This window comes from Krasilnikoviella flava, from assembly GCF_900167525.1.
GTDB lineage: Bacteria > Actinomycetota > Actinomycetes > Actinomycetales > Cellulomonadaceae > Isoptericola > Isoptericola flavus.
This window is the reverse complement of record NZ_FUZQ01000005.1, coordinates 384572-440153: the sequence shown is the minus strand read 5'-3', so window position 1 is coordinate 440153 and position 55582 is coordinate 384572. Positions and strand designations below refer to the sequence as shown.

Sequence of the window (55582 nt, the reverse complement as noted above, 5' to 3'; positions counted from 1 at the left end):
GGCCGATGTCCTCGATGGCGAGGCCGGCCTGGGCGAGGGCCTTGTCCGTCGCCGGCACCGGGCCGTAGCCCATGATCGAGGGGTCCACGCCCGCGAACGCCGACGAGACCATGCGCATCGCGACGGGCAGGCCCAGCTCGGCGGCGGTGTCACCGGAGGCGAGCAGCGCGGCGGTGGCGCCGTCGGTGAGCGGCGAGGCGTTCCCCGCCGTGACGCGGCCGCCCGGGCGGAACGGCGTCTTGAGGTTCGCGACGCCCTCGACGGTGGTGCCGGGTCGCGGCAGCTCGTCGGCGGTGGCCAGGCCCCAGCCCTGCTCGGTCGACCGGACCGCGACGGGCACGAGCTCGGGCCCGATGTCGCCGTTGGCCAGCGCCTTGGCGTACTTGGCCTGGCTGTTCACGGCGTAGGCGTCCGCGCGCTCCTTGGTGAGGTGCGGGAACTTGTCGTGCAGGTTCTCGGCCGTGACACCCATGTTGAGCGACTCGGGGTCCACCAACTTCTCGGACAGGAAGCGGGGGTTGGGGTCGGCGTCGAAGCCCATCGGGTGGCGACCCATGTGCTCGACGCCGCCCGCGACCACGACGTCCGCGCTGCCCGTGGCGATACCGGCGGCGGTGGTCGTGACGGCGGTCATCGCGCCCGCGCACATGCGGTCGATGGCGAAGCCGGGGACGGTCTGGGGGAGGCCTGCGAGCATCCCCACGGTGCGGCCGAGGGTCAGGCCCTGGTCGCCCTGCTGGGTGGTGGCGGCGATGGCCACCTCGTCCACGCGCTCGCCCGGCAGCTCGGGGTGGCGGCGCAGCAGCTCGCGGACGGCCTTGACGACGAGGTCGTCGGCGCGTGTCTCGGCGTACAGGCCGTCGGGCCGGGCCTTGCCGAACGGCGTGCGCACGCCCTCGACGAAGACGACGTCGCGCAGCGCGCGGCGGGCCGGGTTCCGTGTGGTCATGGAAGCTCCATCCGCAGGCGGGGGTCGGGACTTCGGCGTCCGACGAGCGACGCCGCTCTCGGGTGCCGACCCGGTGGGGCGGCACCGCGGTACACGCTACCGCGAGTACCGGGAACAAGAGTAGACCATGGTGAGACCGGGTATCACCCCGCTGCGGGAACGGGTCAGGGAAGCGCGGCGAAGGCGGACCCGAGCGGTGCCGCGACCAGCTCGATCTGCCACGGTCGGGCCCCGCGCCCGCGCAGGAACTCCGCGATCTCGGGGGCGCGCGCCGGGTCCGGCGGCGTCCAGCACAGGCGGCGCAGGGCGTCCGGCTGCAGCAGGTTCTCCACCGGCACGTGCAGGTCGCCGGACATCGTCGCGAGGAGCTCGCGTGCCGTCGTGAGACGACGTGCTGCGACGGGGTCTCGTTCGGCCCAGGCGCGCGGCTGCGGAGGGCCGTCCGTGCGCGGTCCGCGCTGGCTCGGCAGCCGGTCCTCCGGCAGGGCCAGGGCCTCGTCGATCGCTCGCTGCCACGCGGGCGCGCGGCGGCGGGTGGCCTTGCCCGCGAACTCCGGCAGGGCCGTGAGCTGCGGCACGGTGCGCGGCAGGGCGCGGGCCGCCGCGACGATGGCGCGGTCCGGCAGCACCCGGCCGGGGGAGACGTCCCGGGCCCGGGCGCTCGCGTCACGCGCCTCCCAGAGGCCGCGGACCACGGCGAGCTGGCGGCGGTCGCGCAGGGTGTGGGTGCCCGAGGTGCGCCGCCACGGCTCCAGGCGCGGCGCCGGGGGAGCGGCGGTGCGCTCGGCCTCGAACTCCTGCGCCGCCCACTCCGCCTTGCCGTCCGCCTCCAGGCGCTCGGCCAGCCGGTCCCGCAGCTCCACCAGCACCTCGACGTCGAGCGCCGCGTACCGCAGCCAGTCCTCCGGCAGCGGGCGGGTGGACCAGTCGACCGCGGAGTGCTCCTTCGCGAGGCCCAGCCCGAGCAGCTCCGCGACGACGGCGGCGAGCCCCACGCGCTCGAGGCCGAGCAGCCGAGCGGCGAGCTCGGTGTCGAAGACGCGGGCGGGCCGCAGCCCGTGCTCGATGAGGCCCGGCAGGTCCTGGGAGGCGGCGTGCAGCACCCACTCGGCGTCGCCCACGGCGTCGCCGATCGCGGACAGGTCGGGCAGCGCGACCGGGTCGAGCAGCGCCGTGCCGGCGCCCTCGCGTCGCAGCTGCACCAGATACGTGGCCTGGCCGTAGCGGTAGCCCGAGGCGCGCTCCGCGTCGGCGGCGACGGGGCCGGTGCCGGCCGCGAACCGCTCGACCACGCGGTCGAGGGCGGCCGGGGTGTCGACGACGCGGCCGACGCCGTCCGCGGGCTCGGTGAGCGGGACGACGTCGGTGGCGGTCGGGGGGACTGCTGAGCTCATGGGCCCACGGTATGCGGTCGTGACCCCGGGCGTGGGTGCGCCCGGGGGGTAGAGCGCGAGGCCAGGGAGGTGACGCCGTCGGGCAGCGGCGGCAGCCCGCCGGCGGTGGTCATCAGGTCGGCCCACACGGCGAGATGGACGCCGAGCGCGGTGTCGGTCGGGGTCCAGGAGGCGCGGATCTCGAGGTCCACGGCGTCGGGCGTGGCCGCCAGCGCCCCGAAGCTCTGGGAGAGCACGCGCGTCACGGTGCCCCCGATCGCCAGCGCCTCCACGCCGGCGCCGGAGAGCGACTCCGTCACCCAGGTCCACGCGACGTCGGCCAGCAGGGGGTCCGCGGCGAGCTCGGGCTCGAACGTGGCCCGCACCAGCGTGACCACCCGGAACGTGCCCTGCCACGTCTCCTGGCCGTCGGGGTCGTGCAGGACGACGAACCGGCCGGTGGCGACGTCCTCGCCGTCGGGGTCGGTGACCTCGCCCTCGAGCGCCACCGAGTACGGCGCCACGCGCGTGGGGCCGGGGATCTCGGCGAGGTGCACCTCGCCGCGCAGCCGCCGCTCGCGCAGGGACGCCAGCGCGGCCGCGAACGGTGCGGGCACCTGCCTGGGATCCTGCCTGGAGTCGCCCGTGCGGTCGCCGGTCACGTCAGCCACCGTACGGCGCGCAGCGCCAGGTCGGGAGGACCGACGCGGCGAGGCGCCGGTCGTGTCCGGATCGTGATGGTCCGTACACCTCGGCCGCCGCGCCGACTACGCTGGTCCCGGCTCCCGGGCAGGGGCGCGCGTGCGTCAGTCGCCGCCACCCGACCGCCCGACCCGTACCGAGAACCGACGGAAGCAGGGAAACGATGACAGCTCGTGCCCAGATCGGCGTGACCGGCCTTGCGGTCATGGGCCGCAACCTCGCCCGCAACTTCGCGCGGCACGGCTACACGGTGGCGGTGCACAACCGGTCGTCCGCGAAGACCCAGTCGCTGATCGCCGACGCCGGGCACGAGGGCGACTTCGTGGCCTCCGAGTCGATGGCCGACTTCGTCGCCTCCCTGGAGCGGCCGCGCAAGGTCGTGATCATGGTCAAGGCGGGCGCCGCCACCGACGCCGTGATCGATGAGCTGGTGCCCCTGCTGGAGGAGGGCGACATCGTCGTCGACGCCGGCAACGCCCACTTCCCGGACACGATCCGTCGCGAGAAGGCGCTGAGCGCGAAGGGCCTGCACTTCGTGGGCACCGGTGTGTCCGGCGGCGAGGAGGGCGCCCTCAACGGCCCGTCGATCATGCCCGGCGGCACCCGCGAGTCGTACGCGAGCCTCGGCCCGATCCTCGAGGACATCTCCGCGAAGGTGGACGGCACGCCGTGCTGCACCTACGTCGGGCCGGACGGCGCCGGCCACTTCGTCAAGATGGTGCACAACGGCATCGAGTACGCCGACATGCAGCTCATCGCCGAGGCCTACGACCTGCTCAAGCAGGGGTTGGGCGCGTCGGCCGCCGAGATCGGGCAGATCTTCGCCGACTGGAACACGGGCGACCTCGAGTCCTTCCTCATCGAGATCACGGCGGACGTGCTGCAGCACGTGGACGCCGCCACCGGCAGCGCGTTCGTGGACGTCGTGCTCGACCAGGCCGAGCAGAAGGGCACCGGCCGCTGGACGGTGCAGAACGGCCTCGACCTCGGCGTCCCGATCACCGGCATCGCCGAGGCGACCTTCGCCCGCGCGCTGTCGGGCTCCGTGCCGCAGCGCGAGGCCGGCCGTGCGGCGCTGCCCGCCGACGCCGGCACGTGGGAGATCACCGACCGCGACGCGTTCGTCGAGGACGTGCGCCTCGCCCTGTACGCGTCGAAGGTGGTCGCGTACAGCCAGGGCTTCGACCAGATCGCCGCCGCGTCCGCCGAGTACGGCTGGGACGTCGACCGCGGTGCCATGGCCCGCATCTGGCGCGGCGGCTGCATCATCCGCGCACGCTTCCTCAACCGCATCACCGAGGCCTACGAGCGCGACGCCGACCTGCCGCTGCTGCTGGCCGACGAGTACTTCACGGACGCCGTCTCCAACGGCCTCGCGGCCTGGCGCCGCGTCGTCGCGCAGTCGGCTCTCAACGGGGTGCCCACGCCGGCGTTCTCGTCGTCGCTGGCCTACTACGACGGCGTGCGTGCCGAGCGGCTGCCCGCCGCGCTCATCCAGGCGCAGCGCGACTTCTTCGGCGCCCACACCTACCGCCGCACCGACCGCGAGGGCACCTTCCACACCGAGTGGTCGGCCGACCGCTCCGAGCAGGAGGCATGAGCGCACCCGTGAGCACCACCAGCACCGGGGGCACGGCCGCGGGTACGCGTCCCGACCCCGGGTTCCAGCCCGTCATCGTCGGGTCCGACATCGGCGTGTACGCCCTCGCCCGCTCGTTCCACGAGCGCTACGGCGTGCGCACCACCGTGGTCGCGTTCGCGGAGCCGGGCCCGATCGCACACTCGGGCATCGTCGACACCGAGCTCTCCGGGACCGCGACGGAGCAGATCGTCGCGGTCCTGCAGGATGTCGCGGGCCGGCTGTCGGCCACCGGCCGCACGCTCGTGCTCCTCACCAACATGGACTGGGTGGTGCGGGTCCTGGTGCACCACCGCGCCGCCCTCGAGGCCGCCGGCTACGTCCTGCCGTTCGCGGACGCCGCGCTCATCGACCGGATCTCCGACAAGGCGGAGTTCCAGGCGGTGTGCGCGGAGCTCGGCATCCCCACGCCGGCGACGGTGATCCAGGACTTCGCGCGCGCGGCGGAGCCCGGCTGGGAGCCGCTGCCCGTGGGGTTCGACTACCCGGTCATCGCCAAGCCCGCGAGCAGCGCCGACTACCACGACGTGCAGTTCGCCGGGAAGAAGAAGATCTACGAGATCGCGACGCCGGCCGAGCTGGACCGGCTCATGATCTCGCTGCGCGAGGCGGGCTTCCGCGGCCGGTTCCTGGTGCAGGAGAACATCCCCGGCGACGACACGCGCATGCGCTCGGTCACGGCCTACGCCGACACGAGCGGACGGGTCACGCTGCGCGCCTCGGCTCAGGTGCTCCTCGAGGAGCGCACGCCGGCCGCCCGCGGCAACCCGTCGGCGATGATCGTCGAGCCCATCGACGAGATCCTCGACGCGGCGCAGCGGATCCTCGAGCACACGCGCTGGCGCGGGTTCGCGAACTTCGACGTCAAGCTCGACCCGCGCGACGGCGTGTTCAAGTTCTTCGAGCAGAACCCGCGCATCGGGCGGAACAACTACTACCTCACGGCGGGCGGGCAGAACCCGACCGAGGCGCTGGTGGACGACGTCGTGCACGGTGTGCGGCGCGAGCCGGTGACGGCCGACCGCGAGGTGCTGTACGCCGTCGTGCCGAAGCGGCTGCTGCGCTCGTACGTGCTGGACCCCGAGCTGCACGCCCGCGTCGTGCGGCTGCAGCGCTCGGGGCGCACCGTGCACCCGCTGCGCTACAAGGCCGACGCGTCGCCGCGTCGCCGGCTGTACGTGCTGACGGCGATGCTCAACCACGTGCGCAAGTACCGGCAGTTCTACCCGCTCGAGGCGCTGCGCCGGAACTACGCGGCCAACACCGTGGCCGGCGCGTCGGCGAGCAGCGGCGCCAAGGAGGAATCGTGACGCAGACCCCGCAGCGGCGGCTGCAGCCCGTCGTCCTGGGCGGCGACATCGGCGCGTACAGCCTGGCCCGGGCCTTCCACGAGGCGTACGGCGTGCGCTCGGTGGTGGTGTCCGGCGCGTCCACGGGTCTGGTGCGGCACTCGCGCATCCTCACGCACGTGGCCGAGCCGCGGATCGACGACCCGGAGGCGATCGTGGCGCGGCTGCGCCGGATCGCCGACGAGCACCCCGACGCGGACCTGGTCGTCGTGGGCTCGGCCGACTGGTTGGTGCGCATGCTGGTGCAGCACCGCGACCGCCTCGAGGACCGCTACCTCGTGCCGTACGTGGGTGAGGAGCTGCTGCTGCGCCTCACCGACAAGGAGGAGTTCGGAGCCCTTTGCGCCGAGCTCGGCCTGGCGCACCCGACGACCGTGGTGCACGACGTCGCGTCGGGCACGGAGCCGGACACCAGCGGCCTCACGTTCCCCGTGATCGCGAAGGCGGCGAGCACCGCCGCCTACCACGACGTCGAGTTCGCGGGGAAGAAGAAGGTATTCCTCGTGGACACGCGCCCGGAGCTGCTCGACCTGCTCGCGCGGGTGCGCGACGCCGGCTACGTCGGCTCGTTCGTGGTGCAGGACTACATCCCCGGCGACGACTCCGGCATGCGGATCCTCACGTGCTACAGCGACGCCCAGGGCAAGGTGCGGTTCTCGTCGTTCGGGCACGTGCTGCTCGAGGAGCACGCCCCCGGCGCGCTCGGCAACCCGGCCGCGATCGTCACCGGCACCCAGCACGAGGTCGTCGAGCAGGCGCGCCGCCTGCTCGAGCACGTCGGCTGGACCGGCGTCGCGAACTTCGACCTCAAGTACGACCCGCGCGACGGCCGGTACGTGTTCTTCGAGCTCAACCCGCGCCTCGGCCGCTCGAACTACTACGTGACGTCGACGGGTGCGAACCCGGTGAAGTTCTACGTGCACGAGCACCTGCGCGGCCTGGACCCGGACCCGCGCGCGGTGCTCGGCCCGGACGTGCCGCTCTCGGGCGACGGCGAGGTCACCACGGAGCACCTGTACACGGTGCTGCCGGGGGCGCTGCTGCGGCGCTACGTCGTGGACCCGGCGACCAGGTCCCGGACGCGACGCCTGCAGCTGACCCGCCGCGCGTCCAACCCGCTGTGGTACCGCAAGGAGTGGGACCCGCGCCGGGTGGCCTACCTGCTGGTGTCGCAGCTGAACCAGTTCCGCAAGTACGCGCGCCACTACCCGGTGGCGCAGTCGCGGGCGCTGGCCTGGACCGGCCCCGCCGCGCCCCAGGGCGCCCGGGAGGACGCGTGACGACCGTCGCCGAGGGCGCCGAGGAGCGGGTCGAGGACCGGCCCGTCGGCGTCATCGGCGGCGTCGGCCCGCTGGCCACCGCGTACTTCCTGCAGCGCGTGGTGCAGCGCACCGTGGCCGAGCGGGACCAGGACCACGTGGACCTCGTCGTCCTCAACCACGCGACGATCCCCGACCGCACGGACTTCGTGCTCGGCCGGTCGCCCGCCGACCCGGGGCCCGTCCTCGCGCGCGACGCCCGTCGCCTGCAGGACTTCGGCGTGCAGTTCCTGGTGATGCCGTGCAACACCGCGCACTACTTCACCCAGCAGGTGCTCGACGCGATCACCGTGCCGTTCGTGTCGATCGTCGACGTGACCGTCGCGGCGGCCCGCGCGCGGGTGCCGGGGCTCGAGCGGGTCGGGCTGCTGGCCACGGCGGGGACGGTCGCGTCGAAGGTGTACGACGACGCGTTCGCCGCCCACGAGGTCGACGTCGTCGTCCCCGACGTGGCCGACCAGGACGTCGTGAACGCGGTCATCTACGACCAGGTCAAGGCCGGCCACCCGGCCGACCCCGACGCGTTGCGCGGCGTCGCCGCCCGGCTGGTGGAGCGGGGGGCGTCGGTCGTCGTGCTCGGCTGCACGGAGCTGTCGGTCGCGGCGGTCGACCACCACCTGCTCGACGAGGAGCCCTTCCTCGACTCGATGGACGAGCTGGTGCGGGCCACGATCGAGCATGCCGGGCACCGCGTCCGCTGACGTCACGCAGGGCCTGCCCTCGACACGCATGAAGGCCCCGTCCGCCGGACGGGGCCTTCATGCGTGTCATGGGCTCGCAGAGGGTCGGGTTCAGTCGCCGATCTCGCTGGTCCCGGCGTACAGGTGCAGCACGGGGACGTGCAGGTGCTCGCGGGCGCGGGAGGCCCAGTCGGAGCGGAAGGTGTCCGCGACCACGTGGGGGTAGGTGACGACGACGACGTCCTGCACGCCGTCGGGCCCGCCCTGCGCGGCGACGGCCGCGGCCAGTGCGGGCAGCGGGTCCTCCTCGGTGACCGCGCCGTCGGCGACGGCTCCGGCGGCGCGCAGCCCGGCGAGCGATCGTTCGAGGCGCTGGGCCGCCGTCTCCTTCGCCTGCTCGGCCGTGGGCTCCTTGCCCACGAGGTCCTGCCCGGCCGCGCGCAGCTCGCCGACCCACAGGTGGTCGATGATCGCGGCGACCACGTTGCGGTCGGTGTCCGAGGGGACGAGCACGCGGTAGCGCTCGGCCCGCTCGTCGTGCAGGGACAGGATGTGCGCCACGTCGGCGTCGGTGAGGGCGTCCTCGGTGAGGACGACGGTCGTCGGCATGCCAGCACCGTAGTCACCCGGGGCCGCGGATGCGAGGCCAGAGGGTCGTCGCGGGGCAGGACGTGACGCGCGCCTCGCCGTCCTCGCCCGGACGGCGGGCTCAGCGCAGCAGCCAGCGCGCCAGGAGGGTGCCCGTGTCCGGCGCGTGCAGCAGGTGCGCGAGGCGCGCCGGCACCGGCGGTGCGGCCGGCATCCCGGCCGCGGGCGGCGTCTGGCCGGGTGACCCGGCGGGGGAGGCCGCGACGATCCGCGACGGCCCCGGGCCGACCAGGCACGGGCTCGTCGTGACACACAGCTCGTCGACGAGGCCGCCCGCCAGCAGCGTGGCCAGCAGCGTGGGCCCGCCCTCGCACAGGACGCGCGCCAGGCCGCGTGCGGCGAGGGCGGCGAGCCCGGCCCGCAGGTCGACGTCGTCAGGGTCCTGCGCCGACGCCACCGTGAGCACGCGGTCGGGGGGCAGCATCCGTGCGGCCGTCCGCGCGCCCGCCTGACCGGTGAGGACCAGCGGCGGCCGGTCGCCGTCGGCGAGCTGCTGCGGCACGCGGCCGGAGCGTGTGACGAGGGCGAGCTCGAGGGGCCGGTCGCCTGCCGTGGGGAGGTCCCGCGGCCGGTCGAGCGCGGTGTACCCCTCGTGGCGGGCCGTGCCCGCGCCGACGAGGACGACGTCGGCCGCGGCGCGCAGCACGCGGAAGACCCGCCAGTCGGCGTCGTCGTTGATCGAGCCGGAGAGGTGGTCCGGACCCCACGCGCCGCCGTCGACCGTGCTGACGAAGTTGGCCTGCACGTACGGGCCGTGCCCGGCGTCGGAGGCGGGGGAGTATAGCGCGTCCAGGCGCCGTTCGGCGGGGTCGGCAGGGAGGTGCTCGGGCCCGGGCACGAGCAGGTCGAGCGGCGTCGTGGCAGATCTCACATCGGCCAGCGTACTGACGCGGCGTAGCCTTGACGGTCGTGACGCTCACGCAGGACCAGGCCGCGACGCCCCCGAACCCCGCGCCGGGCGGCGGGGTGCCGTCCCTGTCGGCGGTCCGCCCGACCGTCTCGCCGGACCGGCTGCTCGCCGACCTCGTGCCGCCGCGCCACTTCGCGCAGGCTCGCTTCTCGACCTACCGCGCCGACCCCGCCCACCCGAGCCAGACGACGGTGCCCGCGCGGCTGCAGGAGGTCGCGCGCGAGACCGCGGCGCCGCGGTCGTCAGGGCTGAAGGCGCTGTTCGGTCGCCGTCGCGCCGCGCCTGCCGTGTACATGGACGGCGGGTTCGGCGTCGGCAAGACCCACCTGCTCACCTCGTTGGCTCACGCGGTCACCGCGGAGCTCGGCGAGAGGTCCGTCGCGTACGGCACGTTCGTCGAGTACACGAACCTCGTGGGCGCCCTCGGCTTCCTGCCGACGGTGGAGGCGCTCGCCACCCGCCGCCTGGTCTGCATCGACGAGTTCGAGCTCGACGACCCGGGCGACACGGTGCTGATGTCCCGCCTCCTGCGCGAGCTCGCGGACCGCGACGTCGCCCTGGCCGCGACGTCGAACACGCTGCCCGAGGCGCTGGGCGAGGGCCGGTTCGCGGCCGAGGACTTCCTGCGCGAGATCCAGGCCCTGTCGTCCCGCTTCGAGGTGCTGCGGGTCGACGGCGAGGACTACCGCCACCGTGCCGTCGTGACCGAGGCGACCCCGTTGTCGGCCGACGTCGTGGCGCGCTCGGCGGCCGCCCGTCGGGGCGCCGTCCTCGACGAGTTCGAGGACCTGCTCGCCCACCTCGCCACCGTGCACCCGAGCCGGTACGGCGCGCTGCTGGACGGCGTGGAGATGGTGGCGCTCACGGGCGTGCGGCCGGTGCAGCGCCAGGAGGTGGCGCTGCGGCTCGTCGTGCTGGTGGACCGCCTGTACGACCGGGACGTGCCCGTGCTCCTCGCGGGCGACGCCGGGCAGCACCTGTTCTCCGAGGAGATGCTGCGTGGGGGCTACCGCAAGAAGTACTTCCGGGCCCTGTCACGCCTCGGCGCCCTGGCCGAGGAGGGCCGGCGCCTGGCGGTGTGACCGCCACGCCGCCACGATCCGTGGCGGCGCTACCGCTCGCTCGGTCCGTGGTGCAGCACCGCGGGGGACCGGGGCGGGATCCGCAGGACACCGTCGCGGAGCGTCGTCCCCGCGGGGTCCCAGGCGGCCACGACGCGGGAGTCGGACGGGAGCGAGGAGACGTCGACGTCGGCGGGCTCCGTGCCGGTCACGAGAGCGACGGCGGTGCGTCCTCGCCGGCCGAGGAGGGTCGTCCCCTCGGTCCGTACCTCCACGGGCAGGTCGCGGTCCGCCGACGCGGCGGGCCGCAGCGCCAGCAGCGCCCGGGTCCAGTCGACGAGGCGTCGTGCCCGCTCGTCCCGCACGGGCACGGGCACGTGCTCGGTGTCGAGCACCGGCGGTGTCCCGGCGAGGATCGCGAACGTCAGGAGGCAGGCCCGGTCGTCGTCGGTCACCGTCGCGACCGCCCCGCCGGCCGCACCGGCGTCGGGCGTCCACGGGACGGACCGGTTCGCGGCGGGCAGGCGCGTGAGGTCGCTCACCAGCACCGACGCGGCACGCTGGGTGGCGCGGTGTGCCCGCCGCAGGCTCGGCGGGCGCCAGGGGGACGTGGTGGGCGGGAACACCTCGTGCGCGAGCCGCCGGAGGTCCTGGACGGGGTCGGCGTCGCCGGGCGAGGCGAGGATGTGGTGCACGACGGTCGTGAGCCGGTCGCTGCGCCCAGGTCCGTCGACGAGGAGGTGCAGGCGACGGCCGAGCTGCTCGCCGAGGCCGTGGACGTCCTCCGCGAGCTCCCCGAGGAACGGCACGGCCGAGCGGTCCACCAGGGCGTCGACGTCGAGCAGCAGGCCGTCCACGTGGAAGTCCCGCAGCCACCGCTCGGCGTCGGCCACGAGGAAGTCGCGCGGCCCGCGGCTCCCGCCGCCGTCCAGGTTGATCCGCGGACTGTCGGAGCCCGGCGGGCCGGGTCGCGCGCCGGTGCGCGGGCCGATGCGCGAGCCCGTGGCGTAGGGGCCGAACGCGTGCAGACCGAGGTCGTCGGCGACGGCCCACCGATGGGGCGCGTCCAGGACGACGGCGAGGCCGCACCGGTGGGCGTGGTCCACGAACCGCTGCAGCGCGGGTGGGCCGCCGAGCGGCTCGTGCACGGCGAACAGGCGGACGCCGGCGGCGGGACCGTGGGCGGGGTCGTGGGTCGCGACGGGGGAGAGCTCGACCCCGACGACGCCCGTCGCGGCGACGTCCTCGAGGCGGTCGGCGGCCGCGTCGAGGGTGCCTGCGGAGGTGAAGGTGGGCAGGTCGACGCGCAGCAGGGCCCCGCTGTCGAGGTCGGCGCCACGCCATGCCCCGTCCGTCCAGCCGAACTCCTGGTCGAGCACGCGGGACGCGCCGTGCACCCCGTGCGGCATCCAGGTGCTGCACGGGTCGGGCACCGGCGTGCCCCCGTCGACGGAGAAGAGGTAGTCGGTGCCGTGCGCGAGCTCGGCGTCGGCACGCCAGTACCCGGGCTCGTGCGCCCCGACGAGGCGGAGCGGGAGGCGTGCGTCGGTCGCCGGCAGCACGATCTCGACCGTGCGGGCCCGCGGCGCCCACAGCAACGGGCGGGGGCCCGGCCAACGGTCTCGCGTCCGGGGGATCGGGGGTGGGGGTCCGGGTGCCGCCTTGTCGGCGAGGCCTGCATCGGCAGCGGTCACGGCGGACACTCTAGCCACCGGCACCGATCTTCGCGGCCCCGCGTCCGGGTGCCGGATGCCGCGGGCAAGGCGGTCCGCCGGTGGCGTCCGCTCGGCGTCCGGCCTTCGGGGCGGGGTGTCGGGTTGCGACGCCTGACAAATAAATAGTGTGCCAAGCGCGGGCGTCGACCTCCGGCGGCTGCTAGACCTGGGCCTATGAGCACGGAAGACACAGGCACCCGACCCACGGTGCCGGTGGACAGGTTGGACGAGTCGATCGCCTCGCAGGCCAGGCTGGCACCCCGGCGGCGCCTGCTGGACGATCGGTACCGGGACGCCAGGTCCGGGGGCGACGCGGCAAAGGCGCCCGCGTCGCTCTCCGCGGCGGAGCTCGGTCCCATCGAGGGCGCCTCGAGCGGAGTCTCCTGGGACGACCCGGACGAGCTCTGACCGCGCGCGTCAGCGCGGGAGGCGGTCCGCCCCCACGGGGACCAGTCGCGGCATGCCCGCGGGTGCCACGCGGCTCAGGGCGACGTAGCGCGCCTCGGCCCGGTGCAGGCGGATGTGCTCGTCGAGGGACCAGTCCGGCCCGTTGGTGAGGACCATCCCGCAGGAGCAGTCGATCTCGACCGCGCCGCCGTCGCCGTGCCGGACCTGCCCCACGGTGACGTGGGAGGCGCGGGCCTGCGCCTTGGCGCGGTGCATCGTCGCGGAGACCGGGTCGGGCGCGACGGAGGGTGCGTCGACAGGGGCGGGCGAGGGCAGATCCACGCGGGCGAGCCTAATGGCTGTGCGCGATCCCCAGCTCGTGCAACCGCTCGTGCTCCTCGCGGGCGGCCTGTCGCGCGGCGATCCGCGCCTGCACCTCCTCGCGGCGCAGCGGCGGCACCGTCTTCGGCGGCTGCCGGCGGGCGGGGAGCTCGTCGAGCAGGCGGGTGACGATCTCCGCGATCTCGGCCGTGGCCTGTTCGCAGGGCTCGCGGGTGGCGGCGCCCGCCGAGCGCTGGACGCCCGTCACCTTGCGGACGAACTGCTCCGCGGCGGCCCGGATCTCCTCGTCGGTGGCGGACGGCTCGAGCCCGCGCAGGGTCGTGATGTTGCGGCACATGCCCTCGACGCTACGCCGTGGGAACGGCGACGGCGACGGAGTACGGACGAGGAAAGGCCGCCCCGGTGGGCCGGGACGGCCTTGTGCTGGTGGGCGATACTGGGATCGAACCAGTGACCTCTTCCGTGTCAGGGAAGCGCGCTACCGCTGCGCCAATCGCCCGTCCGGCTGCTGCGTTCCCCGCGCCCTCGAGGTGAGGGGAGTGCAGAGCTCGGAGCGGATGACGAGATTCGAACTCGCGACCCTCACCTTGGCAAGGTGATGCTCTACCAGCTGAGCTACATCCGCACGACCGGTCGGTTCAGGGCTGCTGCCCTGGCCTCTCGGCGCCTGTGGAACAGTACTCGACCTGTGGCGCGCTGGTCCAATCGCGAGCGTGTGACCTGCGACGCTGTCCGCATCAGCCGCCGGCGGCGCACGCCGTGCATCTGTGGGCGAGGCGGAGAACGACGAAGCCCCCGACCGGATCCCGGTCGGGGGCTTCGTGATGCTGGTGGGCGATACTGGGATCGAACCAGTGACCTCTTCCGTGTCAGGGAAGCGCGCTACCGCTGCGCCAATCGCCCGTGCTGCGAGGTGGGTACGGGATTCGAACCCGTGTATACGGCTTTGCAGGCCGCTGCCTCGCCTCTCGGCCAACCCACCTTGAGACGTGCTCTCCCGACGCTCATGGCGAGTCGATCAGAGAGTGGGCCTCCGAGCGGATGACGGGATTCGAACCCGCGACCCTCACCTTGGCAAGGTGATGCTCTACCAACTGAGCCACATCCGCGCGACCATCACCAGGACACCCTGCGGTGTCCGCCGTTCTGGCGCGCCCCAAACATTAGTGGACCCCTGGCGGTCCGTCCAATCGCCCCTCCGCGCGGGAGCGGGGCCCACCAGGCTGCTCCCGCGAGCCACTAGCGTGCTGCTGTGCACGAGCCGACCTCCTGGGCCACGTTCGCCGGCCGCCGCGCGACGCGCGCCGTCGAGAGCGTCGACCTCGCCGAGCACCCGGAGCGGCTCGACTCCGGGCTCTGGTTCGTCGTCGTCGACTTCGAGGCCGGCATCGGGCGCGACGGCGCCACGCGACCCGGCGGGCGCGCCCGCGCGTGGCGGTTCGCGGACGTGGGCCCGGCTCCCGCGACGAACACCGCCGTCGGCGGGTGGCGCGGGCCGGCGGCGTCGGTCTGGACGAGCTCGCTCGACCGCGACACCTACGTCCGCGCCGTCGCGACGGTCCGGGAGAGGGTGCGTCGCGGCGACGTGTACCAGGTGAACGTGTGTCGGGTGCTCTCCGCCCCGCTGGCCACCACGGCCGGGGCGGGCGCCGCTGTCGAGCCCGACGCCGCGGCCCTGGCCGCCCGGCTCGCGGCAGGCAACCCCGCCCCGTACGCCGCGGCGGTCCACGTGCCGGCGGCGAGCGGGCTCGACCCGGTGTGGGTGGTGAGCGCCTCGCCCGAGCTGTACCTGTCACTCGAGGTCGCACCGCACGGCACGGCCTCGCTCGGCTCGGGGCCGATCAAGGGCACGGCGCGCACTCCCGACGGCCTCACCGCAAAGGACCGTGCGGAGAACGTCATGATCACCGACCTCGTACGCAACGACCTGCAGCGCGTCTGCCGCCCCGGCACGGTCGAGGTGACCGGCCTGCTCGGCGTCGAGGAGCACCCCGGCCTGGTCCATCTCGTCTCGCGCGTGCGCGGCGAGCTGCTCGAGACGGGCGGGTCCGGGCGCTGGGGCCGGGTGCTGGAGGCCACGTTCCCGCCGGGTTCGGTGTCCGGGGCGCCCAAGTCGTCGGCGCTGCGGCTCATCGCCGAGCTCGAGCCGACCGCCCGCGGCCCGTACTGCGGCGCCGTGGGCTGGGTCGACGGCGACGCCGGGCGGGCCGAGCTCGCCGTCGGCATCCGCACGTTCTGGTGGACCGACGAGCCGGGCGGGGGCGTGCTGCGGTTCGGCACGGGTGCCGGGATCACGTGGGGGAGCGACCCGGCCCGCGAGTGGGACGAGACAGAGCTGAAGGCGGCCCGGCTGGTGGGCCTCGCATCGACCCCCGACGGGGTGGCTGACCTGGACCGATGAGTCCTGCCCGTCCGAGGCGTCCCACTGGCATGACACAGGTGACGTGCGACCTCGGGATCTCGCTGGACCTCGTCTCGGCGGGGGTGAACCAGTCCCTCGACCAGCCCTTCGGCGACGGCGTCGGGGACGGCGAACGGATCATGCACGCGTGGATGTTCGACAACCCGGACGACCACCGTGCGGAGCTCGACGCGATCACCGCGGCGGGCGCGTTCGTCATGGGCCGGAACATGTTCAGCCCCGGCCGCGGGGAGTGGGACCTCGCCTGGCGCGGCTGGTGGGGTGAGGACCCGCCGTACCACGCGCCCGTCTTCGTGCTCACGCACCACGAGCGCGAGCCGATAGAGATGCAGGGCGGCACCACGTTCCACTTCGTCACCGGCGGACCGCGGGAGGCCCTCGCCCGGGCACGGGAGGCCGCGGGGGACCGGGACGTCTCGGTGGCGGGCGGTGCGACGACGGTCAACCAGCTCCTCGCCGACGACCTCATCGACGAGCTGCGGCTGCACGTCGCGCCCGTGGTGCTCGACGTCGAGGGGGTGCGCCTGTTCGACGGCGTAGGGACGCATGTGCTGCGGACGGTATCCGCGCGCGTCACGCCCGAGGTGACGCACCTGGTGCTGCGGCGCTGAGCGTCCACCGGTCACGGGGCGGCGTCACTCGGGCACGTTGCCGCTGTCGTGCCCCAGCAGGTAAGGCGTCGTGACCCCCGTGTACATGAGGTGTGCCACCAACCCCTGGGTCGCGTGGGGCAGGTTGTGGCAGTGGTCCATCCAGACGCCGGGATTGTCGGCGACGAACGCGACGTCGTAGGCCTCGCCGTCGCCGACCTCGAGGGAGTCGGTCCACCAGGGGCTGCCGCTCGCGGCCACGCCGTCGCGCGCCAGCACGACGACGTGGTGCCCGTGCAGGTGCATGGGGTGCGGGACGCCGCTGCGGTTGTCGATCCGCATGCGCACGACGTCGCCCTGTGCGACCTCGAACATCGGCACGTCGGGGTAGGTGTGCCCGTTCACCGTCCAGTGCATGCCGGGCTTGCCGTCGAGGAACCCCGGCGCCCGGCCGACGACGTAGTCGAAGGAGCGGTCGGCCCGGGCCGGATCCAGGCCGAGCGGGGCCGGCGTGCCGTAGGTCAGCGGATCGAGGGTCGCCTTCGGACGGCGCGTCGGGGCCGATGCCGCCCCGTCCTGGCCGACGACGACGGCGGAGGCGCCGCCGAGCTCGACGCGCGCCGTCGAGCCGTCGGCGGGTGCGACGACGAGCAGGTCCGCGCGGCCTCCGGCGGGGACGACGACGGCCCGGTCGCGCACCTCGGGCGGGTCGTGCACGTCGGTTCCGTCGACCGCGACCAGGCGGAACGCCGCGCCGCCCACCCAGACCGGGAGCACGCCGTTGTCGGTGTTGATCACCCGGACGCGAGCCGCCCGGCCCGCCGGGACGTCGACCGGCAGGTCGCCGGGCGCCCCCTGCACGGTGCGCCGCGGCCCGTACCGGTGCACGAGCGCCGGCACGTCGACGGCGTCGCCCAGCAGCCGCGCGACGTCGCGCCCTCCGGCGACCGGTGCGCCCGGCGACGGGCTCACGACCAGGGCCCCGAGCAGCCCCTTGCGGACCTGCTCGTGCGAGACCTGGTGCGAGTGGTACCAGTACGTGCCCGCGTCGGAGGCGACGAACCGGTACGTGAACGAGCCGCCGACGGGAACAGCGTCCTGGGTGACACCCGCGACGCCGTCCGCCGCGTTCGGCACGTCGACACCGTGCCAGTGCAGCGTGGCGCCGCCCGGCACGCTCTCGTTGACGAACGTGACCTCGACCAGGTCGCCCTGCGTGGCGTGCAGCGTCGGGCCGGGGGTCGTGCCGTTCACGGTGTACGCGTCGACCGTCGTGCCGGGCACGATCTCGACGCGCTCGGCACGCGCGGTGAACGTGACGGCCACGTCCGGCGGTCCGGACGGCGCCACCAGCGCGTCGACGCTCGTGGCAGCGGCGTCGTGACCGCCCGTGTGGCCGTCGTGGCCGTCGAGCGTCGTGACGCGGGGCCCGCTGCCGCGCTCTAACGCCCCCGCCTCCGTGACGGAGAACCGCCCGGGCACCCGGCTGGTCTGCCAGAGGAGCACGAGCGGCACCAGGACGGCCGCCGCCACCAGTCCGGCGACCACACGCCGCAGCACCGGGGAACGGTCCGCCGCCATGACGCCGGCGGGTCAGGGCGTCACGCCGCCGGCAGTCATACCGCCAGGCGCCGCGAGGGCGGGTGTCGCGTGCATGGCCCGGTCGCGTGCCGTCACGCGCCAGCCCGTGTACATCGCGACGCCGAACAGGAGCAGGGCGTTGACCCCGTGCAGGGCCCCGAGGAAGGGCACGCTGTGCCCCGCGATGCCGAGCGTGACCTGGAGCGCCACCAGGAGGAAGATCGCGAGGCCCCACCGCCAGGCACCGCGCACGCCGGCGAAGAACGACGCGACGAACGTCAGCAGGGCGATGATCGGCAGCACCATCGTGCCCGTCATGCCGTGGAGCATCAGCCCGATCTCCTCCGGGAACAGCGCCTCCCCGGACATGGACTGCTCCATCGCGGCCTGGTCGAGAACCCCGCCCTCGTCGATGAAGAGACCCATTCCGGCGACCGCGTAGACCATCACGGCGGCCTGGACGACGACGCCCGCGGCGACGACGTACGCGAGCACGCGGAAGACCTGTCTCATGCCGACCACCCCGATCGTGCGAGGGCCGCGCTGTCGCGACCCGTTCTTCGATGGTGAGCGGGGCGGCAGTGTGGCTGCTACGAACGCGCGGGGTGAAGCGGGGGTGAACTCGCGCGCCCGGGGCGACGCCGCTGGTGCGTGATGTCGGGCACACTGGCCCTATGAGTCTGGTGATCTGGGCGGAGGGCCGCCTCGTCGGGCAGGAGGAGGCGGCGCTGAGCGCCGTCGACCACGGCATCACGGTCGGGGACGGTGTCTTCGAGACGTGCACGGTCCTCGACGGGCGGGCGTTCGCGCTGACGCGACACCTGCGCCGCCTCGCGCGCTCCGCGACCGGACTCGGGCTGGCCGCTCCCGACGAGCAGAAGGTGCGCGACGGGGTAGACGCCGCCCTGGCCGAGGCCGTGCGCCTCGACGGGCCGTTCGACGGCCGGCTCCGGATCACCGTCACGGCAGGGGTCGGCCCCCTCGGCTCGGGCAGGGTCGACGCGCCGCAGACGGTCGTGGTGGCCGCGCAGCAGTCGGCCATGGCCCCGACGTCGCGGTCGGCGCGGTCGCCCTGGCCGCGCAACGAGCGGTCCGCCGTCGCCGGCCTCAAGACGACGTCCTACGCCGAGAACGTCGTGGCGCTCGCGGACGCCGTCGGCAAGGGCGGCGACGAGTCGATCATGCCCAACACCGTCGGCGACCTGTGCGAGGGGACCGGCTCGAACGTCTTCGTCGAGCGGGACGGCGAGCTGGTCACACCGGTGCTGGAGTCCGGGTGCCTCGCGGGGATCACCCGCGCGCTCACGCTCGAGTGGGCGGCGGAGGAGGGCCTGCCGGTCCGCGAAGCGAAGGAGGGCGAGCTGCCGTTCACCGTGCTCGACGAAGTGACGCAGGGACGCGCGCAGCTCGCGCTCACGTCGTCGGGCCGCAACGTGCAGCCCGTCGTCTGGCTGGACGGCGCTGACGTGGGCGTGGGCGACGTGACCCGTGCCGCGCGCGAGCTGTTCGAGACGAACTGCCGCGAGCGCCTCGACCCCTGACCCCCGCCGCCGGCGCCGGACGCGGACTGCGCCGCACCACGGCCGGTCGGTTTGGTCCGCCCCCCGATCTGTGGCTAATATCGTCCACGCACCGGGCGATTGGCGCAGTGGTAGCGCGCTTCGTTCACACCGAAGAGGTCACTGGTTCGAACCCAGTATCGCCCACCCGACGCAGAAGGCCCTTGGCCAGCGGAAACGCTGATCAGGGGCCTTCGTCGTGAGTGCCGTGGGCCAATCCACAAGGCTCAGACCGGCGTGATGACGGGCCCCTGGCGGCCCTCGGACTTCGGAAGGTCCTGGGCCTGACCTGCGACGACGCAGGGCCGGCGTGACGTCCGCGTTCGTCCTGTCGTCGTGGGAGATCGACCCTTGGTGGTCGCAGCCTGAACTGCGCCGGGCGGATTCATCCCGCCCGGCGGTTGACACGCACCGCCGAACGCTCCTAACGTTCGGGGCGGTCAGTTATACGAATGACGTCACGGTCGACGTTAGGTCCACGAGGAGGTGACGGCGTGCCGCGAGTCGGGAACGGCGGGTCGAAGCAGCCGACGATGTGGGACGTCGCCAGTCTGGCCGGTGTCTCGCAGGCGTCGGTCTCGCTCGTCCTGAACGACGCCGGGCGCGGTCGCGTCTCGGACGCGACCAGGCAGCGGATCCTGGACGCGGTGCGAGAGCTGGACTACCGCACCAACGCGTTCGCCAAGTCGCTGCGCAGCGGCGAGTCCGGCCTGATCGGCTTCGTCTCCGACGAGGTCGCCAGCGCACCCTTCGCGGGCCGCCTGCTGAAGGGGGCGCAGGAGCTGGCCTGGGAGACCGGGCACGTGATCCTGAGTGTCGACTCCTTTGGGGACAATGCGCTCGAGGCGGCCGCGATCGACATGATGCGCTCCTACCGGGTGCGCGGAGTGGTCTACGGCTCGATGTATCACCGGGTCGTGCACCTCCCCGCTGCGCTGGAGGACATCCCTGCCGTGGTGCTCAACGCGCGGGAGGCGGACGGCAAGGTGCCGAGCTTCTTCCCCGACGAGGAGCTGGGCGGCCATACCGCGACGCAGTGCCTGCTCGGCGCCGGCCACACGCGTATCGCGATGATCAACATCCAGACCCCTGAGAGCGACCTGCCGGCCGGCATCGGCCGGATGGCCGGGTACCGGCGGGCGCTGGACGAGGCCGGCGTGGCGTTCGACGAACGGCTCGTGCGCTACGGGGGCGGCGTCGTCGAGGACGGCCTGGCCCTGACGCGCGAGCTCATGGAGGGCCCCGTCGTGCCGACCGCGATCTTCTGCGGCAACGACCGGACCGCCTGGGGTGCCTATCGAGCCCTCGAGGCGCTCGGTCTGCGCATCCCCGACGACTGCTCGATCGTCGGCTTCGACGACCAGGAGACGCTCGCGCCGTACCTGGACCCTGGCCTGACGACCGTGGCGCTGCCGTTCGAGCAGATGGCTCGCAGCGCCCTGGATGCCCTCCTCGGGACGCGTTCCGACGAGGTGTCCGACCATCCCATCGAGTGCTCATTGGTCCCTCGGGGATCGGTGGCGAGTGCGAAGGTGCACGAATGACAGCTCAAGCAGAGGCCCCGACGACGATCGTCGCGCGCCGCACGCCCTGGTGGCGGAGGGCGTCGAGATCCTGGCAGTTATACGTACTACTTGCCCCGGCCGTCGTCTACGTCCTGGTCTTCAAGTACTGGCCGATGTTCGGCGCCCAGATCGCCTTCCGGGACTACAACCCGGTCGACGGATTTATTGGTAGCCCGTGGGTGGGCCTGGAGCACTTCACCCGCTTCATCGAGTCGTTCCAGTTCGAGCGGCTCATGGTCAACACCCTCACGGTGAACGCGCTCGGGCTGCTCCTCGCCTTTCCTGTTCCGATCATCCTGGCGCTGGTCGTCAACCAGCTCGCGAGCGACCGGTTCAAGAAGTTCACCCAGACCGTGCTCTACGCGCCGTCGTTCATCTCCGTCGTCGTGGTCGTGGGGATGATCTACCTGCTCTTCTCGCCGCGGTCGGGGATCGTGAACAACGCGATCACGGCATTCGGGGGAGACCCCGTCTTCTTCATGGGGTCGCCCGAATGGTTCCGCCCCCTGTACATCGGGTCGGACATCTGGCAGAACGCCGGGTTCTCGATGATCGTCTACCTCGCCGCCCTGACGGCGATCGACCCGGCGCTGCACGAGGCCGCCCGCGTCGACGGGGCGAACAAGTGGCAGCGGATGTGGCACATCGACATCCCCGGAATCCTGCCCGTGATCACGATCCTGTTCATCCTGGCGATCGGGAACCTCTTCAACCTCGGGTTCGAGAAGGTCCTGCTGATGCAGACGGACCTCAACCTCCCCACGTCCGAGGTCATCCAGACCTACGTGTACAAGACCGGCCTGCAGGGCGCCCAGTTCAGCTACTCGGCCGCCATCGGGCTGTTCAACTCCCTTATCAACCTCGCCCTGCTGCTGACCTTCAACTGGGTCGCGCGACGGGCCAACAAGACGAGCCTGTGGTGATGACGCCATGACGACCACCCGACCTCCCGTCGAGACGACGGCCTCGATCTCGAAGCCGGACCCGCAGCCCGTCCGGCGGCACCGCCGCCAGCGTGAGTCCGGCGCCGACAGGGCGTTCACGATCGTGGTGACCGCCACCCTGCTCTGCGCGATCGTCGTGATCCTCTACCCGCTGTACTTCGTCGTCGTCGCCTCGGTCAGCGAGCCGTCCGCGATCCTCAACGGCGACGTCTGGCTGTGGCCCCGCGGGCTCACCTTCGAGGGCTACGCCAAGATCCTGTCGGACCCGGGGATCCTGCGAGGGTTCGCCAACTCCGTGCTCTACACGGTGGTGGGGACGGCGATCAGCGTCGCGACGATCCTCTGTGGGGCTTACGCGCTGTCCCGTCGCGACCTGTTCGGCCGCACGTTCTTCATGCTGCTGTTCGTCGTCACGATGTTCATCGACGGCGGGCTGATCGCCCGCTACCTCGTGGTGCAGGAGCTGGGGATGCTCAACACCATGTGGGCCGTCGTCCTGCCGGGTGCGGTGGGCGTGTGGAACCTGATCATCGCCCGCACCTTCTTCGAGAGCAACGTCCCGGACGAGCTGCGTGACGCAGCCCAGCTCGACGGGGCCAACGACTTCCGCTTCTTCTGGCGGATCGTGCTGCCGCTGTCGAAGCCGCTGATCGCGCTCATGGTGATGATCCATCTCGTTGCGAACTGGAACGCGTTCTTCGACGCGCTGATCTTCCTCGACGACGAGAACAAGTACCCGCTGCAGCTCGTGCTGCGGAACATCCTGATCCAGTCGGAGGTCTCCGCATCCGGAGGTGCCGGCGCTGTCGATTCCTATGCCGCGGCACAGCGCATGGGAGAGCTGATGAAGTACGGGATGATCGTCATCTCCACCATTCCGCTGCTCATCGCCCTGCCTTTCATGCAGAAGCACTTCACCAAGGGCGCCTTGCTCGGCGCGGTCAAGAGCTGACCGACGGGCATATTCCTCAGGGCGCCGAGAACCCGTGCGCCCGTCACCGCCCACTGACATCCATTCACCATGGCAATCGCGAGGAGCGAACCGATGAGACACCGCCGTTTTGTCATCCCTGCCGTCACGACCCTCACCCTGCTGGCCCTGGCCGCGTGCAGCGGCGGGTCCGAGCAGACCACCGAGATCGAGGACGCCTCGGCCGACTACGGGCTCAACGCCGACGGGCTCCCGATCGTCGACAAGACCCTCACCCTCAGCTTCGGCGGGTCGAAGTCCGCGCTCGCCCCGGACTACTCCGAGATGGAGCTCGTCCAGCGGTGGGAGCAGGACACGAACATCGCGATCGAGTGGGAGAACCTGCCCGATCAGGTCTACCAGGAGAAGAAGAACCTGATGCTGGCCTCCGGCGACCTGCCGGACGTGCTGTTCAACTCGGGCCTGACCGACGCTGAGGTCGTGGACAACGGCACCAACGGCACGCTGCTGCCGTTGGAGGACCTCATCGACGAGCACGCCCCGACCCTGAAGAAGATCCTCGACGAGCGGCTGGACGTCCGGGCGGCGATCACCGCCTCCGACGGACACATCTACACGCTGCCGTCGGTCGAAGAGCTGGGCATCCTGCCGTACCCCAACTTCCTGTTCATCAACACGACGTGGCTGGACGAGCTCGGCCTGGAGATGCCGCGCACGGTCGAGGAGTACCACCAGGCGCTCCAGGCGTTCGCCACCCAGGACCCGAACGGCAACGGCAAGGCCGACGAGATCCCGCTGAGCTTCCGCCCTGACTCGTTCGCGGCGAACCCCTGGGACCTCATCACCGCTCTCGGCGGCCAGCCGGAGAACAACGACCATCGGATCGTGCGGGACGGGAAGGTCGAGTTCACCGCGAACACCGACGAGTACCGCGCCGGGGTGAAGGGCCTCGGGGACTGGTACGCCGACGGCCTCATCGACCCCGAGTCGTTCTCCCAGGACGACGTCGCGTACCTGGCCAAGGGCAAGGCGGACGCTCCGGTGCTGGGCTCGTTCTTCTGGTGGGAGCTCGACGAGATGGTGGGCGAGAACCGACTGGACGACTACGCCATCGTCGGCGTCCTCGAGGGATCCGACGGTCAGCAGCGAGCGAGCGTCACCAACAACCAGGAGATCAGCCGAGGGGCCATGGCCATCACCCGGGCCAACAAGTACCCGGTGGCCACGATGCGGTGGGCGGACCGGCTCTACGACCCCGTCATGTCGGCCGAGACGTCGTGGGGGCCGATCGGCGTGACGCTCGAGAAGGACCCGGAGTCCGGTCTCCTGGTGCAGATCCCGGCCCCGAAGGGGACGTCCGAGGGCGAGCGCCGCCAGCAGGTCGCGCCCGGCGGCCCGCGGATCACCACCGCCGAGGACTTCGAGACCGTCGTCGCCCCGGAGCCCCGCGCCGCGGAGCGCCAGAAGCTCGTGCAGGAGTACTACGAGCCGTTCGCAGCGAACGAGAAGTACCCGCCGGTCCTGCTCTCCAACGACGAGCTGGACCAGGTCTCCTACCCGGAGACCGACATCAAGACCCTCGTCAAGGAGAAGTTCGCCGCCTGGATCGTCGACGGCACCATCGACGGCGAGTGGGACGCGTACGTCTCCCAGCTCGAGAGCCTCGGGGTAGACGAGGTCACCGCGACCTACCAGCAGGCCTACGACCGCTTCATGGAGACCGATCAGTGACAGACACCACCGTCGACCGGGCGCAGGATCGCGCCACCACGCACCTGCGCCCGGTCGCGCACTTCACCGCCCACGACACCTGGCTGAACGACCCCAACGGCCTGGTGTTCCACGACGGCACCTGGCACCTGTTCTTCCAGAACAACCCGCACGGGGACACGCACGGCAACATGTCCTGGGGCCACGCGACGTCCACCGACCTCGTGACGTGGACCGAGCAGCCTGTCGCGATCCGGCACACCGACACCGAGGAGATCTTCTCCGGCAGCGCCGTCGTCGACGAGAAGAACACCGCGGGATTCGCCGGGCCCGGACAGACCGCGCTCGTGGCGATCTACACGAGCGCGTACCGGCCCACGCACCCGACGCTCGCCGGCCGGCAGGCGCAGTCCCTCGCCTACAGCCTGGACGACGGGCGCACCTGGACGCGGTACGAGGGCAACCCCGTGCTCGACCGGGAGAGCGCCGACTTCCGCGACCCCAAGGTGTTCTGGTACGACGGCGCGGACGGCGACGGCTACTGGGTGATGGCAGCCGTCGAGGCCGCCGACCGCCAGGTGGTGCTGTACCGCTCCGACGACCTCAAGCAGTGGCACCACCTGTCCACCTTCGGGCCCGCGCACGCCACCGGCGGCGTCTGGGAGTGCCCCGACCTGTTCCCCTTGTCAGTCCGCGGGACCGACCGGGCGCGCTGGGTGATGATCGTCAGCCTCAATCCGGGCGGCGTCGCCGGCGGTTCCGGAGTCCAGTACTTCGTCGGCGACTTCGACGGCACCACCTTCGTCCCGGACGGGCCCGGGGGCGGGCCGCAGGGGGCCGACTGGCTCGACCACGGCCGCGACTACTACGCGCCCGTGTCGTTCAACGGGGTCGCGGACGGTCGGCGGCTCACCGTGGGCTGGGCCAGCAACTGGGACTATGCGAACGACACCCCCACCGCGCCGTGGCGCTCGGCGATGTCGCTCGCACGCGAGCTCGAGCTCGTCCGCACGACCGACGGACGTGATCGCGTCGTCCAGCGGCCGGTGCTTCCGGAGGAACCCCGCGACGGGCTCGTCGTCCACGAGGTCGAGGTCCCGACCGACGAGGGCCGGAGGCACGAGATCGTGCTGCACGGCGACGGACCTGACGCCGTCGTCCTCACCGTGGACGCGGCGGCGCGGACGCTCACCGGCGACCGTCGGCGCAGCGGTGACACCGAGTTCCACCCGGCGTTCCCCTCCGTCGACACTGCGCCGCTGCACGACGCCGGCGCGACCGTGGACCTGACCGTCGTCGTCGACGGGTGCGTGCTCGAGGTCTTCGCGTGCGGCGGGCTCACCGCGCTCACCCAGCTCGTCTTCCCGAGCACCCCGCTCACGCGGGTCACCGTGCGCGAGGTCGCCGCGGCATGAGCGAGCTCGTGGTCGTGGGCGAGGCTCTCGTCGACATCGTCGAGGACGGCAACGGTGCCCGGGCGCAGCACCCGGGAGGGAGCCCGGCCAACGTCGCGCTCGGCCTGGCCCGACTGGGCAGGTCGGTCGATCTGCTGACCTGGCTCGCGCGCGACCAGGCCGGTGCCGGCGTCGTCGATCACCTCGAGGCGTCGGGCGTCACCGTGCTGCCGGCGTCGCTGGGCGCGTCCCGCACCTCGAGCGCCCTCGCGCGCCTCGACGCCGGTGGTGGCGCGACCTATGAGTTCGACCTGGAGTGGCACCTCGCGACGGCCGCGCCGGTGCAGGACGTGAGCGTCCTGCACACGGGCTCGATCGCCGCGGTCGCGGACACGGTGCCGGCCGACGCTCTGCTGCGGATGATCCACGACGCTCGGCGGTCCGCGACGATCACGTACGACCCGAACCTGCGCCCGTCGATCATGGGCGACGTCGAGGTCGTCCTGGCGCGCGTCGAGGGGCTCGTCGCCGCCGCCGACGTCGTGAAGGTGAGCGAGGAGGACCTCGGCTGGCTGCACCCGGACGCCGAGCCGCTCGACGTCGCCTCCACCTGGGCGAACGACCTCGGGTGCGCCCTCGTCGTCGTGACTCACGGCGGGCGCGGGGCGACGGCCGTCCGGTCCCACGGCCGGCATCTTGAGGTACCGGCACGGCCGGTGGAGATCGTCGACACCGTCGGCGCGGGGGACGCCTTCATGGGTGGCCTGCTCGCCGCCCTGCACGGTCGCGGCCTGACCGGCGCCGACCGGCGGGACGGGCTGCACCGGGCCGACGCAACGGCCCTCGAGGCCGTTCTTGACTTCGCCTCCCGGGTGGCCGCCGTCACGGTGGGCCGCGCGGGCGCGAACCCGCCGTACCTGGCGGAGCTCTGAAGAGTCCGAGAAGTAACGATAGACACGAGAAGGAGCTTGTTGCGATGACGGAACAGCGACGGACGGGCCGGGGCGAGCGGCACCTGCTGGGGCGCAGGACGTTCCTGCGCGGTGCGACGGTGGCGGCGGCAGCGGCTGCCGTGGGTGTGCCACGACCGATCACGGCCGGCGCGGCCAGCGCCGCGGAACCCGTGCTGCACCTGACCTACGACGAGGCGAACGGGTCCACCGAGTTTCTCGACGCCGTCGGGCAAAAGACGTTCGGAGCACACGTGGTGAACAATCCGGCCGAGCGTGTGCCGGGCGTGCGGGGCAACGCCTTCCGCACCGACGGCTTCTCGACGTGGGCGACCGGTGAGTTCACCGCGCCGATCACCTCGCAGATGACGGTCCAGACCTGGATCGCCCTGGAGAGCTACCCCTCCGGGACCGAGAAGCCCTACGAAGAGCTGACCTCGTCGTCGATCATCCACCAACGCACCGAGACTGCCGGCTTCGACCTCGGCGTCAACACCTACGGCGAGTGGTGGTTCACCGCGACGATCGACGGGCAGGTGCGCACCCTCACGGCGCCATGGCTGTTCCCGCTGTACGAGTGGGTGCACATCGCTGCCGTCGTCGACGGCGAGGCGGGCGAGCTGCGGCTGCAGATGGACAGCAGCGAGGGGACCCAGGAGGCGCGCCTGGAGATCCCCGCCGGGGCGACCCTCGACCTGGCCGCGGGAGCGCCGCTGGTCATCGGCAAGGCCGCCGAGGACGAGACGATGGACATCTTCCTCGTCAACGCCCTCGACGCGGCCTACGACGACACGAAGATCTACGCCGTCGCCCGTGACAAGGCCACGCTCGCCGTGGAGTACACAGCGGCGATCGCGGGGGCCGGCACCGCGGACGAGGCCCTGCAGGTCACGGGACTGCGGTTCGCCGACGACGTCCTGCGGCCCCGCTTCCACGCCATGCCGCCGGCCAACTGGACCAACGAGCCGCACGGCCTCGTCGAGCACGGTGGGAACTTCCACCTGTTCTACCAGCGCACCCCGAACGGCCCGTTCAAGTCGCAGATGCACTGGGGCCACATGTCGAGCGCCGACCTGGTGACGTGGACGAACCATGCCGACGCTCTCCACCCCGAGCTCAACGACCGGGAGGCCAAGCTCGGGGCCGTTGCAGGCGAGGGCCTCACCGGGCAGGGGTCCAAGGGCATCTGGTCGGGGGACGTCGTGTCGGTCGACGGGACCGCGTACGCGTTCTTCACCACGGTGAACTACGGCGGTCCGTTCGACCCGGGCGTCACGCGGGCCACCAGCAGCGACCCCGACCTTGCCACGTGGACGAAGGACCCCGCGGGACTGTTCGACAGGACCGGCGTGAACGACATGCGCGACCCGTACCTGTTCCAGGACAGGGACACCTGGCACATGATCGTCGGCGCTGCCGTGGACAGCGGCGGCGGCCTCGCGCACTACACCGCGTCGAGCGTGGACGGGCAGTGGACCCGCGTGCAGGCGCCGTTCTCCACCGTGGAGTTCGGGTCGATGGACATCGGCTCGGTCATCTGGGAGATGCCGGTGTTCGAGATGCTCGGCACCCACGACGGGACCGACGTGTACATCCTCGTGGCCAACCCCATCGGCGGCACGGTGTCCAAGCTGACCGAGCCGTACACGCGCGGCGTCTACTGGACGGGCACCTGGGACGGCAAGCAGTTCACCCCGTTCCAGGCCACGCCGAAGCCGCTGGACGTGATCCACGGCCACCTGTCACCAGCCGTCGCCCCCGGCCCGGAAGGCAAGCTCGTGGGGATCGGCATCGTCGACGAGCGGTCCAGCTCCCAGATGCAGCTCGACCTCGGCTGGGCACACACCTACAGCCTGCCGCGGGAGTGGCGCCTGCTCGCCGACGGCAAGACCCTCGGCCAGCGCGCCCTCCCACAGCTGCAGACCCTGCGCGGCACGAAGCAGAGTGTTACCGACGTCGTCGTCAACGGTGACAACCGGCTTGACGCGAAGGGCAGCCAGGTCGAGATCCTCGCCCAGGTCGACCCTGCCAGCACCGGCACGAGGTACGGCATCAGCATCGCGGCATCCCCCGACAACCAGGAGATCACCCGGATCTACTACGACAACGGGGACCTGGTCATCGACAAGACCAGGTCGAGCAGCGGTTTCGACAACGAGGAGGCGGTGCTCCTGCGCGCCCCCTACGACGAGGCCGCCTTCGGGAAACCCGTGAGGTTCCACGTGTTCGTCGACCACTCGGTGATCGACGTCTTCGTCAACGACGCCGCCGCGTTCTCCAACCGGATCTATCCCACGCGCAAGGACGGCGACACCGCCCTGAGCACGGGGATCCTGCTGTACTCGGACGGCGGGGAGACCGTGTTCAGCTCGGTCGATGTCTGGCAGCTTCGAGCCCCCGGGCGCCAGCGCGTGCGTGGTGAACGTAGTCGTCGGCCCAGTTCATGACGGCGTCCACGCGGTCGTGGAAGCCCGACAGGAGGACGCCGTGCAGCCCGAGCCAGGCGGCGAAGGCGAAGGGGCCCTCCATCTGGTGGCGGTGCGGACCCACCTCGGCGACGGCTGCGTTGCGGCCGATCATCGCCGTGATGCCCTTGTCGTGGTAGCGGAAGGGGACGAGCGTGGCCCCGTCCCGCATCGCCCGGATGTTCTTGCCCGCCCAGACTCCGGTCTGCTGGGCGACAGACCCGAGCTGCGGGAGCGTCCCGCCGGCGGCGTCAGGCACGTTCGCGACGTCGCCGACGGCGAACACACCGGGGTGGCCGGGGACGGTCAGGTCCGCGGCGACGTCGATCCGTTCTCCACGCCCGGCCGGGATGCCGGTCAGGTCCACGAGCGACGCGCCCGAGATCCCGCCCGCCCAGATCACGGTGTCGGTCACGACCGACGACCCGTCCGAGAGGGTCGCCGAGCCGACGTCCACGGAGGCCATTGCGACGCCGAACGTCACGTCGACACCCATCGCGGTGAGCTTGTCGAGCGCATAGCGGTGCGAGCGATCGGTGAACGGTGCGAGCAGGGCGTGGCCGAGGTCGACCAGTCGCACCGACGTCGGCGCTGCGAGCGGCCGACCTGGTCCTGCTCCTGCTCTACCTGGACCGCTTCGTGCACGCGTTGCGACCGGTGGCGGTGGCGGCCGCGGTTGCCCGGTCGGGCCTCGCGGTCCTGGCCGGGTCCGCTCGGGTGGAACCGGCCGTGCGTGGGCACGGCCGCCGCAGCGGAGAGGTTCGAGGTTCCGCCGTCCCGCTGCACTCCACGAGGTCCGGGGCGATCCAGGCGTTCGACGCCCGGGGGATCGTCGCCGTCGCGACGAAGCACGACCTGACGTGCGTCTTCCGGTGCACGGTCGGAGACTTCGTCCCCGTCGGCGGCGTCGTGATGGACGTCTACGGCTCGCCGAGCTCTCGGGTCCTGCGCCGCCTCCGTGGCAAGGTCGCTCTCGGCCACGAGCGGACGATCGACCAGGACCCGGCCTTCGCGGTGCGCATCATCGTCGACATCGCGCTCCGGGCGCTCTCGCCCGCGGTCAACGACCCGACGACCGCCACCCAGATGATCAACCACCTCGGGGACCTGCTCGCCGGCGTCGGGTCGCGGGAGCGGAGCGAGCACGGGACGTCCGTCGATGCGGACGGACACCTCAGGCTCGCCGTGCGCACCCGCAGCTGGGACGACTACCTGGACCTGGGCGTCTCCGAGATCCAGCAGTACGGGCGAGGGTCCCCGCAGACGTGCCGTCGCCTGCGAGCCATGCTGGAGGACCTCGACGACGTCGTGCTCCCGGCGCACCGGCCCGCGGTGCGGCGACACCTCGAGGCCCTGGACGAGACGGTCAGGCTCAGCTTCGGCGACGGGGAGGCGCAGCGGTTCGCGCTGCTCCAGGACCGCCAGGGTGTCGGCGGGCCATCTCGGGCGCCGGAAGCGATCCATCGTCCCGACGGGGCGTAGGGCCGTTCGCCGGGGAGGTCCCCGTGCCCGCCCCCCGGCCGTGGTGCAGGGCGCCCGGGAGCTCATGCCTGCGGGGTGATGCGGCTCGGCGGCCCGGACCCCCAGGATGCGGTCAGGACTAGCCGAAGGGCCGAGCGACCGGAGGACCTGGGTTGGACGTTCAGACGGCTCTCGTCACCCTCCTCGCGGTGGCGATCGTCTCCGCGCTGGCGCCGTTCGTCGTGGCGATGTCCGGCCGTCTCCGGCTGCCTCAGGTCGTCGTGCTGATCGTCGGCGGCGTGGTCATCGGGCCCCAGGTCCTCGGGTGGGCGGACCCGGCCAGCGTGACCCTGATCGCCGACGTGGGGCTGGGCTTCCTCTTCCTCATGGCGGGCTACGAGCTGGAGCTCGGCCTGTTCCGGCAGCACGTCGGCCGGCGCGCGGTCGTGGGGTGGTTCGTGACGGCCGGCATCGCCGTCGCGGTGACCGGGGTGCTCGCCGCCGTGGGCTTCGTCCACGCGTTCGTCCCGGTGGCGCTGGGGCTGACGACGACAGCCTTCGGCGCCCTGCTGCCGATCCTGCGGGACAACGACATGCTCGGCGGACGGTTCGCGTCCTTCGTGATGCCCGCGGGAGCGGTGGGCGAGTTCCTGCCGATCGTGGGGATCGCCATCTTCCTGAGCGCGAACGGCAAGTTCCTGGGCCTCGCGTCGCTGGTCGCGATGTTCCTGGTGGCGCTGCTGTTCACCGTTCTTCCTCGACTGACCTTTCTGGCACGGTTCTCCTCCACGGTCCGCCAGGGGGAGAACGCCACGTCGCAGACGACGCTTCGCCTGACGGTGGCGCTGCTGTTCGTGCTGCTCGTCGTGGCGTCCGAGTTCGGCCTCGACGTCGTCCTCGGGGCGTTCCTCGCGGGGGTGGTCCTCAAGAGGTGGGCGCCGGGCGACGTCCAGTCCCTGGAGACCAAGCTCGACGCGGTCGGGTACGGGTTCTTCATCCCGGTCTTCTTCGTGGCGTCGGGGATGGACCTGGACCTCGCGTCGATCGCGGAGGCACCGCTCCGGCTCGTCGTCTTCTTCCTGCTGCTGCTGGTGGTGCGAGGGCTGCCGTCGATGTTCCTCTACCGCAAGGACCTGGACAGGAGCCAGCGGTGGCAGATGACGTTCCTGACGGCGACCGCGCTCCCGCTGCTGGTGGCCCTGGCGGCGGTCGGGCTGAGGACCGGTCACATGCTGCCCGAGAACGCCGCGGCCCTGGTCGGGGCCGGCGTGCTCTCCATGATGATCTTCCCGGGGGTGGCGGTGGCCCTCCACCGGCGGGGGAGGGCCGAGCCGGACCTCGACCACGGCGGCGTCGACCTGCGAGGGCCGGCCTAGGACCTGCGCGACCCTCAGTGGCCGCTGCCCGTCACGATCCGGCGCCGCTCCGTCTCGTGCACGCCGCCCTTCTTGTCCAGGGTCGCGCAGGCCTCCTCGATGTCTCGCGCGAGGGTGTCGACGTGCTCGCGGCTGAGCGTCTGCTTCACGAGCGCCCGCATGATCGTGACATCCTGCGCGTCGGGCGGCAGGGTGTACGCCGGGACCATCCAGCCGCGTTCGGCGGAGAGCTGCCAGGCGATGTCGAACTCGTCGTACGGCTGTTGCTCCGCGAGCCGGAAGGCGACCAGTGGCAGCTGCTCCTCGCCGGCCCCGATCAGCTCGAAGCGGCCCATGGCCTGCAGCTTCTCCGCCAGCACCTGGGCGTTGAGCTGCATGTTGCGCATGATGTAGGTGTACCCGGCGCGCCCGTAGCGCACGAGGTTGTAGTACTGCGCCAGGACCATCGCGGAGCCGGTCGAGAAGTTCAAGGTGAAGGTGGCGTCGGTCTTGCCGAGGTAGTTCTCCGTGAACACGAGGTCCGGCGCGAGGTCGGCCCGCTCGCGGAAGATCAGCCAGCCGATGCCGGGGTAGACGAGCCCGAACTTGTGACCGGACACGTTGATGGACCTCACCTGCTCGAGGCGGAAGTCCCAGGGGGAGTCGGGGTAGAGGAACGGCCAGACGAAGCCGCCGCTCGCGCCGTCGACGTGCAGGGGGACGTCGAGCCCACGCTCCCGCTTGAGCCGCACCAGCAGGTCGTTGATCCCCACGATGTCGTCCTTGTGCCCGGTGAACGTGGTGCCGAGGACGGCGGCTACCCCGATCGTGTTCTCGTCGACGTGGGGGGCGACGTCCTCGGGGCCGATCGTGTACTTGCCCGGCGTCAACGGCACGATCCGCGGCTCGACGTCGAAGTACCGGCAGAACTTCTCCCAGACGACGTGGACGTCGCCGCCGAACACGAGGTTCGGGCTCGACGTCGACGCGCCTTCCGCCTCGCGGCGCTTGCGCCAGTTCCACTTCAGCGAGAGCGCCCCGAGCATGATCGCCTCGGACGATCCCTGGGTGCGCGCGCCGGTCGTCTCGCCCGGCGCGTGGAAGAGGTCGGCGAGCATGCGGATGCACCGTTGCTCGATCTCCGCCGTCCGGGGATACTCCGCGTGGTCGATGAAGTTGCGGTGCAGGTTCTGCGCGATCACCCGTTGGGCCTCGGGCTCCATCCAGGTGGTCACGAACGTCGCGAGGTTGCGGGCGGGGTCGCCCTCCAGCGCCAGGTCCTCCCCGAGCAGCCGCATCGCATCGACGGCGGACATGCCCTCCGCGGGGAACTCGCGGGTGGGGACCTCCTCGATGGCGAAGCGGTTGCCGAACAGTGCCGCGTCGACGTCGCGTGGCGAGGTGCTCATGGACTTCTCCTTCGGTCGGTGACGCGGGTCTGGACCGCCGCCCGCCAGACGTGCCGGTCCTCTTCGGCCGCGGTGGCGTTGTACGTGAGGGCGCCGAAGGCGCTGACGTGGAAGAAGACGGTGCCCGGAAGCTGCGTCCGACGAGTCGCGCCCAGCGCGAAGCACGACGAGCCGACGACGAACAGCCAGGCGATGACCGCGTTGACCGCGACCGGGCGCACCCTCATCCTCGCCTCCTCCGTCGGTCGTCAGGGCACATCCTCGTCCGGTCCCCGTGCGACCGACTCATCCCCGACGGGTGAGACGAGGGGGCTGCGCGCAGCACCGGAAGCCGACGTGGCTCATGCCCGTGTCGATCATCTGCGGTTGGCGGGCGGCGGGCCGGTACCGCAGTACGTGTCGGCGCAGAGGAACGACCCGCCCTTGATGACGCGGCGCGAACCCAGGGAGCCCGGCACGAGGTTCGCCGGCGGGGCGCCCGGGAACTCGGCGGGATCGAGCGGGCGCTCCGCGACGGTCACGTAGCCCGTGTCCGCCACGAACCGCGCGTACTGCCGATTCGTCACGGCGTGGACGTCCATCCAGAACTCGTCGACGTGGACGTGCCGCGCGGGGCTCTCCTCGCTCCATGAAGACGACCTTCCAGTGGTCGAACCGCAGCGCGAGGACGTCGCCGTCGTCGGAGAAGTAGACCAGGCCCTGACGGGGGCTCTTCTCCTCCTGGTCCGTCAGGTACGGCAGAAGGTCGTACCCGTCGATGTGCACCCGGTACGTCACCTCGCCGACCGCGTGGCCCGCCTTGCACTTCTCGACGACGTCGTGCTCGCCGGCGGGCGGCGAGCATGGTCGGGAGCCAGTCGTGGTGCTGCACGATCTCGTTCGACACCGCGCCCGCCGGGACGTGCTCGGGCCAGCGGATGAGCTCGGGCACCCGGAAGGCGCCCTCCCAGTTCGAGTTCTTCTCGTTGCGGAACGGGGTCATCCCGCCGTCCGGCCAGCTGTTCATGTGCGGGCCGTTGTCCGTGCTGTAGACGACGATCGTGCTCTCGGCGGGGCAACGGGAGACCCCAGGTCGGCGAGCTGTCGAGCGACGTCTACCTCCAGCTGTGCCACCTCTTGCCCCACAGGAGCGACCCGAGCCAGCACCCCGCACGGCCTCAGGTGCAGCGCGAGCTTGTTGGAGTTCTGGAGGGCCGGTCGCGTCGTCGGCCGACAGACCCAGTGACACGGCGATGGCGATCGCTGCGTCGATCGCACGCGCGATGTCGGGCATGTCCACGCGAACGATCCTGGCGTCGAGGTGGGGCGGGCGACAGCTCACCCGCCGCGGGCGAGGACGCCGGCGCGTCGAGTGCCGCACGCTGGACGGACATCCGCACGACCCTGCGACCCAGGAGCCCGACATGACCGACCCCGCCTCGGCAGCTGCCTACGGCCCGCGCGGCCAGAGCTCGCCCGGCCAGTTCACGCAGACCCCCGAGACCACCGGTTGGGCGGGCTGGGTGGTTTTCGCCGGCACCTTGATGATCATGCTCGGGCTGTTCCACGCCATCCAGGGCGTGGTCGCGCTGTTCAACGACGAGTACTTTCTCGTCGGCTCCAGCGGGCTCACCGTCCAGCTGGACTACACCGCGTGGGGATGGGTGCACCTGATCGGTGGCGTCGTCGTGCTCCTGGCCGGCATCGGCCTCCTGGCCGGCCAGACCTGGGCCCGCGTCGTCGGGATCCTGCTCGCGATCGTCAGTGCGGTGACCAGCTTCGCGTTCATCGCGGCCTACCCGGTGTGGAGCAGCATCGTGATCGCGATAGACGTCATCATCATCTTCGCCCTCTCGATGCACGGTCAGGAGCTCCGGAGGCGCTGAGGTCCCCTCGGGCCCCGGCGAGAAGAAGGGATCGCGACGTGGAGGCGGCGCCATGATCTACGAGATCCGGGTCGACGGCAGGATCGACCCATCGCACCTGGCGGACTACGCCACCGTCACGGCACAGCCCCAGAAGGCCGCCACGGTGCTGACCTGCACCATCGAGGACGCGTCGGCGCTGACCGGCATGATCGCCGTGCTCGCCGACCTGGGAATGACCGTGCGCGACGTCCACCAGGTGTCCGCAGGCTCCGCGGCGACTGAGTCGTCCGACGGCCCTCCCGAGGCGATCCTGTGAGCGGCTCTCGAGCTGGGACGCCGGCCCGGCCCGAGAGACCATCGAGCAGTTCGTCCGTCGCACGAGGGGCGCGGACGGCGCTGAGCCCGTGCCGTCCGAGCGCCGGGTCGCCGTCTTCGACAACGACGGCACGTTGTGGTGCGAGAAGCCGATGCCGATCCAGGCCGACTTCATCGTCCGACGGCTCGCGGCGATGGCCGAGGTCGACCGCAGCCTGCGGTCACGTCAGCCCTGGAAGGCGGCTCACACGCGAGACGCGGCCTGGTTCGGTCGCGTGGTCGACGCCCGCTACGCCGGTGACGACACCGAGCTCCCCGCCCTCATGGCAGGCATCCTCGAGGCCTTCGCCGGCATCAGCGTCGAGGAGTTCACGGCGCAGTCCGACGCGTTCCTCCGCCAGACGCGCCACCTGACCCTGGACCGGAGCTACCTCGCGTGCGGGTACGCGCCGATGGGCCCGGATCTGGAGCCGGACGGGGCGACGTCCGATGCTCGCCGCCGGCAACGCCAACGGCGACATCCCCATGCTCGACTACACCCGCCACGACGACCGGCCCTTCCTGCGGCTGCTCGTGCGGCACGACGACGCCGAGCGGGAGTTCGAGTGCGACTCCGGTGCCGAGCGCGCGCTCGAGCAGGCCGAAAGCAGCGGATGGACCGTGGTCAGCATGAAGAACGACTGGTCCACCATCTTCGCCGAGACCCCGGAGCCGGGCCGCCGTGGAGCCGACGTCTGAGGCCCGGCGCATGCCCCACGGGCAGGTCAGAGGGCATGACGCTCGGTCGCGATCCGGATGGCGTCACGCCGGCCGCCGGCCCCGAGCTTCCGGTAGATCGCCCGCAGGTGCGTCTTGACGGTGTTGGACGAGACGAACAGCGCCTCGGCGATCTCGGTCGTCGTCATCGGCGAGCGCAGGTAGGACAGCACGGTGTGCTCCCGGTCCGTCAGCTCCCAGTACGACCGCTTCCGGTGGCCGTCCCCGGGTTGCTGCATCCGATCGATGAGGTCGGCCACCAGCCCGACGTGCCGGTTGCCCCGGGCGTGGTGGTCGTCGAGCAGGCCGCGGAGATCCGGTCCTCGTTCGACGAAGGGGCGACGGATCGAGAAGGAGCCTGCCGCCTCCAGCGCCAGCTCGAGCCGGCGCTGCGCCTCGCCGGCGTTGCCGCGGTCGTGCTCCAACAGTGCCTCGGTGAGCGTGGCGGCCACGTCGACGTGGCCGACCCGTTGCTCTGGGGCGATCCGGGCGAGCGCAGCCCAGGCTCCGGCGGCGTCCCCGGATCGCCGGTGGAGCTCCGCTCCCCACAGGTTGGCGATGGGGTGCTGCTCGCTCGAGTCCAGGGTTCTCACTTCAGCGACGGCGCGTTCCTCGTTGCCTCGGGCGTCAGCCTCGATGGCGTCGACCATCCGGACGAACCCCGCCAGGTACGGGGAAGCCGTCTCACAGTTCTGCGTCGCGAGCGCGTGCGCACGCGCCAGGGAGGCCGCGTCCTGGTTCGCCACGGCGATCAGCGCCAGGACGGTCACCGCATGGAGCCGGTAGCCGGCCTGTCGCGGCGTGGCCAGCCGGACCACCTGATCGAGGCTGCGCTGCGCGGACACGAGCTCGTCTCGCCAGAAGTCGGCGAGACCGCTCGTCAGGTACGCGGGGACGACGATGCTGGCCCAGTGCTGGCCTGTTCTGCGTGCCCGGCCGATCGAGTCGCGGGCGAGCGAGTCGGCTTCATCGAACTGTCCGCTCATGAAGAGCGGGGCGGACATCGAGGCTCGGCACGCGAAGGCGATCGCCGGCAGCTGGTGCTGCACGGCGAGAGTCGCGCCCTCGTGCAGATGGCCGACCGACGTCGAGGGGTCGCCCTGGAGCTGTGCGGCCGCCTCGCCGACGAGCAGGTGCCCGAGCGCGCGGGCGACTGGTGCGTCCGCGACGTCGCGCAGCGCCGCGCTTCCCCGGCGGACCGCCTCGTCGGGGCCGGGCCTCCCCGGCGCCAGGAAGTTGGAGACCAGCACGTCGATGAGCGCGAACCGGTGCCGACGCCCAGGCGGCAGCTGCCCGGCGCGGGCGCGGGCGCGTCCCATCGTGCCGTCGGTGGGGCGGCCGTCGAGGAGCTCCCCCACGGCGCGAAGCTGGAGGATCTCGGCGTCCTCCGACAGCGAGGCCGGGATCTTGTGGCACAGGCTCGCCAGCGCGCTGGAGTCGCTCCGGACGAGGAGCTCGGGCCAGCGCTCCGTGAGCACGTCGGCGGCCAGGTCGGCGTCGCCGGCCGCGAGAGCGGCGGTGACGGCTTCGACGGCGTCCCGGGCGCGCCAGTGGTTCGCCGCCGCCCGGTGCAGCTCACGGACGATCTCGGGCGACTCCTTGCGCATGATGGCTCGGCATTGGGAGGCGAACACCGGGTGCCAGCGGTAGGACGGTTCGCCGTCGGTATCCGTCTGGGGCGCCAGGAATACGCCCCGGCGGGCGGCCTCGGCGAGCAGCTCGGCGCCGCCGGGACCGCCGTGGAGCGTGTCGGCCAGCCCTGCGTCGATACGATCGCCGATGGTGGCCCGCAGGATGAATCGAGCCAGCGCCGGCCGGAGCGAGCCGAGCACCTCTTCGGTCAGGTACTCCGTGAGCGAGAGGTCGATCCCCTGCATTCCGGCCAGGCGATAGACGGGATCCGGTTCGTGCTCGACGGTGAGGAGAGCCATGCGCACCGCGGCCGGCCATCCTCGGGTCAGCGCGCTGAGCGACCTGACGACCTCGGGCGAGAGCGACGGGCCTGTCATGGCGGCGAGCCTGTCGATCTCGTGGTCGGAGAAGGCGAGGTCGCGCTCGCGCACCTCGCCGAGGCCACCGGCCAGGCGCAGACGGTGCAGCGGGAGCTCCGGGTCCGACCTGCTGGACAGGAGGAGATGGAGCTCGCCGGGGGTGAGACGGATCAACCGTGCCATGATCTCCCGGGACTCGGCTCCCGCGAGGAGGTGGAGGTCGTCGACGACCAGGACCAGCGGCGCCTCGAGCGCCTCGAGCGCGCGCAGGAGCTCGTCGTGGTGGTCGGGCCAACTCGCGGCCTCGGGCCATCGCCCGATCGGATCGCGGAAGGCGATATCCAGGAGCGGCCCGGCGTCAGGCCTGTCGTCCCCGTGCGCCGCAACCTGCAGCGCGGCGACGACGTGACGGAAGAACCGGCGAGGGTCGCCGTCGAACTCGTCTACCGTCAGCCAACCGACGGTGGTCTCCGTGTGGCAGCACCACTGGACGAGGGCAGAGGTCTTTCCGAATCCGGCCGGTGCGGCCACGAGGGTCACCGGTCGGTCGACGACGACCTCGTCGAAGACCGACATCAGCCGGCCGCGGGGGAGGACCTGCTCTCCGAGATGGGGAATCGTCACCTTCGTGATCGGAGTCGACAGGACCGCTTCGCCTGGGGTGCGCGGCCCGCGCGCCTGGTGCTCCGCAGCGGTCGGGGTCCACGGCTCAGGTGCCCGATAGGCGTGGGTCACCGGCCCCGTCCGGCCTTTCGCCGAGGGGAGATGCGACGCCCCTCGCGAACGCCCGTCGGGGTTGCTCATCCTCTGACCCGTGGCTCTCTGCCGTCACTGCGAACAGCCGGCATATTGGCAGCGTCCTGTTCGGCGACAACCCAACGGACGTCTCGCCTCAAGTCTAGGAGCAGGCCCGGAGCCCTGTCCCGACCCAAGGCGCGCCGAGCCTCCAATTCACCCAGGTCTGGCCGAGCCGCAGCGGTCTCTGCAGAATGCCGCAGAGACCGCTCTCCAGCCGCTGAGGTGACTGTGGCGGATGCCCGTACGGCGACCGCCCCAGTGGTGAGTCCGGCTCTCCCGAGCTGCGAATCGTGGGCCCATCCGGTGGCCCACGGCAGGTTCAGAAGCATCGTCGATGCTGGTCAGAGCAGCGGACGTTGCTTGCTCGAACCCGGTGTCGGCCACCTCACGAGAAGACCCCCGACCTGTGGGACAGGTCGGGGGTCTTTCCCGTCCCGGGTCGCCGTCCGGGGCTGCGCGGGGATACGACGAGACGTCGTGGCCGCGAACTCCTGGGCCTGCCGCCGGGGTTCGTCCTGCCGGTCGAGGTGGCTCTCGCCCGCCCGGTCGACGAGGTCCCTGCGCTGGCGCGCTCCCCGGAGGGTGTCTCTATGAACCGAAGTGGGACGGCTTCCGCTGCGTCGTCGCGCGCGACGACGCCCGGGTGGACCTGTGGTCGCGACAGGGGACAGACCTGACACCGAGCTTCCCCGACGTCGCCGGTGCGGCCATCGAGCAGGTGGCCCCAGGGGACAGTGCTCGACGGCGAGCTGGTGGTGTGGTCCGGAGGACACCTGGACTTCGACGCCCTCCAGGAGCGCAGGGGGCGCGCGCCACGCACGGCAACGAGGTCCGCGCGAGAGCACCCCGCCTCGCCGGCCGTCTTCGACATCCTCGTCAGTGGTGGCGACGACATGCGAGGCCTGCCACAGTACCCAGCGTCGGGCGCTGCTCGAGGAGCGTGCCGAGACATGGCACCCGCCCCTGAACCTGTCGCCCGTCACGACCGACGTCGAGGAAGCGCGCCGTTGGTTCGCGACCTACGGGGTGGCCGCTGTGGAGGGTCTCGTGGTCAAGGGTGCGGACCAGACCTACCGTGGCGGGCCTCGCGACCGGCTCGAGATCAAGCACCGCGCCCCACCATCGACGTCCTCTGCGGGGCGGTGATCGGATCGCGCACCGCCCCGCGCGAGGCCGTCGCCGGGCTCCCGATCGAGGCAGAGCTGCGCATCGTGGGTCGCGCTCCGCTCCCGCCGGCCGCCCGTCAGGCCCTCGCGCTCCACCTCTGGGAGCCACGCGGCAGCCGTCCCTGGCCGAGACGGGTCGCCCCGGGCGTGTTCGGCACGTTCGGAAACGGTCGCCGCCCGGTCGTCCTGACGCTCGTCGAGGCGGTCGTCATCGAGGTCAGCGCCGAAGCCGCCTGGACGGGCGGCGCCTTCCGGCACGCCCTGCGCCTCGTGCGGTTACGTCCAGAGTTGCATCCGTTGGAGATCTCGCCACCCACCGGGACCAGCGGAAACGCCTTGCCAGAGTGAACGGTTGCAGCACCGGCGGCCCGCCGACAAGGGCCCCTTGTGCTCATGACTCAATGTTGTGTTAGATGCAACCGTGACCGAGTCGAGCTCAGGGCCGGAATTGCCTGGTGCTGCGCGGTTGGTGCTGGTCGACGGCTTGGGATTGCTTCAGCCCGAGTCCGCGGTCCTGGACGCGATGCTTGAGGGCTGGGCGCGGCAGCAGCGGGTGCGGTTCCTCAAGGCCAGCACGATCGGACACCGTCTTCGGATGGTGCGGCGCATGGTCGAGTTCTCGAACCTCTACCCCTGGCAGTGGACGGCGGCAGAGGTCGAAGCGTTCATCAGCGGCCAGTCTGGCGCCCGGCAGGTCTCGACCGCCCGGTCCTACACCGGCAACCTGCGGATGTTTCTCGAGTACGTGACCGATCCCCGGTACGGGTGGGTGGCGGTGTGCTTGGAACGGTTCGGTGAAGCACCCCAGCAGGTGCTCGACGAGTGGAACAGCGTCGTGCACTCCAGCGAGTACGAGGGGTCGCCCGGAAGGCGACCACTGACCTATGACGAGGTACAGCTCCTGTTCGACGCGGCAGACGACAACGTCGACATGGTGCGGCGTCGACGCCGAAAGGGTTCCCTCGCAGCCCAGCGCGATGCGGCAATCCTCAAGGCGGTCTATGCGTTCGGGCTGCGGCGACGCGAGGCGTGGGGCCTTGATCTGCACGACCTTCGACGCAATCCCAAGGTTCCGGCGTTCGGCCGGTTCGGGGCGTTGTACGTGCGGTGGGGCAAGGCCAGGCGAGGCGGAGCAGCTCAGCGGCGGACGGTCATGCTCGTGCCGGAGATGGACTGGGTGGTGCCCATCCTCGACCAGTGGATCGAGGACGTCCGCCCCCGCTTCGACCCGGGCAAGCACCCGGCCGTGTGGGTGACCGAACGACGAAGTCGGCTCGACTGGCGCGGGATCAACACCGCGTTCGCCAGGGCCCGCGATGCCGCGGGACTGGACCCGGCACTCGACCTGCACAGCCTGCGGCACTCCTACGTCACGCACTTGGTCGAGTTCGACTACCCCGAGCGGTTCGTCCAGGAGCAGGTCGGCCACGCCTATGCCGCCACCACTGCCATCTACACCGGCGTCTCCGACGCCTACCGCAATACGCTGCTACGCCGAGCGATCACCTCCCACCAACCAGACCTGTGGCACGACCCCGAGGAGGAAGGCCCGTGATCAAGAAGATGGCCGTCGAATGGGACCTGCGCCTGCGCATGGCCGAACGGGGACTGTTCGCCACCACAGACCTCGTGCCCCTGCTGGCCGAGCGCGGCGTTCACCTCTCTCGCGAGCAGGTCTACCGCCTCGTCACGTCCACACCTCAACGCTTGAGCACCGACACACTCGCCGCGCTGTGCGACATCCTGCAATGCACTCCGAACGACCTCCTGCGCGTCATCGTGGTCGACCAGCAGGTCGCCAAGAGGACCAGCGCCGGCGGGCCAGCCGGACCCGCACCCGACGTGCAACGCACGAGGATCCGCCGTCCCGATCACGCCTGATGGCGACGACGAGCCGCAAGACCTACGAGCGCCTGCCCGTGCGCTGCGCGATCTGCGGCCAGATGCGGGTCTACTCGGCACGCTGGCCCATAGGGCACGTCTGCGCAACGTGCTACCACCGCGGTCGATCGACCCCACGCCCCTGCGCATCGTGCTCGAAGATCCGCGTCCTTGTCGGCCACCCAGACGCGCCCGCCAACGACGAACTCCTCGTTCCAACGATCTGCGGGCCATGCTCTGGCAGCTACCGGTACTCCTACGTCTGCCTACGGTGCGGCGGTGGCGAAGAGCCCTACAAGAATCTGCTGTGCGTCAGATGCGCGCTCGGCGACCAGCTGCGGACGGCCTTCGGGGACGCTCCGCCCGGCAGCCCGATCGAGACATTGACCACCGCCCTACGCGGAAGCCGGCGTCCACGTTCGGTCATGAAATGGCTGACCAACCCTCGTGGGGGCGCACGCGTCCTGGGGGAACTCCTCGACCGAGGCACCCCGATCAGCCACGAGGCTCTCGACACTTACGACGAGCGTGAGGTGTGGTCACTACGGCGCACCCTGGTCGAGCTCGAGATCCTTCCTGAGCGCGAGGATCCTCTGGCACGGCTCGACGTTATCGTCGAGAAGATCACCGCGGACCTCGCGCCGAGTCCCCGTTCGATCGTGCGCGCCTACGCGTCGTGGTGGTACCTGCGCCGGGCACGGCGACGGTACGAGGAATCCGGGCGCTTCACCTACCCCCAGTTTCGCTCCGCATGGCAACGAATCGCCGCCGTCCGCGCGCTGCTCAAGTGGCTCGAATCCAACGCCGTACCCCTCGGAGCCCTCGACCAGCCGACCCTGGACGCGTGGCTCGAGCAGGCAACGCACACCCAGCGCGCCGCGACCGGCGACTTCTTGCGGTGGGCGGTGCGGCGCAGCCTGGTCGAACGCCTCACCGTGACGTACCCCGAGAGAACCGAACCCACGATCTTGCTGAGTGAGGAACGGCGCTGGGCCGAACTGCGCCGATGTCTCACGGACACGTCGATTCCTGACGATGTCCGCGCGGCCGGTGCCCTCCTGTTGCTCTACGGGATTCCACTCCAACGCATCATCGAGCTCACCCGCGACCACCTGGTCATCGAGGCCGGCTCGGACATCGTGACCGCCTTCCGCACGACGACCGGCGCGCCGGCCGTCACAGTCCCGCCGAGGCTTGGCCGCATCCTCACCCGCCTACCCGCACCCATACCGTCCGGTGGCGCACCGCTTATCGACGCACGGGCCAACGCCCCGAGCTGGCTGTTCCCTGGTCGCGGCACAGCGGGGCACGTGACCTTTACGGGGCTGCAGGCCCGGCTGCGTACGCACAGCTTGTCCGTGCGCCAGTCCCGCAATGCCGCCCTCATCGGACTGGCCGCCGATCTCCCCGCGTCGGTGATCTGTGACCTGTTCGGCCTGAGCGTCGCAGCGGCCGTGAACTGGACGAGGCGAGCCGCACGAGACTGGACCGGGTACATGCACCTCGTCGACGAGCGCGTGCGTCCGTCGGTGTCCACGGTGAGGCGGCCGAACGGCCGCTGAGGCTTCTCAACCTTCGCCCACGCCGTTGCTGGTTTTGCTGGGAGACAGGGCCGCGCAGCTTCCTCTCTCGGTCGCCTTGAGTCCAGGGCCATCACGCTGGGAGTTACACCCCACCAGAGGTGCGGTCCTTGGGCGCGGCCTCCATGACCGTCTCGGGCCAGTTCTCGCGCAGGTAGCGGAGGAACGGATCGCTGACTCCGAGCGCGGTCAGTCGAGTTGTGCTCGTGGGTGGTGGTGTCGGGGTCCATGTCGGATCGGCCATTTCCTGCGGCCAGTCGGGGTGGTGGATGGCTGCGTGTCCCAGGGCGACGACGTCCGCTCCCTGGGCCAGGGCGAGTCTGGCGTCCTGCGGGCTCCATAGCTTTCCCGCGACGACGAGACGGGCCTCGCAGGGGATCGCCGCCCGGATGAGGCGGAGGGGGTGGGTATTCGGGTGGTCGGCCGATGTGGCGAGCGCATTGCGGAGGGACAGGTGCAGGTAGTCGATCCCGTCCTGCGCGATCCAGCCTGCGATGGTTGCCGTCTCTTGGGGAGTGATGCCGCGCCGCGGGTCCTCTGCGGAGAGTCGAACGCCGACGACGAACTCGGGTCCGACCGCGGACCGGACGGTCTGCACGAGCGTTCGCAAGAACCGGGCCCGGGCGTTCAGCTCTCCGCCCCACTGGTCTGTGCGGGTGTTCTCCGTCGGGCTGATGAACTGTGCGGGGAGGTAACCGTGGGCGGCGTGGATCTCGATCCCTTGCAGACCGGCTGCCTGCACGCGGAGGGCCGCGGAGCGGTGCGCGTCGACGAGACGCTCGACGTCGCGGTCTGTCGCTGACCGCCAGCTGCTTCCGGCCGATGCCGAGATCCCTTGAGCGCGCGCGATCTCGGGAGTGAAGCGAGAACCGCCGTGGATGAGCTGCACGATCCCGGGCGTGCTTGTCGGAGCCAGGGCCGTGGCAAGCCGCGCCAGCGGGGCGATGTGGTCGTCGGAGTAGACGCCGGCCTGCCCCTCCCAGACTCTTCCCTCCGGCGAGACCGCGTAGCCGCCGGTGATGATCGTTCCGAAGCCGCCTGCGGCTCGGCGAGCGAGCCAGGCGATCTCGGTGTCGCTGAGCCTTCCATCGGAGTGGCTCTGCTTGTTGGTCATCGGGGCCAGCGCGATGCGGTTGGCCGATCGGGACGCGCCCCACGAGATGGGCGCTGCGAGGTCTGTCATGGTGCGGTTGTTCTCCTGGTGTTTCGTCAGGGTAGGGCGGGCGTGACCGTGCCCGTCTCAGCGGTGCGCGCTGCTGCCACCAGGGAGCGGTCTGTAGTCCTTTGCGCGCCGAGTGTCCGTGTTCCAGGCGCCCGGCAGGGGTCTAGCGGCTCTCGCTCGACTCTGACGTCGGGCCGGTGCGTTCGTGCTGCGTGGCCGCCCAGCTGGCCAGCATGGTGAGGGCGTCGGCTGTGGTGCTGGTCGGGGGAGCGCTGTAGGCGATGAGCTGGAGTCCCGGCCCGGAGGCGAGGGCCATCGCCTCGTATTGCAGGTCGAGGTCGCCGACGACGGGGTGGGTGATGCTCTTGATGCCGGTGTCGTGCTGGCGGACGTCGTGGGAGGCCCACAGGGCGCGGAAGTCCTGGCTCTTGACGCTGAGCTCCCCGACAAGGTCGCTCAGGACACGATCGTGCGGGGCGCGACCTGCTTCGGAGCGCAGCAGTGCCACAGTCTGGGCGGCGGCAGCGTCCCAGTCGCGGTAGAAGGTCTGGGCGCGCGGATCGAGGAAGACGAAGCGGCCGAAGTTCGCGGGGCGCTGCGGTTGGACGTACATCTCGGAGAACACCGCCTGGCCGAGTGCGTTGATCGCGAGGATGTCGAGTCGTCCGTTCTGCACAAAAGCGGGGACGTCCCTCATCGCGTCGAGGAGCTGCTGCACGGGCGGGCGGACCTTCTCCTGCCGGGCGGGGCCTCGGCGGCGGCGGGGCTGCGCCCCTTCGTTCGCCGCTCGCACGAGGTCGTAGAGGTGGGAGCGTTCGGCGTCGTCGAGCTGCAGGGCGCGGCTGATGCCCTCGAGCACGGACTCCGAGACGCCGGTGGCGTTGCCGCGCTCAAGGCGCACGTAGTACTCGACGCTCATCCCGGCCATCAGGGCGACCTCTTCGCGGCGAAGGCCGGGAACGCGTCGGCGGCCGCCGAAGTCGGGGAGCCCGACGTCGGCCGGGGTGAGCCTGCCCCGTCTGGTGGTCAGGAACTCGCGGAGGTCGCTCCGGATGTCCATGACTGGGAGCGTACGTCGCCCGTCCGAGCCCAGGGAGGCACTGGCAGTGACCCTATAGAGCGGGTCTGTTTGCCGACCCGGCCGCGGTGTTCGACTGGGGTCATCGCCGATCTTCGATCCGCCTCAACGGCGTGATCACCCCGTCTTCGAAGGAGACCGTCATGAGCACCAAGAACGTCTGGTTCGTCACCGGCGCGAGCCGCGGCATGGGCGTCGGCATCGTCCAGGCCGCCCTCGCCGCCGGCCACGCGGTCGTGGCCACCGGCCGCGACGCCGAGCGCGTGCAGGCCGCCGTCGGCGAGCACGAGAACCTGCTGGCCGTGGCCCTCGACGTCACCAAGCCCGCCACGATCGACGACGCCGTGCACGCAGCGGTGGAGCGGTTCGGACGCATCGACACCCTGGTGAACAACGCCGGCAACTTCTACGCCGGCTACTTCGAGAACATCAGCCCCGAGCAGATGCGCGCCCAGATGGAGACCAACTTCTTCGGCCCGCTGAACGTCACCCGCGCGATCCTGCCGGTGATGCGTCGCCAGCGCTCGGGTCAGGTCATCACGATCACCTCGGCCGCCGGCCTGATCGGTCAGGAGTTCTGCGCCGCCTACGCCGCGTCGAAGTTCGCCCTGGACGGGTGGATGGAGTCGCTGCGCTTCGACGTCGCGCCCTACGGCATCTCCACGATGGCCGTCGAGCCCGGGTTCTTCCGCACCGAGCTGCTCGTCGAGGGCTCCTCCACCATCTGGCCCGAGCTGGACATCGAGGACTACGCCGAGCGCACCGACCAGACCATCACCGCATGGTCGGCAATGAACGGCCAGCAGGGCGGCGACCCCAAGAAGCTCGCCCGCGCCCTGGTGACCCTCTCCGACTCCGGCGAGCTGCCCCTGCGGTTCGTCGCGGGCCCCGACGTCATGGCCGGCGTCGAGGAGAACCTCGCCACCATCCAGGGCCAGATCGACGCCCACCACGACCTGTCCGCCTCGCTCACCTACGACGCCTGAGAGCGGCCGCGACCGCCACGACCCGACGGCCGACGGAGCAGGCGGGCCACCCGTCCGCAGCTCCGCGCAGTGCAACCCTCCGCCAGAAAGGACCACCGATGAAGAACGCACGACTTGCAGACCTCGAGGTCTCCCGCATCGGCCTCGGCGCCATGACCATGGCCGGTACCTACACCTCCGAAGGTGGCCTGGACGACGCCGAGTCGATCCGGACCATCAACCGCGCTCTCGACCTCGGTGTCACGCACATCGACACCGCCGAGATCTACGGGCCGTTTCTCAGCGAGGAGATCGTCGGGCGTGCCATCAAGAGCCGCCGCGACGACGTGGTGATCGCCACCAAGTTCGGGCTGTTCGACCACACCACCGGGCAGCCCGGCACCAACAGCAGCCCGGACAACATCAGGACCGCCGTGGAAGGCTCGCTCACCAGGCTCGGCACCGACCACATCGATCTCTACTACCAGCACCGCGTCGACCCCCAGACCCCGATCGAGGAGACCGCGGGCGCCGTCGCCGAGCTCATCGCCGAGGGCAAGGTCCGCCACTTCGGACTCTCCGAGGCGTCAGCACAGACCATCCGTCGCGCGCACGCCGTGCAGCCCGTCACGGCCCTGCAGACCGAGTACTCGCTGTGGACCCGCGACGTGGAGAGCGAGATCCTGCCCCTCTTGCGCGAGCTCGGCATCGGCTTCGTCCCGTACTCGCCCCTCGGTCACGGCCTGCTCACCGGGCAGATCCGCACCGTCGAGGACTTCGCCGATGACGATTGGCGCAAGACCAACCCCCGGTTCACCGGCGAGAACTTCCGCCGCAACTTGGCCCTCGTCGACGAAGTACGCGCCATCGGCGCCGAGATCGGTGCCACACCCGCCCAGACCGCTATCGCGTGGATTCTCACCCGAGGCCAGGACATCGCCCCCATCCCCGGGACCCGGCGGGTCGCGCGCGTCGAGGAGAACACCGCCGCCGACGCCATCGAGCTCAGCGACGACCAGATCCAGCGTCTGAACTCGCTCGAACCAGCAGCCGGCGCCCGACACGACGAAGCCAACATGGCCTCGATCGACCGCTGAGGACCCACAAGGCGGTCCGCGCCGGCCTAGAACTTCTGACAGACCGCCGCCGCACCGCACCGATCCAGCCAACCGACCCCGACACCACGATGCGCGATTACCAGGAGACGCTCATGAGCGCGTGGACCGCAGAACAGCTCGAGACCATCGCCACCACCCAAGACCTGTTCGTGGCCCCGTTCCGCGAGGACGGCACCACCTACGGGACCGATACCCAGACCTGGGCCCTCGTCGTGGGCGGCACGGTCTACGTGCGCGCCGCCAACGGTCCGGAATCCCGCTGGTACCAAGCAGCACTCGCCCAGGGCGCGGGCCGGGTGCGTGTCGCCGACGCGTACTACGACGTCACGTTCGAAGCCGCGGGGCCCGAGAACGAGGCGGAGATCGACGCGGCGTACGAGGCCAAGTACCCCGGTAGCTCGGCCGTACCCATCATGCAGGGTGCGGGACCGAAGTCCGCCACCGTACGCATCTCGCCCCGCTGACCATCCAGCACCGCCAACGCCCCGGCGCTGGGACCCCGACACGGATCATGTCGGTCCCAGCCGCCGGGGCACCGCTCGGCGCGTCTGACGCAGTGCGACCCGTTCCGAGCGCGAGGAATACCGACTGCCACGAATAACGGACGGTGCCAGGTTTACGTCCAGAGTTGTCTCCGATGGAGACCCCAACACCCTGATTGGCCTGCGAACACGCTGCCCCACCGAAGAACTCTCTGGGACGCGCAGCGTGCTGGCAATGCTCGGTCACTCCAGTTGGTCACAGCTGCTGATGTCTCTGGTGAAGGGCACTAGCAGACCCTGGGAGGAAGCGGATCTGGTTGGCGGTCCGCGGCTGCCGTTGCATTGATCCCGGGCCCCGAAGCGGAGTCCGCCGTCCGGCGTCGGCCGCCGGGCCGGCGACGAGCAATCAGAGAGACGCCATGACGGTCCAAGGTCAACTTTCACCAGTCCGCCAGCGTGGCATGACCCGCGGAATGACCCTGCTGTTCGCGATGCGTAACGTCCCCGAAATTGGTTTGGCACTGCGGTGTGCTGTCGTGCGTGCGAGCATCGCAGTTGCTCGAGCAGACCGGCGGAAGAGGGTTGTCGTGGAGACGGACGTCGAGGGCATCGAGCAGGAGGTGTCGACCGGCTCCCTGCCTGGCTGGGACCGGGTCGAAGACCTGGTGGGCGCTGCGCATGCGCGGTACCGCGACGTTGATGACGGTGTCGTCGCGGACTACATTCCGGTGCTCGCGACGGTGGATCCCGGCCTGTACGGGGTGTGCGTGGCCGAGTCGGGCGGCGCCGTGCACGGCGCGGGGGACACCGAGGTCGAGTTCTCCGTCCAGTCGATCTCGAAGGCGTTCGTGTACGCGCTGGTGTGCGAGGAGTTCGGGCACCAGGACGTCCTCGAACGCGTCGGGGTGAACAACACCGGCCTGCCGTTCAACTCGGTGATCGCGGTCGAGCTCAACGACGGGCACCCGATGAACCCGATGGTCAACGCCGGTGCGCTCGCCACGACGGCACTGATGCCTGGGGCGTCGTTCGGCGAGCAGTGGGAGAACGTCCGCGGCGGGCTGTCGGCCTTCGCGGGGCGTCAGCTCGAGCTCGACGATGAGGTGTATCGGTCGGAGTCGGCGACGAACATGCGCAACAAGGCGATCGCGCGGCTGCTGCAGAGCTACGGCCGGATCGAGGTCGACCCGCTCGAGGTGGTCGACGTGTACACGCGTCAGTGCGCGCTGCGTGTGAGCGCTCACGATCTCGCGGTGATGGGGGCCACGCTCGCGGACGGCGGGGTCAACCCGGTCACGGGAGAACGCGTGGTCTCGGGGCAGGTGTGCCGGGACACGCTCGCGGTGCTCGCCGCGACCGGGATGTACGAGCGGTCGGGGGAGTGGCTGTTCGAGATCGGGCTGCCGGCGAAGTCTGGGGTCGCTGGTGGCATCGTCGCGGTGGCTCCCGGGAAGGGTGCGATCGGCACGTTCTCCCCGCCCCTTGACCCGGCCGGAAACAGCGTGCGCGGTCAGCGCGCCACCGCGTACCTGTCCCGGACGCTCGGTCTCAATGTCTTTGCCTCGGCGCCGCGCGTGGCCGAACACCCTGCTCGGATGCCTGAAGGAACGGAGTCCCGCTGATGAGTGCTCGAGACGTCGCGGAGGAGACCGTCGTGCCCCCTAGCGAGGAGCGTCGGTCGTGGCTACCGATGGTGGGCCTGTTCCTGGCGCAGGTGCTGATGTCGTTCAACGTTGCCGCGCTGCCGGTGTCGCTGGGCGGGATGGTCGAGGACTTCGGGGTCCCGCCGACCGTGGCGAGCTCGACCATCGTCGTGTACGGGCTCGCGGTGGCGGCTCTGGTCATGGCTGGTGCCAAGCTCGGTCAGCGCATCGGGTGGGTGACGATCTTTCGAGTCGTCGTGGCGACGTTCGCCCTCTCGGCGCTGCTGATGATCTTCTCCCGGTCCGTCGGGTGGGCGATCGCAGGACAGGCGGTGGCCGGTGCGTCGGCGGCGATCATCGTGCCGTCCCTGGTCGCGTTGATCGCGGAGAACTACCGCGGTGCGCAGCAGGCCACCGCCGTGGGCTCGCTCGGCTCGGCCCGCGCGATCTCGGGGGTCAGCGCCTTCCTCATCGGTGGCGCGCTCGGCACCCTCGTCGGGTGGCGCCCGGTCTTCGGTATCGTGCTCGTCCTGGCGGTGGCAGTCTTCGCCTTCTCCTTCACGCTACGAGCCGACCGCGGTGACCCCGGGGTCCGTATCGACCTGGTCGCCGCCACGATCATCGGCGCGGCGATCGTGCTGCTGACTCTCGGGTTCAACAACCTCAACTCCTGGGGCCTGTTCTACGCCTCACCAGGCGCCCCGTTCGCCCTCGGCGGTCTGTCGCCCGCGCCGGTGTTCGTGCTGGTAGGGATCGTGCTCGGGCAGACGTTCTTCTGGTGGACCAGGCGTCGTACCGCCGCCGGCAAGGTCCCGCTGGTCGACCTGTCCGTTCTCGTACGCCCCAGCGAACGTGCGGCGGTCTACGCGATGTTCGTCGTCGTCGCGCTCGAGGCCGCCCTGAACTTCACGGTCCCGCTGTACATCCAGATCGTGCAGGGCCGCACACCGTTCGACACGGCACTGGCGATGATGCCGTTCAACCTCACCGTGTTCGTCACCGCGACCCTCGTCGTGCGCTTCTACAAGCGCTACCCGCCGCGCACCATCGGCGTCTTCGGCTTCGTCCTGACCACCGCGGCCCTGCTGTGGCTGTCGTTCGTGGTGACGAACAACTGGGAGACACTGCCCACGATCCTGGGCCTGTTCGTCTTCGGCGTCGGGCAAGGAGCGCTCGTCACCCTCGTTTTCAACGTCCTGGTCACCGCGGCTCCCAAGACGCTCGCCGGGGACGTCGGATCCATCCGTGGCACCACGCAGAACCTCGCCTCGGCCGTCGGCACCGCGATCGCCGGCGCCATGCTGGTGACGATCCTGACCTTCACCGTCGGTCGCGCGGTCGTCGAGCACGCCGAGCTGCCCCCGTCGCTCGTGGCCCAGGTCGACCTCGACAACACGAACTTCGTCAGCAACGACGAGCTGCGCACCGTCCTCGACGCCACCGACGCCACCGAGACCCAGGTCGAGGCCGCGGTCGCCATCAACGAAGAGGCCCGCCTGAACACGCTGCAGTTCGGGCTGCTCATCCTCGCCGGAGTCAGCGCGACGGCGATCTTCCCTGCCAGCCGCCTACCCCGCTACCGCCCCGACGAGATCCCCGACCCCTCACCGGCGAAGTAGCTGGTCCATCTCGGGCGGAACACTCCTCGCGAGTGACGCCACCGCCTTCCCGAGTGCCTCGTGGCCCAACGTAGACCCTCGCGCCGCAAGTCGGCGGGGGCCTCCTGCCCCTGACCTGGCAGACGGCTCGGCCGGCGTCGTTCAGGGCCGTCGGGCCACGCCGTCTCCGAAGTTCCCCGTCGGGGATGAACCGCCACCACCAGCTGGACTCAACCACTCCATGCGCAGGGGAATACCGACGGCCACTAATAACGGACGTTGCCAGGTTCCGGCCCGACGTGGACCCGACGGAGGTTGTGCCGCCCGCCAGGTCCGGCTGAGTCGCGTCCTGAGCCGCGTCGGAGCCGGCGCGACGCCGGGGAGCGAGTGCGCGCGGCAACGGCCCCGCGAGCCCACCGCGAGTGTGTCACGCTGCAAACGCCAGTCAAGCAGAGCGCTGGTTCCGATCGACCGACCACCCGTGGGGGGTTGTTGCGATGGACGAGAAGCTCAAGCTTGCCGGGATCCTCCTCGGGGGCTATCTGCTCGGCAGGACCAAGAGGCTGAAGACTGCGGTGCTCATCAGTGCCGCCGTGGCGGGCAACAGACTGCGTGACGAGACGACCCGCGGGCAGTTGATGGGCCGGATGAGCGGCCTGAAGGACCTTGCCGCATCACCCCAGGTGCAGCGGCTCAAGGACGACGTCACCGGCCGTCTCGTCAGCGCGAGCAAGGACGCGGCGCTCGCTGCGGTGACCAACCGCGTGGACGCCTTGACCACGAAGCTGCAGGCGGGCGTCCCAGGCGAGGAGGACCGCGCCGCCGGCGACGAGGACGAAGCGCCGGAGGACGAGGAAGCGCCCCAGGACGAGATGCCCTCCGATGAGGACACCGCCGGTGAGGAGGAGTCGGAGGCGGAAGCACCTGACGAGGAAGACTCCGAGGCTGAGGCAGCAGACGAGGGTCAGGACGAGGAGGAGCCTCCCGCTCCGAAGAAGGCCCCTGCGCGCCGGCGTCCGGCGGCCAAGTCGAGCGGCGGCGGCTCCCGCACGTCGTCGGGTTCGGGCTCCCGATCCGGGACGTCGCGAACCCGCACCTCGTCGGGGTCCGGCTCGTCCTCGCGATCCTCTCGCGCCCGCAAGTCGTCCTGAACCGGACCGGACAGGAGATCGTGATGAGTGAGACTGTGAAGTCCGGCACCGACAAGGCCACGGGTGTGGTCGGAAAGCTGACGGGCTCCGTCGGTGCCCTGGCCCGCGCGCTCGGTGACCGTGCGGTCGGCGCCGTCGCCGACAAGGCCGGCTCCGTCACCGACCGGCTGACCAACTATGCCGACGGCGGCGGTCCCATGGCCGCGGCGGCCAAGAAGGGCGGCGAGGCGCTCGCGGAGGGAAAGTCGCCGCTCAAGGCGGGGGCCGCGTCGGCCATGGCCGCCGCGAAGGAAAAGGTGACCGGCCTGTTCGGTGGCGGAGACGGCGGCAGCGGCGGTGGCCACCGGTTCATCAACATCATCGAGTCGATCGACGTCGGCGCCCCGATCGACGTCGTGTACGACGCCTGGACGGACTACGACGCCTGGCCCGACTTCATGAAGAAGGTCGAGAGCGCCGACCTGGACCAGGACGAGGGCACCGTCTCGTTCGAGGGCAAGGTGTTCTGGTCCCACCGCCGCTGGGAGGCGACGATCGTCGACCAGATCGCGACCCGCAGGGTGGTGTGGGAGTCCACCGGCGACAAGGGGACGCTGAGCGGCGCGGTGACCTTCCACGCGTTGGCGGACGACCTGACCCGCATCGTCGTCGTGGTCGAGTACCGGCCCCGCGGCTTCGTGGAAAAGGTCGCGAACGTGTGGCGTCCTGTCGGGCGACGGCTGCGGCTGGAGCTCAAGTTCTTCGTCCACCACGTCATGACCGACGTCATCCTGCACCCGGACGACGTCGAGGGCTACCGCGCGGAGATCCAGGAGGAGGAGATCGTGCGCACGCACGACGAGGTGGTCGCCGACGAGGAGGGGCAGGGCGAGGAAGAGGGCGAGGAAGAGGAAGGCGAGGAAGAGGAAGGCGAGGAAGAGGAAGGCGAGGAAGAGGAAGGCGAGGAAGAGGAAGGCGAGGAAGAGCAGCAGGGTGAGAAAGAGGTCGAGGAGCGGCCGCGAACCAGGCGCAGCAGGAGTCGTTGACTCCGGCCCGTAGACCGGGAGGAAGCATGAGTGAGGTCACCACCACGAGACGCTCGAGCGGGTATCTGGACCGACCGTCGTCGTCCTCGTTGGCAGACGTCGTCAACATCATCCTCGACAAGGGCCTGGTGATCGACGCCTTTGTCCGCGTGTCCGTCGTCGGCATCGAGCTGATCACGATCGACGCGCGAATCGTGATCGCGAGCGTCGACACGTACCTGCGCTTCGCGGAGGCCACGAACCGACTCGACCTGGAGCAGACCGGCGGAAGGGAGCTGCCCGAGCTGGTGAACGACCTCTCGGAGGGCGGGTCCCGGAGCAAGGTCAAGGGCATGGTCTCCGGCGCGAAGGAGGCCATGACGGGCGGCAAGGACGAGGACGACGGTGACGGCAAGAAGGCGCAGCGCACGCGCCGACGTGCCAGCCAGGGGTCGTCGTGACCGGGACGCTGCAGCCCACCAGGACCCGCGCGCAGCGCCTGTACCTCTATGGTCTCGTGCCCTCGGCCGCCCGGCCGCCGGACGACCTCGCCGGGATCGACGGGAACCTGGTGAGGGTCATCCGGCTCGGGCGGGTCGCGGCACTCGTCTCCGACGCACCCTCGGGCAGGGAGCCCGGGCTGCCCGACGACGTGCGTGTCCACGCCCAGGTCCTCGACACCGTCGCTCGCGCTGAGACCGTGCTCCCGATGCGTTTCGGCGCCACGACGAGCGACGAGTCGCTGCCCGACGCCGTCCCGGTCGAGCACCAGGCCCGTCACGCGGACGCCCTGAGGGCGCTGGCGGGCACGGTGCAGTTCACCGTGTTCGCGCGCTACCGCGAGGAGGCGGTCCTCGCCCAGCTCGTCGCGGAGGACCCGGAGATCCGCCACCTTCGCTCGATCACGCGAGGACGCTCGGAGGTCAGCACGTACCACGAGCGTCTGCGTCTGGGCGAGCTCGTCGTCGCCGGGCTCGAACGGCGACGAGCCCGTGACGAACAGCTCGTCGTCGCGGCGGTCTCGGCGTTCACGCAGGCGAGCCGCGCCCATGAGGTCACGCGATCGGGGGACGTCGCAGACCTCGCCCTCCTTGTCCGCCGCGAGGACGCGGTGCCGCTCGAGGACGCGCTCGAGGGCCTTGCCGCCCAGGTGGCCGACCGCATGTCCGTCCGTCTCGTCGGCCCCCAGGCGCCGTACGACTTCGCCGAGGAGGTGTGAGGCGTGGGACTCCTCAGCTCCATCGTCCTCCTGCCGCTCGCTCCTGTGCGGGGAGTCGCGTGGGTGGCCGAGCAGGTCCGTTCCGAGGCCGAACGGGAGTGGTACGACCCGGGCACGATCCGCAAGCAGCTCGACGAGGTGGCGCGGGCCCGGGAGGAAGAGTCCATCAGCGCGAGCGAGGCCGAGGCGGTCGAGCGGGAGCTGGTCGCGCGGCTCCTGGAGTCGAGCCGTCGGCGGCGAGGAGGAGTGCGATGAGCCCGGCCAGAGGCCCGCACCGGGCCCCGGCGCCCCGACGACGTCCGCCGGCGACACACGGCCGTCCCGCCCGTGCCACGGAGACGGAACGCGAGCGAGCGGAGCAGGACGACGAGCCCGAGCAGGAGGACGAGCCCGAGCAGGAGGACGAGCCCGAGCAGGA

At 71.2% G+C, this 55582-nt stretch carries 53 protein-coding genes, 6 tRNA genes and 1 pseudogene (1 of these 60 only partly in view); 37 read left to right on the top strand and 23 right to left on the bottom strand.

The window, feature by feature from the left end; genetic code table 11:
- The 3 genes from B5Y66_RS15655 to B5Y66_RS15645 all read right to left on the bottom strand — a co-directional run.
- On the bottom strand, positions 1–949 hold the 5' portion of the coding sequence (locus tag B5Y66_RS15655; RefSeq protein WP_079575395.1) for a thiolase family protein. 302 nt of this gene lie to the left of the window's left edge; the window shows 949 of its 1251 coding nt (coding positions 1–949); the start codon lies at positions 947–949; its stop codon lies beyond the left edge, outside the window.
- A 164-nt stretch (positions 950–1113) separates the two neighbouring features.
- The gene (locus B5Y66_RS15650; protein ID WP_079575394.1) at positions 1114–2343 is read right to left on the bottom strand and encodes an HRDC domain-containing protein; all 1230 of its coding nucleotides are present in this window, start codon (positions 2341–2343) and stop codon (positions 1114–1116) included.
- Complete coding sequence (locus tag B5Y66_RS15645; protein ID WP_245807155.1) at positions 2340–2939, bottom strand: DUF3000 domain-containing protein; 600 nt, start codon at positions 2937–2939, stop codon at positions 2340–2342. The genes B5Y66_RS15650 and B5Y66_RS15645 overlap by 4 nt, the downstream gene beginning before the upstream one ends.
- Before the next feature lie 248 nt (positions 2940–3187).
- Between B5Y66_RS15645 and gndA the strand changes: the two genes are divergently transcribed.
- Genes gndA through cuyB form a run of 4 tightly spaced genes read left to right on the top strand, consistent with a single transcriptional unit; the run spans position 3188 to position 8032 of the window.
- On the top strand, positions 3188–4624 hold the full coding sequence (gene gndA / locus B5Y66_RS15640; RefSeq protein WP_079575392.1) for an NADP-dependent phosphogluconate dehydrogenase: 1437 nt from the start codon (positions 3188–3190) through the stop codon (positions 4622–4624).
- Complete coding sequence (locus tag B5Y66_RS15635) at positions 4621–5973, top strand: carboxylate--amine ligase (RefSeq protein ID WP_079575391.1); 1353 nt, start codon at positions 4621–4623, stop codon at positions 5971–5973. Before gndA ends, B5Y66_RS15635 begins: the two co-directional genes overlap by 4 nt.
- On the top strand, positions 5970–7292 hold the full coding sequence (locus B5Y66_RS15630; RefSeq protein ID WP_079575390.1) for a carboxylate--amine ligase: 1323 nt from the start codon (positions 5970–5972) through the stop codon (positions 7290–7292). Before B5Y66_RS15635 ends, B5Y66_RS15630 begins: the two co-directional genes overlap by 4 nt.
- Positions 7289–8032: a cysteate racemase gene (gene cuyB / locus B5Y66_RS15625; protein ID WP_079575389.1), complete on the top strand. Its 744-nt coding sequence runs from the start codon at positions 7289–7291 to the stop codon at positions 8030–8032. Before B5Y66_RS15630 ends, cuyB begins: the two co-directional genes overlap by 4 nt.
- A 90-nt stretch (positions 8033–8122) precedes the next feature.
- Here cuyB and B5Y66_RS15620 read toward each other — a convergent pair whose 3' ends face one another.
- Both B5Y66_RS15620 and B5Y66_RS15615 read right to left on the bottom strand, forming a co-directional pair.
- Positions 8123–8620 carry a hypothetical protein gene (locus B5Y66_RS15620; RefSeq protein WP_079575388.1) on the bottom strand — a complete coding sequence of 166 codons (498 nt, stop codon included), beginning with the start codon at positions 8618–8620 and terminating at the stop codon, positions 8123–8125.
- Positions 8621–8720: 100 nt separating this feature from the next.
- Positions 8721–9530: a dihydrofolate reductase family protein gene (locus B5Y66_RS15615; RefSeq protein WP_079575387.1), complete on the bottom strand. Its 810-nt coding sequence runs from the start codon at positions 9528–9530 to the stop codon at positions 8721–8723.
- Between the two features lie 38 nt (positions 9531–9568).
- On the opposite strand from B5Y66_RS15615, the gene zapE reads away from it, so the two are divergent.
- Positions 9569–10651: a cell division protein ZapE gene (gene zapE, locus B5Y66_RS15610; protein WP_079575386.1), complete on the top strand. Its 1083-nt coding sequence runs from the start codon at positions 9569–9571 to the stop codon at positions 10649–10651.
- A 29-nt stretch (positions 10652–10680) separates the two neighbouring features.
- Here zapE and B5Y66_RS15605 read toward each other — a convergent pair whose 3' ends face one another.
- A complete protein-coding gene (locus B5Y66_RS15605) occupies positions 10681–12324 on the bottom strand; it encodes an alpha-amylase family protein (RefSeq protein ID WP_139820912.1) in 1644 nt (547 codons plus the stop codon).
- 195 nt (positions 12325–12519) lie between these two features.
- Here B5Y66_RS15605 and B5Y66_RS15595 point away from each other — a divergent pair, with 195 nt between their 5' ends.
- Positions 12520–12753 (top strand): hypothetical protein, encoded by a 234-nt coding sequence (locus B5Y66_RS15595; RefSeq protein WP_079575383.1) that lies wholly within the window; start codon positions 12520–12522, stop codon positions 12751–12753.
- A gap of 9 nt (positions 12754–12762) precedes the next feature.
- Here B5Y66_RS15595 and B5Y66_RS15590 read toward each other — a convergent pair whose 3' ends face one another.
- From B5Y66_RS15590 to B5Y66_RS15560, 7 genes are all read right to left on the bottom strand, one after another.
- On the bottom strand, positions 12763–13008 hold the full coding sequence (locus B5Y66_RS15590; RefSeq protein WP_079575536.1) for a hypothetical protein: 246 nt from the start codon (positions 13006–13008) through the stop codon (positions 12763–12765).
- A gap of 76 nt (positions 13009–13084) precedes the next feature.
- On the bottom strand, positions 13085–13411 hold the full coding sequence (locus tag B5Y66_RS15585; protein WP_079575382.1) for a DUF2277 domain-containing protein: 327 nt from the start codon (positions 13409–13411) through the stop codon (positions 13085–13087).
- An 87-nt stretch (positions 13412–13498) separates the two neighbouring features.
- Positions 13499–13573 (bottom strand) — tRNA-Val (locus B5Y66_RS15580).
- Between the two features lie 53 nt (positions 13574–13626).
- Positions 13627–13699 (bottom strand) — tRNA-Gly (locus tag B5Y66_RS15575).
- A 203-nt stretch (positions 13700–13902) separates the two neighbouring features.
- Positions 13903–13977 (bottom strand) — tRNA-Val (locus B5Y66_RS15570).
- An 8-nt stretch (positions 13978–13985) separates the two neighbouring features.
- Positions 13986–14056 (bottom strand) — tRNA-Cys (locus tag B5Y66_RS15565).
- 54 nt (positions 14057–14110) lie between these two features.
- Positions 14111–14183, bottom strand: a tRNA-Gly gene (locus B5Y66_RS15560).
- Between the two features lie 143 nt (positions 14184–14326).
- On the opposite strand from B5Y66_RS15560, the gene B5Y66_RS15555 reads away from it, so the two are divergent.
- Both B5Y66_RS15555 and B5Y66_RS15550 read left to right on the top strand, forming a co-directional pair.
- Positions 14327–15475 (top strand): chorismate-binding protein, encoded by a 1149-nt coding sequence (locus B5Y66_RS15555; RefSeq protein ID WP_079575381.1) that lies wholly within the window; start codon positions 14327–14329, stop codon positions 15473–15475.
- 29 nt (positions 15476–15504) lie between these two features.
- On the top strand, positions 15505–16107 hold the full coding sequence (locus tag B5Y66_RS15550; RefSeq protein WP_079575380.1) for a dihydrofolate reductase family protein: 603 nt from the start codon (positions 15505–15507) through the stop codon (positions 16105–16107).
- Positions 16108–16131: 24 nt separating this feature from the next.
- Here the strand turns inward: B5Y66_RS15550 and B5Y66_RS15545 are convergent, their stop codons facing one another.
- Positions 16132–17646: a multicopper oxidase family protein gene (locus B5Y66_RS15545; RefSeq protein WP_245807154.1), complete on the bottom strand. Its 1515-nt coding sequence runs from the start codon at positions 17644–17646 to the stop codon at positions 16132–16134.
- A 33-nt stretch (positions 17647–17679) separates the two neighbouring features.
- On the bottom strand, positions 17680–18180 hold the full coding sequence (locus tag B5Y66_RS15540) for a COX15/CtaA family protein (protein ID WP_079575535.1): 501 nt from the start codon (positions 18178–18180) through the stop codon (positions 17680–17682).
- 161 nt (positions 18181–18341) lie between these two features.
- On the opposite strand from B5Y66_RS15540, the gene B5Y66_RS15535 reads away from it, so the two are divergent.
- The 9 genes from B5Y66_RS15535 (at position 18342) to B5Y66_RS15495 (ending at position 29167) form a co-directional block, all read left to right on the top strand.
- Complete coding sequence (locus B5Y66_RS15535) at positions 18342–19208, top strand: aminotransferase class IV (RefSeq protein WP_079575378.1); 867 nt, start codon at positions 18342–18344, stop codon at positions 19206–19208.
- Between the two features lie 93 nt (positions 19209–19301).
- Positions 19302–19373 (top strand) — tRNA-Val (locus tag B5Y66_RS15530).
- Between the two features lie 347 nt (positions 19374–19720).
- The gene (locus tag B5Y66_RS15525; protein WP_245807153.1) at positions 19721–20770 is read left to right on the top strand and encodes a LacI family DNA-binding transcriptional regulator; all 1050 of its coding nucleotides are present in this window, start codon (positions 19721–19723) and stop codon (positions 20768–20770) included.
- The gene (locus B5Y66_RS15520; protein WP_079575376.1) at positions 20767–21714 is read left to right on the top strand and encodes an ABC transporter permease; all 948 of its coding nucleotides are present in this window, start codon (positions 20767–20769) and stop codon (positions 21712–21714) included. Before B5Y66_RS15525 ends, B5Y66_RS15520 begins: the two co-directional genes overlap by 4 nt.
- 7 nt (positions 21715–21721) lie before the next feature.
- A complete protein-coding gene (locus B5Y66_RS15515; protein ID WP_079575375.1) occupies positions 21722–22687 on the top strand; it encodes a carbohydrate ABC transporter permease in 966 nt (321 codons plus the stop codon).
- Between the two features lie 93 nt (positions 22688–22780).
- A complete protein-coding gene (locus tag B5Y66_RS15510) occupies positions 22781–24397 on the top strand; it encodes an ABC transporter substrate-binding protein (RefSeq protein WP_079575374.1) in 1617 nt (538 codons plus the stop codon).
- Positions 24394–25791, top strand: coding sequence for a glycoside hydrolase family 32 protein (locus B5Y66_RS15505; protein WP_079575373.1), 1398 nt, complete (start codon positions 24394–24396; stop codon positions 25789–25791). The genes B5Y66_RS15510 and B5Y66_RS15505 overlap by 4 nt, the downstream gene beginning before the upstream one ends.
- Positions 25788–26702 carry a carbohydrate kinase family protein gene (locus B5Y66_RS15500; RefSeq protein ID WP_079575372.1) on the top strand — a complete coding sequence of 305 codons (915 nt, stop codon included), beginning with the start codon at positions 25788–25790 and terminating at the stop codon, positions 26700–26702. Before B5Y66_RS15505 ends, B5Y66_RS15500 begins: the two co-directional genes overlap by 4 nt.
- Positions 26703–26746: 44 nt before the next feature.
- Positions 26747–29167, top strand: a complete 2421-nt coding sequence (locus tag B5Y66_RS15495; protein WP_079575371.1) for a GH32 C-terminal domain-containing protein — start codon at positions 26747–26749, stop codon at positions 29165–29167.
- On the opposite strand, the gene B5Y66_RS15490 is transcribed toward B5Y66_RS15495, so the two are convergent.
- The gene (locus tag B5Y66_RS15490) at positions 29085–29765 is read right to left on the bottom strand and encodes an NAD(P)/FAD-dependent oxidoreductase (RefSeq protein WP_079575534.1); all 681 of its coding nucleotides are present in this window, start codon (positions 29763–29765) and stop codon (positions 29085–29087) included. The two genes, B5Y66_RS15495 and B5Y66_RS15490, sit on opposite strands and share 83 nt — an antisense overlap.
- On the opposite strand from B5Y66_RS15490, the gene B5Y66_RS15485 reads away from it, so the two are divergent.
- Positions 29729–30667, top strand: a complete 939-nt coding sequence (locus B5Y66_RS15485; RefSeq protein WP_079575370.1) for a DUF2254 family protein — start codon at positions 29729–29731, stop codon at positions 30665–30667. The genes B5Y66_RS15490 and B5Y66_RS15485 overlap by 37 nt on opposite strands.
- Positions 30668–30819: 152 nt before the next feature.
- Positions 30820–32022 carry a cation:proton antiporter gene (locus B5Y66_RS15480; protein ID WP_217700819.1) on the top strand — a complete coding sequence of 401 codons (1203 nt, stop codon included), beginning with the start codon at positions 30820–30822 and terminating at the stop codon, positions 32020–32022.
- Between the two features lie 14 nt (positions 32023–32036).
- Here the strand turns inward: B5Y66_RS15480 and B5Y66_RS15475 are convergent, their stop codons facing one another.
- The 4 genes and pseudogenes from B5Y66_RS15475 to B5Y66_RS23030 form a co-directional block, all read right to left on the bottom strand.
- A complete protein-coding gene (locus tag B5Y66_RS15475) occupies positions 32037–33410 on the bottom strand; it encodes a glutamate decarboxylase (protein WP_079575369.1) in 1374 nt (457 codons plus the stop codon).
- A complete protein-coding gene (locus B5Y66_RS15470; protein ID WP_079575368.1) occupies positions 33407–33637 on the bottom strand; it encodes a hypothetical protein in 231 nt (76 codons plus the stop codon). The genes B5Y66_RS15475 and B5Y66_RS15470 overlap by 4 nt, the downstream gene beginning before the upstream one ends.
- Before the next feature lie 129 nt (positions 33638–33766).
- Positions 33767–33994, bottom strand: a pseudogene (locus B5Y66_RS23035) (hypothetical protein); the annotation flags it as partial.
- The gene (locus tag B5Y66_RS23030; protein ID WP_245807151.1) at positions 33973–34416 is read right to left on the bottom strand and encodes a sulfatase-like hydrolase/transferase; all 444 of its coding nucleotides are present in this window, start codon (positions 34414–34416) and stop codon (positions 33973–33975) included. The pseudogene B5Y66_RS23035 and the gene B5Y66_RS23030, both read right to left, overlap by 22 nt.
- A gap of 397 nt (positions 34417–34813) precedes the next feature.
- On the opposite strand from B5Y66_RS23030, the gene B5Y66_RS15460 reads away from it, so the two are divergent.
- The 3 genes from B5Y66_RS15460 to B5Y66_RS22765 all read left to right on the top strand — a co-directional run bounded on the left by B5Y66_RS15460 (position 34814) and on the right by B5Y66_RS22765 (position 36310).
- Entirely contained in the window at positions 34814–35275 is a 462-nt protein-coding gene (locus B5Y66_RS15460; RefSeq protein ID WP_079575367.1) for a DUF7144 family membrane protein, read from the top strand.
- A 52-nt stretch (positions 35276–35327) separates the two neighbouring features.
- Positions 35328–35573, top strand: a complete 246-nt coding sequence (locus tag B5Y66_RS15455; RefSeq protein WP_079575366.1) for a hypothetical protein — start codon at positions 35328–35330, stop codon at positions 35571–35573.
- A 488-nt stretch (positions 35574–36061) separates the two neighbouring features.
- Complete coding sequence (locus B5Y66_RS22765; protein ID WP_217700818.1) at positions 36062–36310, top strand: hypothetical protein; 249 nt, start codon at positions 36062–36064, stop codon at positions 36308–36310.
- A gap of 26 nt (positions 36311–36336) precedes the next feature.
- On the opposite strand, the gene B5Y66_RS15445 is transcribed toward B5Y66_RS22765, so the two are convergent.
- On the bottom strand, positions 36337–38943 hold the full coding sequence (locus tag B5Y66_RS15445) for a LuxR C-terminal-related transcriptional regulator (RefSeq protein WP_139820911.1): 2607 nt from the start codon (positions 38941–38943) through the stop codon (positions 36337–36339).
- A gap of 508 nt (positions 38944–39451) precedes the next feature.
- Here B5Y66_RS15445 and B5Y66_RS23285 point away from each other — a divergent pair.
- The 5 genes from B5Y66_RS23285 (at position 39452) to B5Y66_RS15425 (ending at position 43726) form a co-directional block, all read left to right on the top strand.
- On the top strand, positions 39452–40084 hold the full coding sequence (locus B5Y66_RS23285) for an ATP-dependent DNA ligase (RefSeq protein ID WP_407656397.1): 633 nt from the start codon (positions 39452–39454) through the stop codon (positions 40082–40084).
- 346 nt (positions 40085–40430) lie between these two features.
- Positions 40431–40631, top strand: coding sequence for a hypothetical protein (locus B5Y66_RS23025; RefSeq protein ID WP_245807150.1), 201 nt, complete (start codon positions 40431–40433; stop codon positions 40629–40631).
- 73 nt (positions 40632–40704) lie between these two features.
- On the top strand, positions 40705–41838 hold the full coding sequence (locus B5Y66_RS15435; protein WP_245807149.1) for a tyrosine-type recombinase/integrase: 1134 nt from the start codon (positions 40705–40707) through the stop codon (positions 41836–41838).
- Positions 41835–42164 (top strand): helix-turn-helix domain-containing protein, encoded by a 330-nt coding sequence (locus B5Y66_RS15430; protein ID WP_079575364.1) that lies wholly within the window; start codon positions 41835–41837, stop codon positions 42162–42164. Before B5Y66_RS15435 ends, B5Y66_RS15430 begins: the two co-directional genes overlap by 4 nt.
- Before the next feature lie 425 nt (positions 42165–42589).
- Positions 42590–43726 carry a hypothetical protein gene (locus tag B5Y66_RS15425; RefSeq protein WP_079575363.1) on the top strand — a complete coding sequence of 379 codons (1137 nt, stop codon included), beginning with the start codon at positions 42590–42592 and terminating at the stop codon, positions 43724–43726.
- A gap of 103 nt (positions 43727–43829) precedes the next feature.
- Here the strand turns inward: B5Y66_RS15425 and B5Y66_RS15420 are convergent, their stop codons facing one another.
- Both B5Y66_RS15420 and B5Y66_RS15415 read right to left on the bottom strand, forming a co-directional pair.
- Positions 43830–44927: an NADH:flavin oxidoreductase gene (locus tag B5Y66_RS15420; protein WP_079575362.1), complete on the bottom strand. Its 1098-nt coding sequence runs from the start codon at positions 44925–44927 to the stop codon at positions 43830–43832.
- A gap of 142 nt (positions 44928–45069) precedes the next feature.
- Entirely contained in the window at positions 45070–45966 is an 897-nt protein-coding gene (locus B5Y66_RS15415) for a helix-turn-helix domain-containing protein (RefSeq protein ID WP_079575361.1), read from the bottom strand.
- Between the two features lie 161 nt (positions 45967–46127).
- On the opposite strand from B5Y66_RS15415, the gene B5Y66_RS15410 reads away from it, so the two are divergent.
- The 10 genes from B5Y66_RS15410 (at position 46128) to B5Y66_RS15365 (ending at position 55419) form a co-directional block, all read left to right on the top strand.
- Complete coding sequence (locus B5Y66_RS15410) at positions 46128–46970, top strand: SDR family oxidoreductase (RefSeq protein WP_079575360.1); 843 nt, start codon at positions 46128–46130, stop codon at positions 46968–46970.
- A 98-nt stretch (positions 46971–47068) separates the two neighbouring features.
- Positions 47069–48046: an aldo/keto reductase gene (locus B5Y66_RS15405; RefSeq protein ID WP_079575359.1), complete on the top strand. Its 978-nt coding sequence runs from the start codon at positions 47069–47071 to the stop codon at positions 48044–48046.
- Positions 48047–48159: 113 nt separating this feature from the next.
- Positions 48160–48531 (top strand): DUF2255 family protein, encoded by a 372-nt coding sequence (locus B5Y66_RS15400; protein WP_079575531.1) that lies wholly within the window; start codon positions 48160–48162, stop codon positions 48529–48531.
- Positions 48532–49022: 491 nt separating this feature from the next.
- Positions 49023–50171 (top strand): glutaminase A, encoded by a 1149-nt coding sequence (gene glsA, locus B5Y66_RS15395; RefSeq protein WP_245807148.1) that lies wholly within the window; start codon positions 49023–49025, stop codon positions 50169–50171.
- A gap of 32 nt (positions 50172–50203) precedes the next feature.
- Positions 50204–51811 carry an MFS transporter gene (locus B5Y66_RS15390; RefSeq protein WP_245807147.1) on the top strand — a complete coding sequence of 536 codons (1608 nt, stop codon included), beginning with the start codon at positions 50204–50206 and terminating at the stop codon, positions 51809–51811.
- A 476-nt stretch (positions 51812–52287) separates the two neighbouring features.
- The gene (locus B5Y66_RS15385; RefSeq protein WP_079575357.1) at positions 52288–52941 is read left to right on the top strand and encodes a hypothetical protein; all 654 of its coding nucleotides are present in this window, start codon (positions 52288–52290) and stop codon (positions 52939–52941) included.
- A gap of 35 nt (positions 52942–52976) precedes the next feature.
- Positions 52977–53966 carry an SRPBCC family protein gene (locus B5Y66_RS15380; protein ID WP_139820910.1) on the top strand — a complete coding sequence of 330 codons (990 nt, stop codon included), beginning with the start codon at positions 52977–52979 and terminating at the stop codon, positions 53964–53966.
- Positions 53967–53992: 26 nt separating this feature from the next.
- Complete coding sequence (gene gvpJ, locus B5Y66_RS15375) at positions 53993–54406, top strand: gas vesicle protein GvpJ (protein ID WP_079575355.1); 414 nt, start codon at positions 53993–53995, stop codon at positions 54404–54406.
- Positions 54403–55164 carry a GvpL/GvpF family gas vesicle protein gene (locus B5Y66_RS15370; protein WP_079575354.1) on the top strand — a complete coding sequence of 254 codons (762 nt, stop codon included), beginning with the start codon at positions 54403–54405 and terminating at the stop codon, positions 55162–55164. Before gvpJ ends, B5Y66_RS15370 begins: the two co-directional genes overlap by 4 nt.
- A 3-nt stretch (positions 55165–55167) precedes the next feature.
- On the top strand, positions 55168–55419 hold the full coding sequence (locus tag B5Y66_RS15365) for a gas vesicle protein GvpG (RefSeq protein ID WP_079575353.1): 252 nt from the start codon (positions 55168–55170) through the stop codon (positions 55417–55419).
- Positions 55420–55582: the final 163 nt, after the last annotated feature.

Excerpts from the sequence above, each read along its gene's own strand:
- B5Y66_RS15650 (WP_079575394.1), bottom strand. The coding sequence starts at position 2,343 with ATGAGCTCAGCAGTCCCCCCGACCGCCACCGACGTCGTCCCGCTCACC.
- gndA (WP_079575392.1), top strand. The coding sequence starts at position 3,188 with ATGACAGCTCGTGCCCAGATCGGCGTGACCGGCCTTGCGGTCATGGGC.
- B5Y66_RS15635 (WP_079575391.1), top strand. The coding sequence starts at position 4,621 with ATGAGCGCACCCGTGAGCACCACCAGCACCGGGGGCACGGCCGCGGGT.
- B5Y66_RS15620 (WP_079575388.1), bottom strand. The coding sequence starts at position 8,620 with ATGCCGACGACCGTCGTCCTCACCGAGGACGCCCTCACCGACGCCGAC.
- B5Y66_RS15595 (WP_079575383.1), top strand. The coding sequence starts at position 12,520 with ATGAGCACGGAAGACACAGGCACCCGACCCACGGTGCCGGTGGACAGG.
- B5Y66_RS15590 (WP_079575536.1), bottom strand. The coding sequence starts at position 13,008 with ATGCACCGCGCCAAGGCGCAGGCCCGCGCCTCCCACGTCACCGTGGGG.
- B5Y66_RS15585 (WP_079575382.1), bottom strand. The coding sequence starts at position 13,411 with ATGTGCCGCAACATCACGACCCTGCGCGGGCTCGAGCCGTCCGCCACC.
- B5Y66_RS15550 (WP_079575380.1), top strand. The coding sequence starts at position 15,505 with ATGACACAGGTGACGTGCGACCTCGGGATCTCGCTGGACCTCGTCTCG.
- B5Y66_RS15540 (WP_079575535.1), bottom strand. The coding sequence starts at position 18,180 with ATGAGACAGGTCTTCCGCGTGCTCGCGTACGTCGTCGCCGCGGGCGTC.
- B5Y66_RS15535 (WP_079575378.1), top strand. The coding sequence starts at position 18,342 with ATGAGTCTGGTGATCTGGGCGGAGGGCCGCCTCGTCGGGCAGGAGGAG.
- B5Y66_RS15520 (WP_079575376.1), top strand. The coding sequence starts at position 20,767 with ATGACAGCTCAAGCAGAGGCCCCGACGACGATCGTCGCGCGCCGCACG.
- B5Y66_RS15515 (WP_079575375.1), top strand. The coding sequence starts at position 21,722 with ATGACGACCACCCGACCTCCCGTCGAGACGACGGCCTCGATCTCGAAG.
- B5Y66_RS15510 (WP_079575374.1), top strand. The coding sequence starts at position 22,781 with ATGAGACACCGCCGTTTTGTCATCCCTGCCGTCACGACCCTCACCCTG.
- B5Y66_RS15500 (WP_079575372.1), top strand. The coding sequence starts at position 25,788 with ATGAGCGAGCTCGTGGTCGTGGGCGAGGCTCTCGTCGACATCGTCGAG.
- B5Y66_RS15495 (WP_079575371.1), top strand. The coding sequence starts at position 26,747 with ATGACGGAACAGCGACGGACGGGCCGGGGCGAGCGGCACCTGCTGGGG.
- B5Y66_RS15475 (WP_079575369.1), bottom strand. The coding sequence starts at position 33,410 with ATGAGCACCTCGCCACGCGACGTCGACGCGGCACTGTTCGGCAACCGC.
- B5Y66_RS15470 (WP_079575368.1), bottom strand. The coding sequence starts at position 33,637 with ATGAGGGTGCGCCCGGTCGCGGTCAACGCGGTCATCGCCTGGCTGTTC.
- B5Y66_RS23030 (WP_245807151.1), bottom strand. The coding sequence starts at position 34,416 with ATGAACAGCTGGCCGGACGGCGGGATGACCCCGTTCCGCAACGAGAAG.
- B5Y66_RS15460 (WP_079575367.1), top strand. The coding sequence starts at position 34,814 with ATGACCGACCCCGCCTCGGCAGCTGCCTACGGCCCGCGCGGCCAGAGC.
- B5Y66_RS15455 (WP_079575366.1), top strand. The coding sequence starts at position 35,328 with ATGATCTACGAGATCCGGGTCGACGGCAGGATCGACCCATCGCACCTG.
- B5Y66_RS22765 (WP_217700818.1), top strand. The coding sequence starts at position 36,062 with ATGCTCGCCGCCGGCAACGCCAACGGCGACATCCCCATGCTCGACTAC.
- B5Y66_RS23285 (WP_407656397.1), top strand. The coding sequence starts at position 39,452 with ATGCTGGTCAGAGCAGCGGACGTTGCTTGCTCGAACCCGGTGTCGGCC.
- B5Y66_RS15425 (WP_079575363.1), top strand. The coding sequence starts at position 42,590 with ATGAAATGGCTGACCAACCCTCGTGGGGGCGCACGCGTCCTGGGGGAA.
- B5Y66_RS15420 (WP_079575362.1), bottom strand. The coding sequence starts at position 44,927 with ATGACAGACCTCGCAGCGCCCATCTCGTGGGGCGCGTCCCGATCGGCC.
- B5Y66_RS15415 (WP_079575361.1), bottom strand. The coding sequence starts at position 45,966 with ATGGACATCCGGAGCGACCTCCGCGAGTTCCTGACCACCAGACGGGGC.
- B5Y66_RS15410 (WP_079575360.1), top strand. The coding sequence starts at position 46,128 with ATGAGCACCAAGAACGTCTGGTTCGTCACCGGCGCGAGCCGCGGCATG.
- B5Y66_RS15405 (WP_079575359.1), top strand. The coding sequence starts at position 47,069 with ATGAAGAACGCACGACTTGCAGACCTCGAGGTCTCCCGCATCGGCCTC.
- B5Y66_RS15400 (WP_079575531.1), top strand. The coding sequence starts at position 48,160 with ATGAGCGCGTGGACCGCAGAACAGCTCGAGACCATCGCCACCACCCAA.
- glsA (WP_245807148.1), top strand. The coding sequence starts at position 49,023 with ATGACCCTGCTGTTCGCGATGCGTAACGTCCCCGAAATTGGTTTGGCA.
- B5Y66_RS15385 (WP_079575357.1), top strand. The coding sequence starts at position 52,288 with ATGGACGAGAAGCTCAAGCTTGCCGGGATCCTCCTCGGGGGCTATCTG.
- gvpJ (WP_079575355.1), top strand. The coding sequence starts at position 53,993 with ATGAGTGAGGTCACCACCACGAGACGCTCGAGCGGGTATCTGGACCGA.